This window comes from uncultured Algibacter sp. (genome assembly GCF_947487575.1).
Classification (GTDB): domain Bacteria; phylum Bacteroidota; class Bacteroidia; order Flavobacteriales; family Flavobacteriaceae; genus Algibacter_B.
The window spans coordinates 1-57,671 of sequence record NZ_CANKXG010000001.1 but is presented as its reverse complement, the minus strand read 5'-3'; the positions used below and the strand labels follow the sequence as shown (position 1 = coordinate 57,671).

General features: G+C 31.9%; 50 protein-coding genes (1 of these 50 running past the window's edge). 33 read left to right on the top strand and 17 right to left on the bottom strand.

Annotated features, from left to right (window positions below; translation table 11 throughout):
* The 9 genes from gtfA to Q0870_RS00210 form a co-directional block, all read left to right on the top strand.
* Positions 1-946, top strand: the 3' portion of a protein-coding gene (gtfA, locus tag Q0870_RS00250) for a sucrose phosphorylase (protein ID WP_298550038.1). The gene continues 617 nt to the left of window position 1, outside the view; 946 of the gene's 1,563 nt are visible here — the last part of the coding sequence; the start codon falls outside the window, past its left edge; the stop codon is at positions 944-946.
* A gap of 109 nt (positions 947-1,055) precedes the next feature.
* The gene (locus Q0870_RS00245) at positions 1,056-3,350 is read left to right on the top strand and encodes an NADP-dependent malic enzyme (protein ID WP_298550037.1); all 2,295 of its coding nucleotides are present in this window, start codon (positions 1,056-1,058) and stop codon (positions 3,348-3,350) included.
* Between the two features lie 55 nt (positions 3,351-3,405).
* Entirely contained in the window at positions 3,406-3,987 is a 582-nt protein-coding gene (gene ruvA / locus Q0870_RS00240; protein WP_298550036.1) for a Holliday junction branch migration protein RuvA, read from the top strand.
* A gap of 6 nt (positions 3,988-3,993) precedes the next feature.
* Positions 3,994-11,463, top strand: coding sequence for a cell surface protein SprA (sprA, locus tag Q0870_RS00235; RefSeq protein WP_298550035.1), 7,470 nt, complete (start codon positions 3,994-3,996; stop codon positions 11,461-11,463).
* A gap of 184 nt (positions 11,464-11,647) precedes the next feature.
* The gene (gene gcvH, locus Q0870_RS00230; protein WP_298550034.1) at positions 11,648-12,028 is read left to right on the top strand and encodes a glycine cleavage system protein GcvH; all 381 of its coding nucleotides are present in this window, start codon (positions 11,648-11,650) and stop codon (positions 12,026-12,028) included.
* Complete coding sequence (locus Q0870_RS00225) at positions 12,021-12,398, top strand: VanZ family protein (RefSeq protein WP_298550033.1); 378 nt, start codon at positions 12,021-12,023, stop codon at positions 12,396-12,398. The genes gcvH and Q0870_RS00225 overlap by 8 nt, the downstream gene beginning before the upstream one ends.
* A gap of 60 nt (positions 12,399-12,458) precedes the next feature.
* Positions 12,459-13,178, top strand: coding sequence for an energy transducer TonB (locus Q0870_RS00220; RefSeq protein ID WP_298550031.1), 720 nt, complete (start codon positions 12,459-12,461; stop codon positions 13,176-13,178).
* 238 nt (positions 13,179-13,416) lie between these two features.
* Positions 13,417-14,160: an energy transducer TonB gene (locus Q0870_RS00215; protein WP_298550029.1), complete on the top strand. Its 744-nt coding sequence runs from the start codon at positions 13,417-13,419 to the stop codon at positions 14,158-14,160.
* Positions 14,161-14,378: 218 nt separating this feature from the next.
* Positions 14,379-16,496: a gliding motility protein RemB gene (locus tag Q0870_RS00210; protein WP_298550027.1), complete on the top strand. Its 2,118-nt coding sequence runs from the start codon at positions 14,379-14,381 to the stop codon at positions 16,494-16,496.
* Positions 16,497-16,564: 68 nt separating this feature from the next.
* Here the strand turns inward: Q0870_RS00210 and Q0870_RS00205 are convergent, their stop codons facing one another.
* Positions 16,565-17,434, bottom strand: coding sequence for an MBL fold metallo-hydrolase (locus Q0870_RS00205; RefSeq protein WP_298550025.1), 870 nt, complete (start codon positions 17,432-17,434; stop codon positions 16,565-16,567).
* Positions 17,435-17,580: 146 nt separating this feature from the next.
* Between Q0870_RS00205 and cyoE the strand changes: the two genes are divergently transcribed.
* The 14 genes from cyoE (at position 17,581) to tsaB (ending at position 29,872) form a co-directional block, all read left to right on the top strand.
* Positions 17,581-18,474 (top strand): heme o synthase, encoded by an 894-nt coding sequence (cyoE, locus tag Q0870_RS00200; protein ID WP_298550023.1) that lies wholly within the window; start codon positions 17,581-17,583, stop codon positions 18,472-18,474.
* 3 nt (positions 18,475-18,477) lie between these two features.
* A complete protein-coding gene (locus tag Q0870_RS00195; protein WP_298550021.1) occupies positions 18,478-19,059 on the top strand; it encodes a heme-copper oxidase subunit III in 582 nt (193 codons plus the stop codon).
* 283 nt (positions 19,060-19,342) lie between these two features.
* A complete protein-coding gene (locus Q0870_RS00190; protein WP_298550019.1) occupies positions 19,343-20,335 on the top strand; it encodes a cytochrome c oxidase subunit 3 in 993 nt (330 codons plus the stop codon).
* Positions 20,336-20,386: 51 nt separating this feature from the next.
* The gene (locus tag Q0870_RS00185) at positions 20,387-20,767 is read left to right on the top strand and encodes a cytochrome C oxidase subunit IV family protein (RefSeq protein WP_298550017.1); all 381 of its coding nucleotides are present in this window, start codon (positions 20,387-20,389) and stop codon (positions 20,765-20,767) included.
* A gap of 392 nt (positions 20,768-21,159) precedes the next feature.
* The gene (locus Q0870_RS00180; protein ID WP_298550015.1) at positions 21,160-21,801 is read left to right on the top strand and encodes a hypothetical protein; all 642 of its coding nucleotides are present in this window, start codon (positions 21,160-21,162) and stop codon (positions 21,799-21,801) included.
* A gap of 105 nt (positions 21,802-21,906) precedes the next feature.
* Positions 21,907-22,650, top strand: a complete 744-nt coding sequence (locus Q0870_RS00175) for an SCO family protein (RefSeq protein ID WP_298550013.1) — start codon at positions 21,907-21,909, stop codon at positions 22,648-22,650.
* Between the two features lie 80 nt (positions 22,651-22,730).
* Positions 22,731-23,267 carry a DUF420 domain-containing protein gene (locus Q0870_RS00170; RefSeq protein WP_298550011.1) on the top strand — a complete coding sequence of 179 codons (537 nt, stop codon included), beginning with the start codon at positions 22,731-22,733 and terminating at the stop codon, positions 23,265-23,267.
* A 2-nt stretch (positions 23,268-23,269) separates the two neighbouring features.
* Positions 23,270-23,488 carry a hypothetical protein gene (locus tag Q0870_RS00165; protein WP_298550010.1) on the top strand — a complete coding sequence of 73 codons (219 nt, stop codon included), beginning with the start codon at positions 23,270-23,272 and terminating at the stop codon, positions 23,486-23,488.
* Between the two features lie 88 nt (positions 23,489-23,576).
* Positions 23,577-24,278 (top strand): ABC transporter ATP-binding protein, encoded by a 702-nt coding sequence (locus tag Q0870_RS00160; RefSeq protein ID WP_298550009.1) that lies wholly within the window; start codon positions 23,577-23,579, stop codon positions 24,276-24,278.
* A complete protein-coding gene (locus Q0870_RS00155; protein WP_298550007.1) occupies positions 24,271-25,500 on the top strand; it encodes an ABC transporter permease in 1,230 nt (409 codons plus the stop codon). Before Q0870_RS00160 ends, Q0870_RS00155 begins: the two co-directional genes overlap by 8 nt.
* Positions 25,501-25,502: 2 nt before the next feature.
* A complete protein-coding gene (locus tag Q0870_RS00150) occupies positions 25,503-26,747 on the top strand; it encodes an ABC transporter permease (protein ID WP_298550005.1) in 1,245 nt (414 codons plus the stop codon).
* A 12-nt stretch (positions 26,748-26,759) separates the two neighbouring features.
* The gene (locus tag Q0870_RS00145) at positions 26,760-27,869 is read left to right on the top strand and encodes an efflux RND transporter periplasmic adaptor subunit (RefSeq protein ID WP_298550003.1); all 1,110 of its coding nucleotides are present in this window, start codon (positions 26,760-26,762) and stop codon (positions 27,867-27,869) included.
* A complete protein-coding gene (locus Q0870_RS00140; protein WP_298550002.1) occupies positions 27,856-29,193 on the top strand; it encodes a TolC family protein in 1,338 nt (445 codons plus the stop codon). The genes Q0870_RS00145 and Q0870_RS00140 overlap by 14 nt, the downstream gene beginning before the upstream one ends.
* A 1-nt stretch (position 29,194) precedes the next feature.
* A complete protein-coding gene (gene tsaB / locus Q0870_RS00135; RefSeq protein ID WP_298550001.1) occupies positions 29,195-29,872 on the top strand; it encodes a tRNA (adenosine(37)-N6)-threonylcarbamoyltransferase complex dimerization subunit type 1 TsaB in 678 nt (225 codons plus the stop codon).
* On the opposite strand, the gene Q0870_RS00130 is transcribed toward tsaB, so the two are convergent.
* From Q0870_RS00130 to Q0870_RS00110, 5 genes are all read right to left on the bottom strand, one after another.
* Positions 29,869-30,696, bottom strand: a complete 828-nt coding sequence (locus Q0870_RS00130; protein ID WP_298550000.1) for a mechanosensitive ion channel domain-containing protein — start codon at positions 30,694-30,696, stop codon at positions 29,869-29,871. The genes tsaB and Q0870_RS00130 overlap by 4 nt on opposite strands.
* A gap of 83 nt (positions 30,697-30,779) precedes the next feature.
* Positions 30,780-31,133 (bottom strand): DUF1304 domain-containing protein, encoded by a 354-nt coding sequence (locus Q0870_RS00125; RefSeq protein WP_298549998.1) that lies wholly within the window; start codon positions 31,131-31,133, stop codon positions 30,780-30,782.
* Complete coding sequence (locus Q0870_RS00120; RefSeq protein ID WP_363317914.1) at positions 31,130-33,235, bottom strand: thioredoxin domain-containing protein; 2,106 nt, start codon at positions 33,233-33,235, stop codon at positions 31,130-31,132. Before Q0870_RS00120 ends, Q0870_RS00125 begins: the two co-directional genes overlap by 4 nt.
* Before the next feature lie 78 nt (positions 33,236-33,313).
* Entirely contained in the window at positions 33,314-33,514 is a 201-nt protein-coding gene (locus Q0870_RS00115; protein WP_298549996.1) for a dodecin family protein, read from the bottom strand.
* A gap of 74 nt (positions 33,515-33,588) precedes the next feature.
* A complete protein-coding gene (locus tag Q0870_RS00110) occupies positions 33,589-34,491 on the bottom strand; it encodes a NifU family protein (protein ID WP_298549994.1) in 903 nt (300 codons plus the stop codon).
* Between the two features lie 177 nt (positions 34,492-34,668).
* Between Q0870_RS00110 and Q0870_RS00105 the strand changes: the two genes are divergently transcribed.
* Positions 34,669-35,676 (top strand): type IX secretion system membrane protein PorP/SprF, encoded by a 1,008-nt coding sequence (locus Q0870_RS00105; RefSeq protein ID WP_298549993.1) that lies wholly within the window; start codon positions 34,669-34,671, stop codon positions 35,674-35,676.
* Between the two features lie 82 nt (positions 35,677-35,758).
* Here the strand turns inward: Q0870_RS00105 and Q0870_RS00100 are convergent, their stop codons facing one another.
* Entirely contained in the window at positions 35,759-36,916 is a 1,158-nt protein-coding gene (locus Q0870_RS00100; RefSeq protein WP_298549992.1) for a vWA domain-containing protein, read from the bottom strand.
* A 282-nt stretch (positions 36,917-37,198) separates the two neighbouring features.
* On the opposite strand from Q0870_RS00100, the gene Q0870_RS00095 reads away from it, so the two are divergent.
* The 3 genes from Q0870_RS00095 to Q0870_RS00085 are packed head-to-tail and all read left to right on the top strand — an operon-like array spanning position 37,199 to position 40,600.
* Positions 37,199-39,337, top strand: coding sequence for a histidine kinase (locus Q0870_RS00095; protein ID WP_298550605.1), 2,139 nt, complete (start codon positions 37,199-37,201; stop codon positions 39,335-39,337).
* Between the two features lie 5 nt (positions 39,338-39,342).
* Positions 39,343-40,077 (top strand): LytTR family DNA-binding domain-containing protein, encoded by a 735-nt coding sequence (locus tag Q0870_RS00090; protein WP_298549991.1) that lies wholly within the window; start codon positions 39,343-39,345, stop codon positions 40,075-40,077.
* A gap of 7 nt (positions 40,078-40,084) precedes the next feature.
* The gene (locus Q0870_RS00085) at positions 40,085-40,600 is read left to right on the top strand and encodes a gamma carbonic anhydrase family protein (protein WP_298549990.1); all 516 of its coding nucleotides are present in this window, start codon (positions 40,085-40,087) and stop codon (positions 40,598-40,600) included.
* Positions 40,601-40,973: 373 nt separating this feature from the next.
* Here the strand turns inward: Q0870_RS00085 and Q0870_RS00080 are convergent, their stop codons facing one another.
* The 10 genes from Q0870_RS00080 to Q0870_RS00035 form a co-directional block, all read right to left on the bottom strand.
* On the bottom strand, positions 40,974-42,116 hold the full coding sequence (locus Q0870_RS00080; RefSeq protein WP_298549989.1) for a DUF4932 domain-containing protein: 1,143 nt from the start codon (positions 42,114-42,116) through the stop codon (positions 40,974-40,976).
* Between the two features lie 101 nt (positions 42,117-42,217).
* Positions 42,218-43,297, bottom strand: coding sequence for a helix-turn-helix domain-containing protein (locus Q0870_RS00075; RefSeq protein ID WP_298549988.1), 1,080 nt, complete (start codon positions 43,295-43,297; stop codon positions 42,218-42,220).
* 9 nt (positions 43,298-43,306) lie between these two features.
* Complete coding sequence (murI, locus tag Q0870_RS00070) at positions 43,307-44,089, bottom strand: glutamate racemase (RefSeq protein ID WP_298549987.1); 783 nt, start codon at positions 44,087-44,089, stop codon at positions 43,307-43,309.
* Between the two features lie 134 nt (positions 44,090-44,223).
* On the bottom strand, positions 44,224-44,724 hold the full coding sequence (locus Q0870_RS00065) for an OmpH family outer membrane protein (RefSeq protein ID WP_298549986.1): 501 nt from the start codon (positions 44,722-44,724) through the stop codon (positions 44,224-44,226).
* A 30-nt stretch (positions 44,725-44,754) separates the two neighbouring features.
* Positions 44,755-45,759, bottom strand: a complete 1,005-nt coding sequence (locus tag Q0870_RS00060) for an OmpH family outer membrane protein (protein WP_298549984.1) — start codon at positions 45,757-45,759, stop codon at positions 44,755-44,757.
* A 171-nt stretch (positions 45,760-45,930) separates the two neighbouring features.
* On the bottom strand, positions 45,931-48,594 hold the full coding sequence (locus Q0870_RS00055) for a POTRA domain-containing protein (protein ID WP_298549982.1): 2,664 nt from the start codon (positions 48,592-48,594) through the stop codon (positions 45,931-45,933).
* Positions 48,527-49,267 (bottom strand): isoprenyl transferase, encoded by a 741-nt coding sequence (locus Q0870_RS00050; RefSeq protein WP_298549981.1) that lies wholly within the window; start codon positions 49,265-49,267, stop codon positions 48,527-48,529. The genes Q0870_RS00055 and Q0870_RS00050 overlap by 68 nt, the downstream gene beginning before the upstream one ends.
* Position 49,268: 1 nt before the next feature.
* Positions 49,269-49,955, bottom strand: coding sequence for a DUF6089 family protein (locus Q0870_RS00045; protein ID WP_298549980.1), 687 nt, complete (start codon positions 49,953-49,955; stop codon positions 49,269-49,271).
* Positions 49,956-50,260: 305 nt separating this feature from the next.
* Complete coding sequence (locus Q0870_RS00040; protein WP_298549979.1) at positions 50,261-51,148, bottom strand: NAD kinase; 888 nt, start codon at positions 51,146-51,148, stop codon at positions 50,261-50,263.
* Between the two features lie 95 nt (positions 51,149-51,243).
* Positions 51,244-51,903 carry an acetoin utilization protein acuB gene (locus Q0870_RS00035; protein ID WP_298549977.1) on the bottom strand — a complete coding sequence of 220 codons (660 nt, stop codon included), beginning with the start codon at positions 51,901-51,903 and terminating at the stop codon, positions 51,244-51,246.
* A gap of 243 nt (positions 51,904-52,146) precedes the next feature.
* On the opposite strand from Q0870_RS00035, the gene Q0870_RS00030 reads away from it, so the two are divergent.
* The 6 genes from Q0870_RS00030 to clpX all read left to right on the top strand — a co-directional run bounded on the left by Q0870_RS00030 (position 52,147) and on the right by clpX (position 57,584).
* A complete protein-coding gene (locus Q0870_RS00030) occupies positions 52,147-52,860 on the top strand; it encodes a pyridoxine 5'-phosphate synthase (RefSeq protein ID WP_298549975.1) in 714 nt (237 codons plus the stop codon).
* Positions 52,860-53,627 (top strand): alpha/beta fold hydrolase, encoded by a 768-nt coding sequence (locus tag Q0870_RS00025; RefSeq protein ID WP_298549973.1) that lies wholly within the window; start codon positions 52,860-52,862, stop codon positions 53,625-53,627. Before Q0870_RS00030 ends, Q0870_RS00025 begins: the two co-directional genes overlap by 1 nt.
* Before the next feature lie 15 nt (positions 53,628-53,642).
* Positions 53,643-53,990: a phage holin family protein gene (locus tag Q0870_RS00020; RefSeq protein ID WP_298549971.1), complete on the top strand. Its 348-nt coding sequence runs from the start codon at positions 53,643-53,645 to the stop codon at positions 53,988-53,990.
* Between the two features lie 143 nt (positions 53,991-54,133).
* The gene (gene tig / locus Q0870_RS00015) at positions 54,134-55,462 is read left to right on the top strand and encodes a trigger factor (protein WP_298549969.1); all 1,329 of its coding nucleotides are present in this window, start codon (positions 54,134-54,136) and stop codon (positions 55,460-55,462) included.
* Positions 55,463-55,605: 143 nt separating this feature from the next.
* Complete coding sequence (gene clpP / locus Q0870_RS00010) at positions 55,606-56,280, top strand: ATP-dependent Clp endopeptidase proteolytic subunit ClpP (RefSeq protein ID WP_298549967.1); 675 nt, start codon at positions 55,606-55,608, stop codon at positions 56,278-56,280.
* Between the two features lie 71 nt (positions 56,281-56,351).
* Complete coding sequence (gene clpX, locus Q0870_RS00005; RefSeq protein WP_298549965.1) at positions 56,352-57,584, top strand: ATP-dependent Clp protease ATP-binding subunit ClpX; 1,233 nt, start codon at positions 56,352-56,354, stop codon at positions 57,582-57,584.
* Positions 57,585-57,671 lie beyond the last annotated feature (87 nt).

Genomic DNA, 57,671 nt, shown 5'->3' with positions numbered 1-57,671 from the left:
AAGTGATTTTGGATGCAAGATATTAAGGTTAGATGCTTTTGCTTATTTACATAAAGAAATTGGGCAATCAAACTTTTTTAATAAACCTGGTACTTGGCAGTATTTAGAACGAATTAAACAAATTGCAGATAAAAATGATTTGACCTTATTGCCAGAAATTCATGCGGAATATGGACTGCATTTGCATGATGAGGTGGCTAATGAAGGCTATCAGATATATGATTTTTTCTTACCAGGATTAACCATTCATACCATTGAAAAGGGTAATAGTAAAGCACTTTTAACATGGGCAAAAGAAATTATTAGCAAAGGTTATAAAACGGTAAATATGTTGGGTTGTCATGATGGTATTCCTGTGCTTGATTTAAAAGGTAAATCTGTTGATGGTAATTATAATAAGGGTTTACTAAAAGATAATGAGATAGAGGCTATTATGAATGTCATAATGGAACGTGGTGGCAGAGTAAAAAACCTTTACGACCCATCAGGTAATAAAATTTCATATTATCAAGTTAACGCAACGTTTTTTAGTGCATTAGGAGAGGATGAACAAAAACTACTGCTAGCTAGGGCTATTCAAATGTTTATGCCAGGGATTCCACAAGTATGGTATTTAGATATTTTTGCTGGTAAAAATGATTATGAAGCTGCCGATAAAGGTGGAAATACGGGGCATAAAGAAATAAACAGGAGTACGCTTTCAATTCAGGATGTTCAAAACGGTTTAAAACGAGATGTTGTGCGTAAACAATTAGAGATTATTAGATTGAGAAATACATCTAGCGCATTTTTAGGAACTGTAAGAATTAATGAAACTTCAGAAAAGGAAATTGATATTAAGTGGGTTAATCAAAATGAGATTGCGCATCTTACTGCAAATCTTAAAACGTGTAATTTCACTATAAATTATACAGAAGTTGGTGAAACTAGAATTATGTCTTTCTAAAATGATGTAATTTCAATTAACAAAAGAAACATCAATTTTCCAAAAGATTAGGGCTATCCTTTCTCAGGATTACTATCTTTGTTCGTTTACTAAACTATCCATCATTATTATGAGTGAAGAAAGCAAACGAAGAGAGGCTCTTATATACCATGCAAAACCAACTCCTGGTAAAATTAAAGTTGTTCCAACCAAAAAATATGCAAGCCAAAGAGATTTATCATTAGCTTATTCTCCTGGAGTAGCTGAACCTTGTTTAGAGATTGAAAAAGATAAAGAGAATGCCTACCGCTATACTTCTAAAGGGAATTTAGTAGCTGTAATTTCTAATGGAACTGCTGTTTTAGGTTTAGGGAATATAGGCCCGGAAGCCTCAAAACCTGTCATGGAAGGTAAGGGTTTATTATTCAAGATTTTTGCTGATATTGATGTATTTGATATTGAAGTTGATACTGAAAATGTTGAAGAATTCATTCAAACAGTAAAAAATATCGCACCCACTTTTGGAGGTATTAACCTTGAAGATATTAAAGCGCCTGAGGCTTTTGAAATTGAGAGGCGCCTTAAAGAAGAGTTGGATATTCCTGTGATGCATGATGATCAACATGGAACAGCAATCATTTCTGCTGCAGCGCTGTTAAATGCTGTAGAACTTGCTGAAAAGAAACTTGATGAAGTTAAAATAGTAATAAGTGGAGCAGGAGCAGCAGCCATTTCGTGTTCACGTTTATATCAAGCCTGTGGAGCAAATCGTGAAAACATGGTTATGTTAGACAGTAAGGGTGTTATTAGAAATGATAGAGACAATTTAACTCCAGAAAAAGCTGAATTTGCCACACATAGAAAAATAGATACTCTTGATGAAGCCATGAAAGACGCCGATGTATTTATTGGACTTTCAATGGCAGATATTGTAACTCCAGAAATGCTTTTAGTTATGGCTAAAAACCCAATAGTTTTTGCAATGGCTAACCCTAATCCAGAAATAAAATATGATATTGCTGTAGCTACACGAAAAGATATTATCATGGCAACGGGTCGTTCAGACCACCCTAATCAAGTAAATAATGTATTAGGGTTTCCCTTTATTTTTAGAGGAGCACTTGATGTTCGTGCTACCAAAATTAACGAAGCCATGAAAATGGCCGCAGTTCATGCTTTAGCAAAATTAGCTAAAGAGCCAGTACCAGAACAAGTTAATATTGCCTACGGCGAAACCCGTTTAACATTTGGTAAAAATTATATTATTCCAAAACCTTTTGATCCGCGTTTAATAGCACAAGTTCCACCAGCGGTTGCAAAAGCAGCTATGGAAAGCGGTGTAGCAAAGTATCCAATTAAGGATTGGGCAAAATACGAAGATGCCTTACTTGAACGATTAGGATCTGATAACAAACTAGTAAGGTTACTGTTGAATCGCGCAAAGTTATATCCAAAGCGTGTTGTTTTTGCAGAAGCAGATCAATTAGATGTATTAAAAGCGGCACAAATAGTTCATGAAGAGGGTATAGCAATACCAATTCTATTAGGAAGAAAAGAAGCTATTGAAACGCTTATGGCAGAAATTGAATTTGATGCCGATATTACTATTATTGACCCTAAGACTGAAGAAGAAAACGACCGTAAAAATAAATATGCTAAAGTTTATTGGGAACAGCGCAAACGCAGAGGCGTTACATACTATTCTGCCCAGCGTTTAATGCGAGAACGTAATTATTTTGCAGCAATGATGGTAAATGAAGGTGATGCAGATGCAGTAATTTCAGGGTATTCTCGTAATTATCCTACGGTGCTTAGGCCTATGTTAGAGCTTATTGGTTTAATGCCAGGTGTTAGTAAGGCTGCAACAACCAATTTAATGATGACTAAACGAGGGCCTTTATTTTTAAGTGACACCTCTATAAATATTGATCCTGATGCAAAAACACTGGCTAAAATTACGCAAATGACCTCTAGGGTTATTAAAATGTTTGGTTTAGATCCTGTATTAGCCATGGTATCTTATTCTAATTTTGGATCGTCAACTCACGATAGAGCTTCAAAAGTAAGAGAAGCTGTTTCTATATTACATAGAAATTATCCTGATATGATTGTTGATGGCGAATTGCAAACGGATTTTGCTTTAAATGATGAGATGCTTCGCGAACGTTTTCCGTTTTCAAAATTAGTAGGCAAAAAAGTTAATGCACTTATTTTTTCTAATTTAGATTCTGCTAACATTACATATAAGTTGTTAAAAGAATTACATGATGCAGATTCAATTGGTCCTATTATGTTAGGTATGCGAAAACCAGTACATATTCTTCAATTAGGAGCAAGCGTAGATGAAATTGTAAATATGACTGCAATTGCCGTTATAGATGCACAACATAAAGAAAAATGGGAATTAGAAAATCCAGACAGGTAAGTAAATAAAATGCGAATAATTTTATTACATTTGGTGAGTTAACGAATTGCTCTAAATGATAACACATATTCACGGAAAACTTACTGAAAAAAATCCAACACATGTGGTTATAGATTGCAATGGTGTAGGCTATATGTTGAATATTTCCTTGCATACATATTCTCAAATTCCCGAAAAAGAACATTTGAAACTGTATACACATCTTCAGGTTAAAGAAGATTCCCATACATTGTATGGCTTCTCTTCTTTGGCAGAACGCGAAATTTTTAGATTATTAATTTCCGTAAGTGGTATAGGTGCAAGTATAGCACGAACTATGTTGTCTTCATTAACGCCAAAACAAGTGCGAGAAGGAATTGCTAGTGGAGATGTGCCGTTAATTCAGTCTGTTAAAGGGATAGGAGCTAAAACTGCACAACGTGTTATTCTAGACTTAAAAGATAAAATCTTAAAGATTTACGATATTGATGATGTTTCTGTTTATAAAGGCAATACCAACAAAGATGAAGCGTTATCTGCTTTAGAAGTGCTTGGTTTTATGAAAAAACAGGCAGAACGTGTTGTGGATAAAATTATGATAGCTCAGCCCGATGCCGATGTTGAAACTATTATAAAACAAGCCTTAAAAAATTTATAATATATTTTGAACCAAACTAACTATAAGCTTTATAAATTAACTAAGCAATCTCTTTTAATAGCATTTTTATTATGCTATTCTTTAGTGGCTTGGTCTCAGCAACCAGACCAAGACTCTACAAAAACAGGGTTTAGTTTAGGAAAAATAAAAATACCTAGTCCTAATAGTGTCGAATCTAAATATACCTATGATCCTTTAACCGATAGGTATATTTATACAGAGAAAATAGGTAGTTTTAATATCAATTACCCAGTTATTTTAACACCCAAGGAGTATGATGATTTAGTCGCTAAAGAAAATTTACGATCTTATTATAAGGAAAAAATTGATGCTTTTGATGGGAAAAAAGAAGGTTCAGAAGAAAGCAGGAAAAATTTATTACCCGAGTTTTATGTAAAATCAGATTTTTTTGAAACTATTTTTGGAAGTAATACCATTGAGGTTATTCCGCAAGGATCTGTTGAAATGGATTTGGGTATGTTATTTTCACAACAGGATAATCCTTCATTTTCACCTAGAAACAGAAGTAATTTTACTTTTGATTTTGATCAGCGTATCAGCTTGAGTTTATTAGGTAAAGTTGGTACTAGACTTCAAGTAAATGCAAATTATGATACACAGTCAACATTTGATTTTCAACAGCTTATAAAGTTAGAATACACACCAACTGAGGATGATATCATTCAAAAAATAGAAGTTGGTAATGTGAGTATGCCTTTAAATAGCTCTTTAATTACAGGAGCTCAAAGTTTATTTGGTGTAAAAGCTCAACTTCAATTTGGAAAAACTATGGTAACGGGAGTGTTTTCTGAACAAAAATCACAGGCAAATACTGTTATAGCCCAAGGGGGTGGAACTCTTGAAGAATTTGAATTATTCATCAGAGACTACGATGAAAATAGGCACTTTTTTTTAGCACAATATTTTAGGAATGAATATGATAATGCTTTAGCAAATTACCCATTTATCAACAATAAAGGGTTGCAAGTAACAAGATTAGAAGTTTGGGTTACAAATAGATCTAATAGGACTGATAATGTTAGAAATATAGTTGCACTTCAAGATATAGGAGAGAGTGATCAACTATACTCAGCTTCAGTACCAGTTTCAGCTGGACCCGGAGCTTTTCCTGATAATGAGAATAATGGATTTAACCCTGAAGGCATTACAACAGGTAATTCAGTTTTAACCGAGCAAATAAGAGATATTTCAACTGCAGATCAAGGTTTTAGTTCTTTAAATAATGAAGTTAAAGAAGGAAGTGACTATGCAAAACTTGAAAATGCTAGAAAATTAATTAACGGACAAGAATACACTTTAAATACCGAATTAGGATATATTTCTCTTAATCAACGTCTAAATAATGATGAGGTTTTAGCTGTAGCATTTCAATTTACAGTAGGAGGAAAAGTTTATCAAGTTGGTGAGTTTGCTAATGATGGTGTGAGTTCTACAGGAAATGGTAATGATGCAGATGGTGATAATATTCCGGATACTATTGATGCAGATACTGATGGTGATGGCACTATAGATAATGGCACAGATACAGATAACGATGGTATAAATGATACAGGAGATGCAGATATTGATGGAGACGGTACCATTGACAATGGTCCAGATGCTAATGGAGATGGTATAAATGATACTTTTGTAATTATTCAGGCAGGATCTACCCAAAGTTTAGTTTTAAAAATGCTTAAAAGTAGTATTACTAATGTAGAGCAACCAGTTTGGGATTTAATGATGAAAAACATATATGATACTGGAGCTTATAATTTAAGTCAAGATGATTTTACTTTAAATATTTTCTATAACGAAGCTTCTCCATTAAATTTTATTTCACCTGTTGGGGCTAATTTTGATTTGGATATTAATGGAAACCCAGTAGATGGAAATACACCTAGTGAAAATCTTATTCAGAATTCACCATTACTGCGAGTTTTTAATCTAGATAAATTAAACTTTAATAACGATCCGCAACCTAAAGGAGATGGTTTTTTTGATTATGTTCCGGGTATAACAGTAATTCCGCAAAACGGAAAAATTGTATTTACAAGTGCTGAACCATTTGGTGAATATTTGTATAACGTATTGGGTGGAGGAACTAATTATGATGATGTTGATAATGCATTATTTAACGACGACCAGAAAAAATACGTTTATGATGTGCTATATAAAAGCACAAAAACAGCTGCTTTAGAAGAAGTTGAAAAAAATAAATTCAAATTAAAAGGACGTTTTAAATCTTCTGGTGGTGGTGATGGTATTCCAATAGGTGCTTTTAATGTACCGCGAGGTTCTGTAAGAGTAACTGCAGGTGGGCGTGTACTAGTTGAGGGTATTGATTATACGGTAAACTATCAATTAGGGCGTGTTCAAATTTTAGATGAATCTTTAAAAGCATCAAATACACCTATTCAAGTTTCTACAGAAAATAATGCAGTTTTCGGGCAGCAAACAAGACGTTTTACCGGGTTGAATGTAGAACATAAGTTCAATGAAAATTTTGTATTAGGTGCTACCTTATTAAATCTTAATGAACGCCCAATTACGCAAAAGGCAAATTATGGTTCAGAATCTATAAACAATACCATTTTTGGTTTAAATGGAAATTATTCTACAAAAGTTCCGTTTTTAACAAGGTTAGCAAATAAGTTACCTAATATTGATACCGATGTTGAATCAAACTTATCGCTTCGTGGCGAGTTCGCATATTTGGCTCCCGGTGCTCCAAGTGGCACAGATTTAAACGGTGAAGCTACTTCTTATATTGATGATTTTGAAGGGTCGCAAAATGGAATCGATTTAAAATCTCAACAATCTTGGTTTTTATCAAGTAGACCTTTGAATTTAGGTAGAATTTATACAGAAGATGAAGATGAAGCTGGTGTTCAAAATGGTTATGATAGAGCCTTACTAAACTGGTACACTATTGACCCTGTTTTTTATAGTAGCCAACGTCCAGATGAAATAACAGATGATGATGTTTCCAATTTGTACACTAGCCGAGTATTTATTGATGAGTTATTTCCAGAAAGAGTTCAAGTAGCTGGACAAAATTCAGTAATTTTTACTTTAGATTTGGCCTACTACCCAGAAGAGCGAGGGCCTTATAATTTTGAAACTGGGGCAGAGGATGATGTTTTAGATAATCCAGAAGAAAGTTGGGCAGGTATAACAAGGCAAATTACATCAACAGATTTTGAACAACAAAATGTAGAATATATCGATTTTTGGTTGCAAGATCCTTTTCAAGAAAACCCTGCTAATCCAGGAGGTAAATTGGTATTCAACTTAGGTAATATTTCGGAAGATATTATTAAAGATGGTAAAAAACTCTATGAAAACGGATTGCCTAAAGATGGAAATGTTGATTTATTAACAGAAACAAGATGGGGAACTGTTGTGCCTCAAAACCAATCGTTGCTTTATACCTTTGATAGCACTGGAGACGAACGAACTAATCAAGATGTCGGGTATGATGGTTATGGTGACGCTAAAGAAATACTAGAGTTTGGGTCTGGGTTTGGCGATGATCCTGCAAAGGATAACTATGCATACTTTTTAAATACAGATGGCGATATTTTTGAGCGTTACAAAAAATTTAATGGTGTTGAAGGTAATACACCTGATACCTTTACAGCTACAGATAGAGCTGCCAATACGCAACCCGATGTAGAAGATATTAATCGTGATAATACTATGAACACGATTGATAGTTATTTTGAATATGAATTAGACCTTACAAGAGCAAATTTACCACTTGATAAAGGGGCATTTGATAATATGCCAGATACAAATCCTTTAAAACAATTTTTAAGAGATTTTAAGTCTCAAAAAAGACAATTACCTAACGGGGATTCACCAGAGGTTCGATGGTATCAATTTAGAATACCTGTTCAAGGTAGCCATGTTAAAGAGGTAAACAACCCAGAGTTAAGATCGGTTAGATTTTCAAGGATATATTTAAAAGATTTTCAAGAAGCAACAGTTTTCCGTTTTGGAACTTTAGATTTGGTTAGAAGTGATTGGAGACGATATACTCAAACACTTGATGGAAAGCCTTTAAATACGGAAGATGATAATACAGAATTTTCACTAGGTATTATAGGAACTATTGAAAACGATGGTAGTTATGAAAGTCCTCCAGGAATTGAGCCAGAACAGTTATTTAATAATAACACAGTGGTTCCGCAAAACGAACAATCTTTAGTAACTAAGGTTTGCAAATTAGAAGATGACGATTCCCGAGCTGCATATAAGAATATAAATGTTGATATGCGTCAATACAAACGTTTAAGGATGTTTATTCATGCTGAAGATGATGATTCTGGGACAAGTACTGTTGACGATGATGAACTTATTGGTTTTATTAGAATGGGTAATGATCTTAATGATAATTATTATCAAATCGAGATTCCTTTAAAAATTACGGGTAATAACACTTCAGATATATGGCCAACAGCCAACGAAATTAATATACCTTTAGATATATTGGGTAAAGTTAAAGCAGAATCTTTTTCTGATGATGCGCCACCTGTAGGAGAAGCTAGATTTTATGATGTGATTAATAATGATATCATTAGAGTTGCTGATGGTACTGCTTACACTAGCGAACAACATCGTGTGGCTATAAAAGGAAACCCTAATTTTGGAGATATAAGAACCCTTATGGTTGGTGTTAAAAACAAGTCTGGTAGTAATGATTTGTGTGCTGAAGTATGGTTTAACGAATTACGTTTATCAGATCTAGATAACGAAGGCGGTTGGGCAGCAGTAGTAAGTATGGATACTAATATTTCGGACTTTGCGAACATTAGTGCAACAGGTAGGCAGAGTACTTCTGGGTTTGGTTCTTTAGAGCAAGGTCCTAGTCAACGAAGCTTAGAAGATGTAAAACAATATGATGTCGTTACCAATATTAATGTTGGTCAATTATTACCTAAAAAATGGGGTATTCAAGTACCATTTAATTATGGGCAAAGCGAAGAGCTTATAACTCCAAAATACGATCAGTTATATAAAGATTTAACTTTAGATTCTAGGTTAGAGGCGGCAGATAGTAATGCCGAAAGAGACGAAATAAGGCAAAAGTCAGAAGATTACACAAAACGACAAAGCATTAATTTTATTGGTGTTAGAAAAACAAGAACGACCGATAAAAAACCACGTTTTTATGATGTCGAAAATGTGACTTTAAATTATTCATATAACAAAATTGAACATAGAGATTTTGAAATCGAAAATTCAGTTAATAAAACACTACGAATAGGAGCGAATTATGCACATAATTTTAACCCCGTTAGCATTGAGCCTTTCAAGAAAAATGATTCGCTATTTAATGGTAAATATTGGAAAATTTTAAAAGATTTTAATTTTAATTTATTGCCAACAAGTTTTACTGTTAATACCGATATTAATCGACAATTTAATCGTCAGAAATTTAGAGATGCTTTAGAAGGAGGTAATATAACAACAGAAGAATTATTTAGAAGAAATTACACTTTCGATTTTCAATATGCAATCAATTATAATTTAACAAACTCCTTACAATTTAACTTTACTGCGGCTAACAATAATATTGTTAGAAATTATTTTAAGGATAATGATTTAATTGCTGGAGAGCAAGATGAAACCTTAGATGTTTGGGATGGTTTATTGGATGTTGGAGATCCGAATAGGCAAACTCAAAACCTTGGTGTTACATATCAATTGCCATTAAATAAATTACCTATGTTTAGTTTTCTTGATGCTACGTATCAGTACACTGGTAGTTTTCAATGGCAAAAAGGATCGGATTTATTTGGTAATTTACCTGTTACAGAAACCGTTAACGGTGTAGAAACAACTAATTTTTATGATTTAGGAAATAGCATACAAAACTCTAATGTTCATAACATCAACACATCGTTGGATATGAAACGTTTTTACAAATACATAGGTTTGGTTAAAAAACCAATTAGAAGAGTAAGAACAAGAACAACACCTGGTGGTGCGCCTCCAGGAGGAAATTCAGATACAGAGAAAAAGAAGGTGTCTAGAGTCAAAAATCAAAGTGCTACAAAGCTATTAAATGCAGGAATTGATATTCTAACTAGTATTAAAAGAATTCAGGTTAACTATTCAGAGAATAATGGTACGTTTTTACCAGGATATTTACAAACACCTGGGTTTATTGGTACATTAAAACCAACATTAGGGTTTACGTTTGGTAGCCAAAGTGATATTAGAGATTTGGCTGCAAGGAGAGGTTGGTTAACAACATTTCAAGAATTTAACCAACAATTTACTGCAACAAACACTAAGCAATTAGATATTTCTGCAAGTTTACAACCCGTTAGAGATTTAAAAATAGATATTGTTGGAAATAGAGCCTATTATCAAAATTTTACCGAGAATTATAGAGTAGAAGATTATCAAGATGGAGATGGAAATCCAGGTCAAGATGGGATATTAGATTATAATGGCTTAACACCAAATACTTTTGGGAACTTTAATATCTCAACTATTTTGATTAAAACAGCTTTTAGTCAAAGTGACGAATCAAATTCTAAAGCGTTTGATGACTTTAAAACCAACCGATTAAAAGTTGCAGAACGACTTGCCGAAAAGTTTTATGGCACAAATACATATGCCAGAAATCCAGACGATAACTTTCCTTTAGGCTTTGGAAAAACCAATCAAAAAGTATTGCTACCTGCCTTTTTAGCGGCTTATTCTGGGCAGGATGCCAATGATATTTCAACGAGTGCATTTAGAGATATTCCAATACCCAACTGGGATTTAAAGTATACTGGATTCATGAAATTTGGATGGTTTAAAAAACGATTTAAGCGTTTTTCTTTAACGCACGGTTATCGTTCAACATATACCATTAATCAGTTTAATACCAATTTAGATTTTGATTCAAAAGCAGTAACAGATCCTAATGATTCTAATACATTTCAATTAGATCAAGCGGGTAATTTTAAGAATGAAAGATTATTCAGCAATATTAACTTAACAGAATTGTTCAGTCCATTAGTTAGAATAGATTTAGAAATGAAAAACTCTATTAGAATTCTAGCAGAAATCAAAAAAGATAGAATGTTGTCTTTAAGTTTTGATAATAACTTATTGACTGAAGTTCAGGGAAATGAGTATATTGTTGGTTTAGGATATAGAATTAAAGATTTGCGTATTCGCTCAAAATTAGCAGGACCCAAAAAACGTATTGTTAGCGATTTGAATATGAAAGCAGATATTTCGGTAAGAGAGAATAAAACAATAATCAGGTATTTAGATTTAGATAATAATCAGATTACTTCAGGGCAAACAATTTGGGGGCTAAAATATTCAGCAGATTATGCGTTTAGTAAAAATTTAACAGGTCTTTTCTATTTTGATTATACTTTTTCAGACTATGCCATATCTACAGCATTTCCTCAAACAACTATTCGATCAGGGTTTACTATCAGGTATAACTTTGGTAACTAACTAAAATGTATTCCACTTGAATTTCATTTCAAGGATTAACTTTTTGAATGTTTGAAATACGCAAGCAAGTTTAAAAAGATAAAGAGTCTCATAAAATGTAAACCTTCAATTAACAAAATTTATATTTGAAATGTGACTCCGAATAAATACATTTGTTAAATAAATACATTTAAAATCTTATAAGATGAACATTCCTTCAGAATTAAAATATACTAAAGACCACGAATGGGTTAAATTAGATGGTGATATTGCTACTATTGGTATTACCGACTTTGCGCAAAGCGAATTAGGCGATATTGTTTATGTTGAAGTTGAAACTTTAGATGAAACATTAGAAGCTGATGAAGTTTTTGGGACTGTTGAAGCAGTAAAAACGGTTTCAGATTTGTTTTTACCATTATCTGGAGAAATTATTGAGTTTAATGAAGGTTTAGAAGATGAACCAGAAGTTGTAAACTCAGACCCTTATGAAGAAGGTTGGATGATAAAACTAAAGTGTTCAGACTTATCTCAGGTTGACGGACTAATGTCTGCTGAAGATTATAAAGCACTTATAGGTGCTTAGAAAAGGTGCTTTTTTAGCTGCTGTTGGGTATTCTATTATATTAGTAACAATAAGTTTAATTACTTTACACGATTTGCCTAATGTTAAAATATCTTTTGCCGATAAAATATTTCATTTTTTGGCCTATGGTGTTTTCGTAATATTATGGTATTTAGCTTTTTTTTATACATTTAGCTTAAAAAAAAAGAAAGCTATAGTATACGCTTTTGTTTTTGCAGTAATATTTGGTATAGTTGTTGAAATTTTACAGGGTACATTGACAGTCTCAAGAGCTTTAGATACTTACGATGCTTTAGCAAATACTCTAGGAGCACTTATTGCTTCTTTTGTGTTGTGGATTAAAAATGTTTTGCACGTTAAAAACTCTTAAACGCTTGCTTTTTTGAAAAATAAATAGTTATTTTAGCACTCTTGATAAACGATTTAAATTATGGAACCTAAAAAAAATCCCAAAGCAAATGTTGGACGTAATAGTTCGCTTTTCTTCGCCATTGGATTAGCATTAATGTTATTTTTAACAAATTATGCTATCAACTACAAAACTTATGATAAATCTGATATTGACATAGGGCAATTGAATCTAGATGAATTGGATGAAGAAGAAATTCCAATTACAGAACAAATTCAAACACCTCCACCACCTCCACCACCTCCAGCAGCTCCTGAAGTTATTGAGATTGTAGAGGATGAAGAAGAAGTGGAAGAAACGGTTATCGAATCTACAGAGGTTGATCAAGAAACAGAAATCGTTGAGGTTGAAGAAGTGGAAGTAGAAGAAGTAGAAGAAGATATTGATGTACCATTTTCTGTTATTGAAAATGTGCCAATTTTTCCAGGATGTGAAAAAGGAAATAATGCTGCGAAAAAGGCATGTATGTCTAGTAAGATATCAAAATTTGTAAATAAAAAATTTAATACGGAGTTGGCAAGTGATTTAGGTTTAACAGGAAGGCAACGTATAAATGTTATTTTTAAAATTGATAAAAAAGGTGATGTAGTTGGTATTCGAGCTAGAGCACCACACCCAGGGTTAGAAAAAGAGGCTAAAAGAGTTATTGGTTTATTGCCAAAAATGAAACCTGGAAAGCAACGTGGTAAGCCAGTAAACGTTCCTTATTCTTTACCAATTATTTTTCAAGTACAAGATTAAGACTATACTTTTAAATTATATATTTAAAAACCTCGAAGCTAGCTTCGAGGTTTTTTTATGCCTTTTGTTGAAGTATACTAATGTTTTTAAATAAATAAAATCCCGTTACAAAACTGTAACGGGATTTCTGTTTTTGGTATGCTTATTGAGACTTTATCATAACATTAACATTTAAATTATAATTATTATGAGAAATCAAAAGAATTCTCACGAACTCATTCGGCAAAATGAGCAAATCGTGAAAAAGTCACAAAAGCATGAAGCGAATTTACAAAAAAACTCAACCCTTTATTTTCAAATAGGGTTAATTGTGTGTTTACTGGCAGCTTTTGGATTGTTAGAGATGAAGTTTGAAACTGAAATTCCAAAAGTTGTAGATGTGTTAATCCCTGATGAGTCATCTGAAATTTCAATTGAAAACTTCGAAATTTATGTTGAACCTATAAAAGAAGTTCAGCCAGAAGTAAAGAAGAAAGTTCTACTTACTGATAAAATTAAAGAAGTTGATAACGATTTTAAGTTGGAAAAGGCACTTAATATAATTACAAGCGAACAGAATACGTCTTCAGAGACACCTATAGATCCAACCAAGATTATTGTCGAAAAGATACCAGAGGAAGTGAATGTGCCTTATGCATTTATTCAAAACGTTCCGATTTATCCAGGTTGTGAAGGAGAAAAAAGCAATTCAGGTAGAAAAAAGTGTATGTCTGAAAAAATCACTAAACTTATTCATAGAAAATTTGATGGAAGTGATGTCGCTTCTAGCTATGGTTTGATTGGTAGACAGCGAATTAATGTCCAGTTTACTATTGATAAAGAAGGTCAGGTAACTAATATAAAAGCAAAAGCAGGGCACCCAAAATTAGAAGATGAAGCTTTACGTGTTATAAATTTTATTCCAGAAATGATTCCAGGAAAACAAAATAACAAAAACGTAGGCGTTATTTATTCACTACCTATAGTTTTTCAGGTGCAATAAGTAAGTGCTATTTGTAATTTCATGCTATAAAAACCGTTACTACGATTAGTACTAACGGTTTTTTATGACCTAAATTTACATGTGTTGAACTTGTTTCAGTATTTCAGATTCTGATAAATATAGCTTTCAATATTACTAGTACTTATCATTGTTTAAGCATGATTAGAATCTAAAAATATAGTATCTTTCAAACCTAAATCAATTCTTAATTAGATAATATGAAGCAATTCATTTTACTATTCCTACTTTTAGTTCAATATAATTCCTATTCACAAAACACTTTATTTTCTGAAAAGCCACCAGTTTTTCCTAATTGTGAAAATGTAACCATAGATGCTTTGCAAGCATGCTTTGATAAGAACATATTTGATAAGATTTATAACAATTTTAAAGTTCCAGAGCGTATTACAAAAGAGAATTATAAAGGTGAGGTTGTTGTGCTTTTTGAGGTTGACACCACTGGACAATTTCGGGTAATGTATGTTGATGCCTTATATTCTGAATTAAAAGAAGAAGCGAAACGCGTGTTTGCCGAATTTCCAAAAATTACTCCTGCTACCTACAATGGTAAAAACACATTTAAGCAATATTCAATTCCAATCAGAATTCCTTTAACTGAGCAATCGGTGATAACTCAAGATTTAGCTAAAGAAAATGCAAATGATAAAGGTAAAGAACTTTCTCAGTTAGAAATAGCTGCCAAAAAAGAATTTGATGAAGTAAATAAAAGCTTAAAAGCGTTTGAAAATAAAGCATTTAAAAGCCAGCTAAATATCCAATTTACCCATAGTGATTATGCTAGGTTTGATAGACAGATGAACCTTACTGGAACGAACAGCCATACAGCATCAAAACCATTTGTTTATAATGATGTTTCAAAATATTTTGATTTTGAAGATGAACAAGAACGATTAAAAAGAGAAACGGAAACTTGGGCAGGAAAGAAATTATGGAATGAGCATTTAGTGCAATTACAAGGTGAGGACTATTGGTTTACTGTAGATCCTATTTTAGATTTAGAATTTGGAATAGATTCAAATCTTGAGAATAATAAAACATACAACAATACTAGAGGTTTTTTAGTGCAAGGTGGTTTAGGGAAAAAATTAAATTTTTACGCTTCGGTTTTTGAAAGTCAAGGACGATTTGCTGATTATGTAAATAGATATGCTGAAAGCTTAAAAGCCTTTGGACCAGACCCCGCTATAATTCCAGGGCGAGGTATAGCAAAACGTTTTAAAATAGATGCTTATGACTATCCGGTGGCTGAAGCTTATTTGTCTTATACCCCCGCAAAGTTTATAAACATCCAATTTGGGCATGGAAAAAACTTCATTGGTGATGGGTATCGATCATTATTGTTAGGTGATGCAGCAAGTCCACTTCCGTTTTTAAAATTGAACACTAAATTTTGGAAAATAAAGTACACCAATACATGGATGTGGGCGAAAGATGTGCGTCCAGAAGTAGAGCAAGACAAAGCTTTTTTAACTAAATATATTGCCAACCATTATTTAAGTTGGAATGCATCAAAACGTTTAAATATTGGTTTGTTTGAATCGGTGTTATGGACAAATTCTAACGACAGAGGTTTTGATGTCAATTACTTAAATCCAATTATTTTTTATAGAGCTATTGAGTTTGAAACTGGGCAAGGCGCTGGTAATGCAATTCTTGGGGCATCAGCTAAATATAAGTTTAGTGATAATGTAAATGTTTATAGTCAATTTATTTTAGATGAATTCTCTCTTAGCGATGTAAAAGCTGGAGATAAAAGTTGGAAAAACAAATTTGGGTATCAATTAGGTGTCAAATATTATAACGCTTTTAAAGTTGATAATTTATTATTGCAATTTGAATATAACCGTGTACGACCTTATACGTATTCTCATAATACCATTGTTTTAAATTATGCACATAACAACCAGTCTATGGCACATTTATGGGGTGCTAACTTTAGTGAAGCGATTATAATTGCGCGTTACCGTTACAAACGTTGGTTTGGTGATGCTAAATTAATTTTTGGTACTCGTGGATTGGATTTTAATGATGGTACAGATGATTTTAACTATGGTGGAGATATTTTTAGAAGTGAAGTGGACAGACCTTTTGATACAGGTGTTGAAGTAAGTCAAGGTTTAGAAACAACAGTTTTTAATGGAAATTTACAGGCTGGTTATTTGATAAACCCTGCAACTAATTTAAAAATATTTACAGATATTACAGTTAGAAATTTTAATCCAGAAGCTACAACAGTGTCAACCTTTAAGAACAGTACGCTTTGGCTTAATTTTGGTATAAGAACCGATTTGTTTAATTGGTATTTCGACAACTAAAGTTGGCGTGCTTAACTCGTTTCAGCATCTCAAATTATTTTTATTCCTGAGAAAGCAGGAATCTTGTTTTATTCTTTTTTCAAACCATTATAAAGCGTACGTCTCATTTTTTCTGAAGAGATATAACAGCAACCATAATTTAAATCGTCGTAGGTTTTTGTTAAGTTAGAATTTGATGCTACTTCTTCTTCGGTTTTTCCATTGCCGATTTCAATTTCAACTTTGCTTTTTAATGTTTCTAGCATATTTAAAAAAGTGGTGAATTCGGTTTTGTTTGATTGGTTGCCATGGCCAGGGATTATTTTGGTATTATCATCAACAAAAATCATAGCACTTTTTATAGCATTGATATACCCATCAACACTTCCGCCAGAGTTTAAATCGATGTATGGGTAGCGTGCGTTAAAATAGGTGTCGCCTGTGTGCAATACGTTACTTTTTGTAAAATAGAGTAGTGCATCGCCATCGGTATGTGCATTATCGACATGGAAAATGATGACTTGCTCACCATTAATATATAGACTCAATTTATTATTAAAAGTTATTGTGGGAAGTGAAGCATCTGTTTGTTTGGGGTTGTTTTTTACGCGTTTATATACATTGTTATGCGCAATTATAGGTGTGTTTAATTTTGAAATATTTTCGTTCCCGCCTGTGTGGTCTCCATGATGGTGTGTGTTTGCTAAATATTTAATAGGTTTGTCATTTAGTTTTTTAATAGTTTCTAAAATTTTAGGTGTTAATGGAGCAAATTGACTATCAATCATGAAAACACCATTGTCTCCAACGGATATTCCAATGTTTCCGCCCTTGCCTTCAAGCATGTAAATGTTTTCAGTGAGTTTGTGTGTTTTTATTATGACTTCTTTGTTTTGAGCACAAGCTGCTGTTATTGAACTAATAAAAAAGAAGGTTAAGATAAAGTTGAATGTTTTCATGGGATGCTATTAAAAATTTAGTCTCATTAAAAGTACGAATTTTTAAAGCGTAAGCGTTTTTAAATTTAGAGATAAAGCATTGCTCAAATTGCTTTTAAGGCGTATCTTTGCACTCGCAATATAAAAGCCGTCAAGGACATACAACATTGAGTAATTCAAAATCTTCAATAGCAACCCATTCTGTAATTTCAGATTTTAAGGAAATCACGAAAATGCGCTTGTCTATTAGTGTTGTTTTTTCTTCACTTATTGGATATTTGTTAGGTGTTGATACTATAGATTTTCAGACTTTAATTTTACTAGCTTTAGGTGGTTATTTTATGGTTGGTGCTTCTAACGGATTCAATCAAATTATTGAAAAAGATTTAGATGCGTTGATGAACCGTACTAAAAATAGACCTATTCCTGCGGGACGCATGTCTGTGAATGCAGCGTTTATTATTTCGTCCATTTTTACGGTTTTAGGGATTATTATTTTATACACCATCAACAAGCAAACTGCTATGTTTGGTGCTATTTCCATTTTTTTATATACCTGTGCTTATACACCTTTAAAAACAAAAACACCATTAGCTGTATTTGTTGGAGCTATTCCAGGTGCTATTCCTTTTATGTTAGGCTGGGTTGCTGCTACTGATGATTTTGGTATTGAACCAGGAACCTTATTCGCATTACAATTCTTTTGGCAATTTCCACATTTTTGGGCTATTGGTTGGTTTTTGTACGATGATTATAAAAAAGGCGGTTTTTTTATGTTACCAACCGGAAAACAGGATAAAGGCACTGCAGTACAAACTATTATGTATACCATTTGGACGATTTTAATTTCTATAATTCCAGTATTTGGTTTTACAGGGAGGTTACAACTTTCTATTGTGGCTGCTGTATTGGTTTTTGGTGCTGGTATGTGGTTTTTATATTATGCGATACGATTGTTTAACAAGATGACAGAAAAGGCAGCAAGACAATTAATGCTTGTTAGTGTATCATATATTACTTTAATACAGATTATTTACGTTGTAGATAAATTTATCAGATAGATTATGGATTTAACGCAAGGAACACCACAAGAAAAAAATAGCAGAGCCAAAAAAATGATGCTTTGGTTTGGGATTATTTCCTTAATTATGTCTTTTGCTGGGTGGACAAGTGCTTTTGTAGTAAGTAGCTCTAGACCCGATTGGTTAAAAGATTTTGTTTTACCAAATGCCTTTATTGTTAGTACGGTTGTAATAATTTTGAGTAGCCTTACATTTATTTTAGCGAAGCGCGCTTTAAAAAACGGAAATCATAAAGCAACTTCACTTTGGTTAATTGCTACATTAATTTTGGGTGTTATTTTTATTTTCAATCAGTTTTCTGGTTTTCAACAGATAATTGATTTAGGGTATAATTTTACGGGTCCAACGAGTAATGTAACCATGTCTTACATTTATTTAATTGCTATTGTGCATATTTTGCACGTTGTGGTTGGCTTATTTTGTGTATTGGTTGTAATTTATAATCATTTTAAACAAAAGTATACACCAACAAATATGTTAGGTTTTGAATTGGCTGGAACGTTTTGGCATTTTATAGATATTCTTTGGGTATACCTCTTTTTGTTTTTGTATTTTGTTAGATAATTACCTTTTTAAACGCACTGAATTTAGCTTGAAGACAAGGTGTTAGCGGTTTTATACTGCGTTAGAGATTGAGGCATTTGTTGAAGTTCCCCAACCTAAGGAGGGAACGACTGCCGAAAGCCCGACCTTTTACTCATACCTGCTAGATTTTAAAATCTAGCAGGTATGAGTAAAAGGTAACGCCCAAAATATAAGAACTAATCTTTTATTTTTTAGCGTGATGTTTTATTAGATGAATAAAATGATTATTTTTGTCCAACTTTATAAATAACAACCATTATATATGAGTACAGCAGTAGCAGAAGGTAAGACTTGGGGAGGTGGTAATCAGCCACTTAAAGCAAGTTACGGTAAAATGATGATGTGGTTTTTCATTGTTTCTGATGCCTTAACATTCTCGGGTTTTTTAGCAGCCTACGGATTTTCAAGATTTAAATTTATTGATGCATGGCCAATTGCAGATGAGGTGTTTACACACTTTCCGTTTTTGCATGGTGTAGATGCACCTATGTATTATGTGGCGTTTATGACGTTTGTACTTATTATGTCGTCTGTAACTATGGTGTTAGCTGTAGATGCAGGTCACCACATGAACAAGGCTAAAGTAACCATTTACATGTTTTTAACCATTATTGGTGGTTTAATATTTGTTGGGTCGCAGGCTTGGGAATGGGGTACATTTATTAAAGGCGATTATGGCGCAGTACAAACTAAAGGCGGTAATATTTTACAGTTTGGTCATTATGTTGACAAAGATGGCGAACAGGTTTTTAAACGTGTAGCTGTTAGAGATTTTGCAGTTGCTGCAGCGCATCAAGATAGAACGCAACATGAAAGCCGAAAAGGAATTTGGTTTGTAGATGAAGGTGCACTTCCTGCTTATACTATGGACGAAGTAATTCATGGATTACAAGCTAATAAAGATGTTTTAGTACGTACTCAAATCATAAACGAAGAAGGCGAAAAAACAGTTTTATCTAGAGAAGAGTCTATAAACCAAATCATGAAAAATGGTAGATTGTATGTTGAGGGTGCTAACCTTCATGTAAACGAGTATGGTTCACCACTTTTTGCCGATTTCTTTTTCTTTATAACAGGATTTCACGGGTTTCACGTATTCTCGGGTGTTATAATTAATATCATTATTTTCTTTAATGTTGTTTTAGGTACTTACGAAAGACGCGGAAGTTATGAAATGGTTGAAAAAGTAGGACTGTATTGGCACTTCGTAGATTTAGTTTGGGTATTTGTATTTACATTCTTCTACCTGGTTTAATAAATAATATTCGCCAATAGCCAAAAGCTAAAGGCCAAAAGCAAATTTAAAATGGCACACGAACATAAATTAGAAATATTTCAAGGATTATTAAAATTCAAATCAAACACTCAAAAAATTTGGGGCGTTTTAATTTTCCTCACCATTGTAACTATAATAGAGGTTGCATTAGGTATTGTAAAACCAGAGGCTTTAATGGCTAAGTTTTTAGGTATGAAACTCTTAAACTGGATATTCATTATCTTAACCATAGTAAAAGCATATTACATTACATGGGATTTTATGCACATGCGCGATGAAACAAAAGCGTTACGACGTATGGTAGTTTGGACTGCAATTTTCCTTATTCTTTACCTAATATTCATCTTATTGCAAGAAGGCGGTTATGTTTTTGATGTATATGACAATGGTTTTATAAAAAGAGATTTTTAGGACATATCAAAATATAAAAAACAAATCCTGCCAATTGGTGGGATTTTTTTTACAACAAAAGTTTTGGGCGTTACCTATATCCTGAATTTAGTTCAGGATATAGGTCGGGTTTTCCGTTACAAGTCCTCGCACTTCTCCCGATAGCTATCGGGATCAGGCTGTGGGCTATCCACTTCAATCCCTAACGCATGTATCTGCCAGGTTACATGACTAAATAAATAGGTTCGTGTAACCTAATCAAGTAGTTAAATAACAAAATTTGGGCGGTTATTAAATCCGCTTTTTTTACTTTTGCAAAACAATTTAATACAATAGAAATTTTAATAATTTATAAAAAGGTAAGTCGGTATGTTGTTCTAGGAATTTTATTCTTCCTTCCGGTAACGTTTTTATTGTTTTTATATCCCGCAACTCATAACTACTCACCATTAGATATTGTAAAAGAAACAGTCTTAGATTTAGATAATTTTACGTTAAACTCAGAAGAGAAAATCCTTTTGAAAGACCATATTACTGTCGTTGGTTTTTTTGGAAACGAACCTAAAAAAAGTAGTACTATAGCCTTAAATTTAAAAGAGTTAGTTTACGATAAATTTAAAGGATTTAAAAAATTTCAGATGGTAATCTTAATGCCAAAAGGTACAGAAGAAGCCGTTAAAGAATTAAAATCTGAAATTAGCTCTTATCAAGATTTAAGATTTTGGCATTTTGTATTTGGAGATCCAAGTGATATTAAGCGTGTATTTTTTAGCTTAAAAACAGAAGGGAACTTATCATCTAATTTGGTTACCAATCAAGTATATATAGTTGATAAAGATTTAAACCAACGTGGACGTTTGGATGATAGAACAGATAAGGAATTAGAAAAAAATAAACCTATCTATGGTCTTAATGCATATAATTGTATTGAAGTAGCCGAAATAAAAAATAAAATGAGTGACGATTTACGTATTTTGTTTACCGAGTACAGACAAAAACGAAAAGGTGAATTTAATTCTGATACCAGAAGAGCAAGTGATTTAAAATCAGAGTAAATTTATTTAAAGCTGTCATTCCTGCGAAGGCAGTAATCTACTTTAAAAACCGTAAATTAAATTGAATAGATTCCTGCCTTCGCAGGAATGACAAAAAGTTAAATAATGAGTAAAAAAACAAATTATTCATATATAGGCATAGCCTTTATTATTCTTGTTTTTGGAATTATTTTTATCCCAAAAATTGTTGATAGAATATCTAATAGCGATATATCTAGACAAGAAAGCAGAAGCGACCAACCAAAAGAGAAAGAACTTAAAAAATCCGATTTAGTTTTTATACCCAATAATGGAGTAAATAGAAAAGTGCCAAATTTTTCTTTTACAAACCAGTATGGAAAAACCATTACAAATAAGGATTTTGAAGGTAAGGTGTATGTTATAGAATTCTTTTTTACAACATGCCCTACTATTTGCCCTAGAATGAATAGAAACCTTATACAAATTCAAAATGAATTTAAAGATTTTGATGATTTTGGTGTAGCATCTTTCACCATTAATCCAGATTTTGATACGCCCGAAATTCTTAAAGCCTACGCTTCAAAATACGGAGTTACTAACCCTAATTGGCATTTAATGACAGGTAATAAGGAAGCTATTTATAAACTATCTAATGAAGGATTTTATATTTATGCTGCTGCAAATGATGATGTAGAAGGAGGTTTTGAGCATTCAGGTAATTTTGCATTGATCGATAAAAATGGGTTTATAAGATGCAGAGTAGTAAACGGAAATCCTATAATTTATTATAATGGTATAACCTCTGAATCTGAAAAAACAGATGAAGATGGTAAATTAGAAGAAATTAGTGCCTTAAAAGAAGATATTAAAAAGTTGCTTAATGAATAACATTTGTCATTCTGAAGATGTCATCCTGAGCACAGTCGAAGGGTTGTTTCAGAATCTTATCATATAATCATTTTAATAAAATGGATAATAATCAAGATAAAATAATAGACGAGAAAAAGTACAACAAACTTATTGTTGTATTATCTATAGTAATTCCTGTTGCAGTAGCAGCGCTTTTCGGAATTAAAATAGATGCCCAACTCCCAGTTTTTTTACCACCAATTTATGCAAGTGTTAATGCGCTTACTGCTCTTATTTTAGTATTGGCATTTGTGGCTATTCAAAAAAAGAATATAAAACTACATAATAGGTTAATGAAATTTGCAATAGTATTATCAGTTTTGTTTTTATTAATGTACATAGCGTACCATATGACAAGCGATTCTACTAAATTTGGAGGAGAAGGTGTGGCAAAATATTTTTATTACTTTATACTAATTACTCACATATTATTGTCAATAGTAGTTATTCCATTTGTATTAATTACTTATGTTAGAGCCATTACTAACAATATTGAAAAGCATAAAAAAATTGCAAAAATAACATTCCCATTATGGCTTTATGTTGCTATTACAGGTGTTATAGTTTTTATTATGATATCACCATATTACGCTTAAAAATGAAACGCACAATAATCTTTCTTCTTTTTTCTCTTTGCTTTTTTATTAGGAGTAATGCGCAATGTGCCATGTGTCGTGCCGTATTAGAAAGTGAAGAAGGGCAAACAGCTGCAGAAGGTATTAATGATGGAATAGTATATTTAATGGCTATACCATATATACTTGTTGCGGGTATAGGTTACTTTATTTATAGAAAGTATAATACGTTAAAAAAGTAATAAAAAGTTTTTTGTAATCTTTTTGTAACATTTCTTTGCATTGATAGTCTAATTAAAAACTGATTAGCTTAATTAAATCAATCAAATCATGTTAAAGATTCATCAACTTCACAAATCCTATCCAATAGGAGATTCAAGTTTACATGTTTTAAAAGGAATAGATCTTAATGTCGAAGAAGGTGAAATGGTAGCAATCATGGGATCTTCGGGTTCAGGTAAATCTACATTACTTAACATTATAGGAATGCTAGATGAAGCTGATTCAGGTGAATATATTTTAGATAATCTTCCTATTAAAGATTTAACAGAAAAAAAAGCAGCAGTTTACAGAAACAAGTTTTTGGGTTTTATTTTTCAATCTTTCAACTTAATAAATTACAAAAACGCTCTTGAAAATGTTGCACTTCCGTTGTATTATCAAGGACTAAAAAGAAAAGAACGCCAAGAAAAAGCGATGTTTCATTTAGGTAAAGTAGGTTTGGCAGATTGGGCTAAACATTTACCAAAAGAACTTTCTGGAGGTCAAAAACAACGTGTCGCTATAGCAAGAGCATTAGCTGCAAATCCTAAATTATTATTAGCCGATGAGCCCACTGGAGCTTTAGATACAAAGACGTCTTATGATATTATGGCATTTATCCAGCAGTTAAATGATGAAGGTAAAACCATTTTAATGGTAACTCATGAAGAAGATATTGCAAATATGTGCAAGCGTATTGTTCGTCTTCGAGACGGTGTTATTATGGAAGACAAAAAAGTTAATCAAGTAAGAGCAGAGCAGTATGTTTGATTTAGATCTTTGGCGGGAAATATTTCAAAGTATCAATATGAACAGAACTAGAAGTTTACTTTCTGGTTTTACTGTAGCATTTGCTATTTTATTATTTACCATACTTTTTGGAATTGCCAATGGACTTCAAAACACCTTTGCAGAAGCTTTTGTTGATGATGCTAATAATTCTATTTTCATAAGGTCTGGCAGGACAACTAAGGCTAATAAAGGACTTCAGGCTGGCAGGCGAATTCAATTTAAGAATGAAGATCTTGATTATGTAAAAGAAGATTTTGACGATAAAGTAGAATTTATTACAGCTAGAATTTATAAAAATTTTCAAGTATCATATAGAGGTGAACAGAATAATTATAACATTATAGCCGTTCACCCAGATCATCAATTTCTAGAAAAAACACAAATAAAAGAAGGTCGTTACATCAACCAAAACGATTTAAACAATAAAACAAAAACAGTCGTTATTGGTAGATTAGTTGAAGAAGATTTGTTTTCAAAAACAAGAGCTTTAGGGAAGTATGTAAATTTAGGTGGTATCCAATTTAAAGTGATTGGAGTTTTTACTGATGATGGTGGAGATAATGAAGAACGTAAAATTTATATGCCTGTTACTACCGCGCAATATCTTTATGGGAATAATGATTATATCAGTCAAATAAATCTAACATATAATCCAGAAATGGATTATGACCAAGCTTTGGTATTTAGCACCCTATTATCAAAAAAATTGAAGAATAGGTTTTCGGTGGCTAGAAGTGATCAAAGAGCTATTCGTGTGCGTAATATGGCAGAAGGCACTAAAGCCGTAAGCCAGATGACAGTAGGATTAACGTTCATAATTTTAGTAATTGGTTTTGGTACGTTAATAGCGGGTATTGTTGGAGTTAGTAATATCATGATTTTTATTGTTAAGGAGCGTACTAAGGAAATCGGTATTCGTAAGGCTTTAGGTGCTTCTCCAAAATCTATTGTTTCCATTATTTTAATAGAGTCTATTTTTATAACCGCTATTGCTGGGTATGTTGGTTTATTATTAGGTGTAGGCGTTCTAGAAATTGTAAAACCATATTTAGTAGACTATTTTATAAAAGACCCGGGCGTAAGTAATACACTAGTTATTGGAGCTACACTTACGTTAATTATAGCAGGAGCCATTGCAGGTTATTTACCTGCAAAAAAGGCATCGAAAATTAAACCTATTATAGCACTAAGAAATGATTAATCATGTTTAAGTTTTTATTTGACAGAGATACATGGCAGGAAGTTTATGATAGCTTTAGTAAAAATAAGCTAAGGTCTATTCTTACTATGGTAGGTGTTTGGTGGGGTATTTTATTGCTTATTGGACTTTTGGGATCTGCTCGAGGGTTAGAGAATTCTTTTAATCGTCTATTTGGAGATTTTGCTACCAATAGTGTCTTTATTTGGGGGAGAAGTACAGGAATGGCTTTTAAAGGTTTTCAAGAAGGTAAACGAATTCGATTATCATTAAGTGATGCAAAAAAAATTAAAGAAAATATTGAAGGTATAGAATTTGTTGTTCCAAGAAATCAAAATCAAGCAATAGTAATCAGGAATTTTCTTTCTGGGAGTTTTAGTATTGCTGGAGATTATCCTTTACTAGATCAAGTTGAAAAGAAAAAGCTTATTCGCGGGCGTTTCATAAATCAAAATGATATTGAAGATAAAAAGAAAGTCATTGTTTTATCAGAAGACGCATATAAACAATTGTTTGAAAAAGATGAAAATGCTATTGGTGAATATATACAAGTCAATAGTATCAATTTTAAAGTAGTTGGTCTTTTTAAAGTTTCAAAAATAAATATGGGGCCTCCTATTGAGATGCATATGCCATTTACAACTTTTCAACAAGTTTATAATCAAGGCGATCAAATAGGTTGGATGATGATTACAGGTAAGCCAGAGTATGATATTGTACAAATAGAAGAAGATGCTAAACTATTATTGAAAAACCTTAATGATATTCACCCCAAAGATAATCGTGCATTAGGAAGTGCTAATGCAGGAAAGGAGATTGGGAAAGTAACAGGTTTCTTAACAGGTATGCAATTTTTAACTTGGTTTGTAGGTATAGCTACATTAATCGCAGGAGTTTTTGCGATTGGAAATATTTTATTAATCACCGTAAAAGAGCGTACCAAAGAAATAGGTGTTAGAAGAGCTTTAGGCGCAACACCTTTCGAGATAAAAAGACAAATTGTTGTTGAAGCAGTTTTTTTAACCATAGTTGCTGGCATATTTGGAATTATAACAGGAGGCTGGATTTTAATTTTACTTGACCATTTCGTTGGGCAAGGTGACGATGCCGCCATTGTTAACGCTTCGGTATCAATAGCCGTTGTATTTATAGCATTAGTAATTTTAGTTGTTTTAGGTACATTAATAGGATTAATACCAGCATTTAAAGCAACAAGTATAAAACCAATTGAAGCATTAAGAGAAGAATAAACAATCAAAAAAATGAATAAAACAGTAAAAATTATTTTAGTATTAGTTGCTATCATAGCATTAGCATTCGTGTTAAAGTATTTTAAAGACGCAAATTCAAAAGATGTAGTAGACTATAAAGTTGAAGAACCTTTTTATAGCTCTATAGATACAAAAGCTGTTGCAACAGGGAAATTAAACCCAGAAGAAGAGATTGAATTAAAACCTCAAATTTCGGGTATTGTCAATAAAATTCTTGTAGAAGAGGGCGATAAAGTTAAAAAGGGAGATTTAATTGCAACTATTAGAGTGGTACCAAACGAGCAAAATTTAGTTGGAGCTAAGGGTAGAATTAGTACGGCAAAATTATCTTATGATAATGCTAAAGTACTTTATACAAGAAATAAAACCCTATTTGAAAAAGGGGTGATCTCGCAACAAGATTTTGAAAATAGCGAACTGTCTTTCAATCAATCTAAAGAATCATTGGCACAAGCTCAAAACGACTATCAAATTATAAAGCGAGGATCAATTTCAGGCGGAAGCTCAGCAAATACTAATATTATTGCCCAAATACCTGGAACCATCTTAGAAATTCCTGTTAGAGAAGGAGATCAAGTCATTCAAAGTAATAATTTTAATGCAGGAACAACCATTGCAACTATTGCAGATATGAGTTTAATGATTTTTGAAGGAAAATTAGACGAGGCTGAAGTTGGTAAAGTTCAAGAAGGTAAAGAAATTAAAGTAATCTTAGGAGCTATTCGAGATAAAGAGTTTCCTGCTAAATTAACATTTGTTGCGCCGAAAGGTGTAGAAGAAAACGGAGCTGTTCAATTCACAATTAAAGCAGATGTCACTATCGATTCACTTACCAATATAAGAGCTGGTTATAGCGCAAATGCTGAAATAGAAATAGAAAGTAAGGATAGTGTTTTGGTAATAAGAGAAGCGTTGCTTCAATATAACAGAATTACTGAAAAGCCTTTTGTTGAAATTATGAATGGTGAAAATAAATTCAAAAAAGAGGATGTCGAATTAGGTTTGTCTGATGGAATCAACGTTGAAATTACTGAAGGCGTTAAAGAAGGCGATAAAATTAAAGTTTGGAATAAAGCATCAAAAGATAATGAAGATGATTAATATGAAACAAACCGTTTTATTTTTTGGAATTGTAACATGTTCACTATTGTCTTTTGGGCAGCAAAAAACATGGACATTACAAGCATGTGTGAATCATGCACTTGAAAATAATATTTCTGTAAAACAAGGCCAGAATACTTTATTCTCAAATGAACAAGATATTATTGCAGCAAAAGGACAATTTTTGCCATCTGTAAGCGCAAGTGCGGCGCATAATATTACTATTGGTGGTTTAGAGATTGATCCTGGTGTTTTTGTGAGTCAAACATTTAATCAAAGTAGATTAGGTGTTAGTTTGTCACAAAATATATTTAATGGGTTTAGAACATTAAATCTTTATAAACAATCTAAACTTACTAGGGAAACTAATGAGTTAGAATTAAATAGAATAAAAGATGATATTTCTTTAAATGTTGTAAATGGGTATTTAAATATATTATTTAATCAAGAAACTCTAGAAACAGCTACTGCACAATATGAGTTTAGTGAAAAGCAGTTAAAACAGGTTAAAGAATTAGTTGATGCAGGTGTACAACCCAAAGCTAATATTTACGATGCAGAAGCTACTTTAAGTAGGGATGCTCAACAAGTGACTTTGGCAGAAAATAGTTATAATTTATCATTACTTTCTTTATCACAATTATTACAAGTGCCTTTTAATGATTTTTATGTTGAAATTATAGATATTGATGCGCCTTCTGAATCTTTACTGTATTCCAGTATTGACCCTGTATTAAATTACGCACTTGAAAATAGAAATGAAATAAAAGTGGCTAAAAAGAACATAGAGAATGCCGTTTTGGGGACAGAGATTTCTAAAAGCGGATATTTACCAAGTTTAAATTTTACATATGGTTATAGTTCTAGGGCATCTTTTACAAATCTTACAGATTTGGAAGCAGCATTTTTTGATCAAATTAATGATAACAAGGGGCATAGTTTTGGGCTAAATTTAAATATTCCTATTTTTTCAAGATTTCAAAATAAAACAGCCGTTGCTAAGTCTAAAATTCAAGAAGAAAATAGCTTGCTTAATTTAGAACAAGCAAAATTAACTTTAGAATCAAACATACAACGTGCATTTACAGATGCTCAAGCTGCATTTAAAGCTTATGATGCAGCCCAAAAATCATTAGAATCTCAAAGCTTAGCTTTTAACAATTCAAAAGAACGCTACGATATAGGTGCTATGACAGCTTTTGATTTAGAACAAGCACGTGTGCAATTAATAAATGCAGAATCTTCTTTGATTAATGCTAAATATGATTTTGTTTTTAAGACAAAAGTTTTAGACTTTTACATGGGAAAATCTTTAACAAACTAATTTGGCATTTATACTCAACCTAGAAACCGCAACAACTAATTGCTCTGTATCACTTTCAAAAGATGGTAATACCATTGTTTTGAAAGAAGATAATGATAAAAGTTATTCGCATGCCGAAAGACTTCATGTTTATATAAATGAGGTCTTAAAAGAAGCTAACATATCTTCAAGTAATTTAGATGCCATTGCGGTTAGTAAAGGCCCTGGTTCTTATACTGGTTTGCGAATTGGGGTTTCAGCAGCTAAAGGTTTATGTTTTGCATTAGATAAACCATTGATATCTATCCCAACTTTAGACGCTCTAGCACACCAAGTTAAAGTTAATGATGGTGTTATTGTTTCAATGCTTGATGCTAGGCGTATGGAAGTGTATTCTGCAATTTACGATTCAGATTATAAGCAACTACGTAATACTGAAGCACAGATTTTAGATAAAAACTCTTTTGAAGATTATCTGCAGAAAGGAAAAGTTTATTTTGTTGGTAATGGCGTTGAAAAAACTAAAACACTAATCAATCATCCTAATGCTTTTTTTATTGAAGATAATTTGCCTTCTGCTAGAGAAATGTGTGCGTTAGGATTTAATAAATATAAAATAAGCGACACCGAAGATGTCGCTTATTTTGAACCATATTATTTAAAAGATTTTGTGGCTTTAAAACCGAAACCAAAATCTTAAGCATCTTTATGTATCTCAACTGAGTGTGGGTATGGAATTTCAATACCAGCAGCATCAAGAGCTATTTTACATTTTTCAAGAGTACCAAAGTATACATCCCAATAATCGTCAACTGTTGCAAATGGTCTTACAGCAAAATTAACTGAGCTATCAGCTAGTTCAGAAACATTAACAGAAGGCGCAGGGTCTTTTAAAACTTGCGGGTTATCTGTTAAGACTTTCATTAAAACGTCTTTAGTTTGTTTTATATCTGCATCATAACTAACACCAATGGTTAAATCAACTCTTAATTTTCCTTCAGTAGAATAATTTGTAATGTTACCATTAGATAGAGACCCATTAGGAATGATTATTTCTTTATTAGTAGGTGAAACTATTTTAGTTGTAAAAATTTCAATTTCTTTAACAACACCTAGTTCTCCTTGAGCCTCAATTAAATCACCAATTTTAATAGGTTTAAAAATCATAATTAAAACACCTCCAGCAAAATTACCAAGAGAACCTTGTAAAGCTAAACCAATAGCTAAACCAGCAGCAGCCAGTATAGCAGCAAATGAAGTGGTTTCAATACCTAATTGAGATAAAATAGTTAAAACTAACAGGATTTTTAAAACCCAACCAATTAAATTAAGTAAGAACTTCTGTAAGCTTTCATCATAATTACGCTTAGTCATTACTTTACCAATTGCTTTAATGATTTTTTTAATAAGCCAAGAGCCAATAATCCAAACGAGGATGGCTCCTATAATTCCTTTTCCATAATCTTGAATGAAACCTATTCCAAGGTCAATCCATTTTTGAGGGTCAATGTTTTCTGTGTCCATGATTTTTATTAGTTTTTAGTTGTGTAAAATTAAAAATAAATACTCAGGGTTTTAATTTTACAGATGAAAATGATTAATTAATTTTAGAATAAGCAAAAAATTAATGTAATGATTGCAGGGACTGCTTGTACATAAAATAATTTTATTTGCTTTGTAGAGTAAGACCCATAAATACCTGCTATAGTCACACAAATTAAAAAGAAAATAGCAAATTTCATCTCGTTCTGAATGACAGAAAATATAAGACCTGCTGCTAAAAACCCATTATAAAGCCCTTGATTAGCTGCGAGTACTTTTGTGTCCTCAGCAAATTGTTTAGATTTTAACCCAAACGCTTTTATTCCTTTTGGTTTGGTCCACATAAACATTTCTAAATATAAAAAGTATAAATGTTCTAAAGCTACAAAAGCTATTAATATGATGGTTATAAGTGTCATTTTTTTAAAAATTTAATGGCATCATTTACTTCTGAAACAGGAAGCTTACAAGCTTTATTTACACACACATAAATAAGTGTATTGTTTGGGTTATATCTACTTTCTAATAAAGGCATATCGTTTTCTGAAGTACTTCCAGCTAAAAGTTTATTAGGAATATAAAATTTATTTAATTTGTCTATTTTCTGTTTTGCATCTTTTCCAACAATAGCTACTTCATAATAAGGTTGCGCATAATTCAGCATTAAATCAAACCAGTTAGAATATCCAGATGGGTATTCTTGCATTTCTGGTTTTACGTTATTTAACATTGTCATAGCCGTTATGCTGAAGTGTTCATTATCAAAATAATGTGATAATTTAAACAGGTTTTTTGCCATTATAGAATTACTTGCGGGTATCACATTATCCCTATACTCAATGCTTCTAGATACCAAGGATGCGTCTTCATTTGAAGTAAAATAGAACATATTACTCCCTTCGTCAAAGAAATGATTAAAAGTATAGTTTGCTAAATCTCTAGCTGTGGTTAGCCATTTTTCATTTAAGGTGTTTTCATAGAGCGCAATTAACGCATCAATTGTAGCAGCATAATCTTCTAAATACCCATTGATACTACTTTTTCCATTTTTATAATTATGGTTTAAACCGCCATCTTCTCGTAATTGATTATTTAAAATGAAGTTTGCATTCTTTTCCGCGGCAGCGATATAATCATCATTTCCAAAAACGCGATAAGCATCTGTATAGCCTTTAAGCATTAATGCATTCCAAGAGGTTAAAGTTTTATCATCTAATCTTGGTTTCGGCCTTTTGTCTCGCTCTTTTATTAAGACTGATTTCCATTCATTTTTCTTTTCAGCTAAAATGTTTGCAGTAATGTTGTGTTTTTTAATAATGAAATTATCGTCCTCTTTTCTAATAAGTACATAGTTGTTATGCTCCCAAAACCCATAATTATTTACATTATAATAATCAGAAAACAAATCAAAATCATCTTTTAAAAGTAATTTTAATTCATCTTTTGACCAAACATAAAAAGCACCTTCTTCTAATTCGCCTTCTAGTGTATTACTATCAGCATCAAGTGAAGAATAAAAAGCTCCATTATTTGTTGTCATATTAAGTTTGACATAATTTAGAGTTTGATGAACAATATCCTCATATAATTTATCTTTTGAAACGAGATAAGCATCAGCATATAAACTGATTAATTGCCCATTATCATATAGCATTTTTTCAAAGTGTGGTACATGCCATTTAGCATCAACTGAATATCTGGAAAACCCACCGCCTATTTGGTCAAAAACACCACCAAAGGCCATTTTTTTGAGCGTTATATTAACAAAGTCTAATAACTCTCTGTCATTATTTTGATGTGAATACCTTAACAGGAAATGATAGTTATTAGGCATCATAAATTTTGGTGTTCTATTCATGCCACCTTGGTTGTTATCAAATTGTTTTGACCAATTTTTTACGGCACTCTGAATGAATGCTTTCTCAAAAACGGGCTCGTCAGTATTCAACTTAACTACATCTAATGATTTTATACCCACTTCTAATTTAGTAGCATATTCTTCAAGTTTCTCAGGGTTTTTAGTATATAATTCTGAAATTTGATTTAAAGCGTCCATCCATTGGTTTTTCTTAAAATAGGTGCCACCCCAAACTGGTCTACCATCTGGTAAAGCTATAACGTTTAAAGGCCATCCGCCGCTACCTGTCATAAGTTGAACGGCATTCATGTATACTTGGTCTACATCGGGTCGTTCCTCTCTATCAACTTTAATATTGATGAAATTTTTATTCATTACTTGCGCTACAAGGCTGTCTTCAAAACTTTCATGTTCCATAACATGACACCAATGGCAAGCTGCATAGCCAACACTGATTAATATGAGTTTATTCTCGGTTTTTGCTTTCTTTAAAGTAGTTTTATTCCAAGGGTTCCAATCTACTGGATTGTGGGCATGTTGTAATAGATACGGGCTAGTTTCATTTACAAGTGCATTGTTATATTGGTGTTCCATAGACTCTGAATTCTGACCTTTACAGCCTATAATAAGAATCATAAACGAAAGTGGTAATAGGTACTTCATTTATCAAAGTTAGCGATTTTTAAGCACAAAAAAAGCGCTCAGAAACTGAACGCTTAGTATTTTAAAATGATTGTAAACTTAGTTTACTTCAAAAGTGATTTTTAAATTTACTCTAAAGTCTGATACTTCACCATCTTTTACACTAGCACTTTGGTCTTGAACGTAAACCGAACGTATATTTTTAACGCTTTTTGATGCGTGTTTTACTGCTTTTTTAGTTGCATCTTCCCAACTTTTGTCTGAGTTTGATAAAACTTCAATTACTTTTAATACTGCCATGATTTTATGTTTTTAATTAAAATTAATTACCTCGTATAAGATAACTATTTTTAGACACGCACGGAATTAAAAAGTCACCCATTTATAGCTTCAACAGTATCAATTTTTCCCGGTAACATTTCCTTAAGCATATTTTCAATGCCGCTTTTTAAGGTATATGTTGACGAAGGGCAACCACTGCATGCACCTTGAAGCAGGACGCTTACATTTTTCTCAGCAGCATCATAAGAAATAAATTGAATGTTACCGCCATCACTAGCTACAGCAGGTCTAACATATTCTTCTAGGATGTTAACAATTTCTTTTGAAATATCATCTAAAGCTTCAAAATGACTATCTTGTTGTTTAGAAGATTTTTCTAATGTTTCTATAGCTTCTGGTAAAACAACTTCTTTCCCTTTTTCAATGTAATCCTTAATAAATTCTCGAAGTTGGATAGTTATATGTTGCCATTCCGTAATGTCATATTTTGTAATTGACACATAGTTTTCATCAAGAAAGACACTTTTTACAAACGGAAAATGAAACAATTCAGTAGCTAAAGGTGAAAGTTTAGCCTCATCAATGGAAGTAAATTCAAAAAGAGCAGCAACTAGTTTTTTGTTAGCGACAAATTTCATTACAGATGGGTTGGGTGTACTTTCTGCATAAACGGTAATAGCCACTTTTTTAGGCGTGGCAGTTTCTTCAACTACAATACCGCCGTCATTCAAATAGGCTTCAATTTGTTCAGAAACTTCATCTTGTACATCATTCCACTCTACTATATCATACCTTTCAACAGCAATAAAATTACCAGAGATGTATACTTTTTTAACAAAGGGTAAATAAAATAATTGTTGAGCTAATGGAGAATTTTTAGCTTCATCTATGTTATTAAACTCAAAACTTTGGTGTTTTGTGATAAATTGATTGACCTCAAATTTTACTATAGAGTTATTGGATGTTTCCTGCACGGAAACCTTGAAAGTGTTCATTTTAGCTAATTTTTCACAAAAATACTAAAAGAAAACTTTAGTTATCCATATATTTGATTTTTGTTGCCTGTTAAACTAGGTCATTACAGGTAAGGGTTACCTTTATCTTTTTTGCGTGTAATTTTTTAAGAATCAAGGCGTTTGTATTAAACCAAACCTACTTGGGAATAAAAGTTTATGAAATTAAAAAATATCATTTTAGTGGCTATAATAGTTATGTTTTCAAACATGGCTTCATCCCAAGAAGGGTTGCCAATATATACAGATTATTTAACCGATAATTATTATTTAATTCATCCATCTATGGCTGGTATTGCTAACTGTTCTAAAGTTAGATTAACAGCAAGACAGCAATGGTTTGGTCATGAAGATGCACCAAAACTTTTAACGCTGAGTGTGAATGGTAGAATTGGAGATTCGCAATCTGCGGTTGGAGGGATTTTGTATGCTGATAAAAATGGATATCATTCTCAAAAGGGGGGATATCTAACTTATGCTCATCATCTTATGTTTTCTAGAAGTGAAGCAGATTTAAATATGTTATCGTTTGGTTTGAGTGCTGGGTTTATTCAATATCAATTGGATGAAACTACGTTTTTAGACGGCTCACCAATTCTTGATAATGCAATTGACGGCATTGTGCAAAACGAAACTAATTTTAATGTAGATTTAGGATTCTCGTATCATTATCTTGATTTCTATGCGCATGCCACTGTAAAAAATGTTTTGAATAATTCTGGTATTAATAAGGATATTGAAATTACGAGTAACTTAAGGCGCTATTTAGTGTCAGTAGGAAACGTGTTTAGCAAATTTGGTAGTGAATGGAGTTTCGAACCATCAGTAATGTTTCAATATAGAGATTTAACTAAAGAATCTAGTTTTGATTTAAATGGTAAAGCGTATAAGCAAATGGATTTTGGTAAATTCTGGGGAGGAGTATCTTACAGGCTAAGTTTGGATGGCGCTCAGTATTTAAACGGAACTACTGTAAATAGCCAAAAACTGAATCAAATAACAGGAATTTTAGGTGTTAATTATAATGATTTTATGTTTGGTTACACGTATACTTATCAAACAAATCCAATTGTTTTTACAACTGGTGCTTATCATCAGTTAACTCTTGGATATAATTTTGGTTGTAGAAGAGAAAAATATGCTTGTAATTGTCCTGCAGTTAATTAGATTTATATTTTTGCAACATAATTAAAGTAAAATCCCGCTGTATAAGGCGGGATTTTGTTTTTTAAATAAATCTAACTGAACCCTATTTCCATGTGTATTTTTTCTTTTTAGCTTGTTCTTTTATAGCATTTGTCATAGCGTTTTCTAAACCATTAGTGTTTTCTTTATTATGTTTTAAAATATAAGCTTTACGTTTAGCGTTCAAAGTATTAATTTCATTCTGAACAGCTTGACGTTCTTTACTCTTTTTAGCAACATAACTTTTAATTTCGGTTTTGGTTTTGCCCTTTAGCTCTTTTGGTAGTTCATCATCTGAAATACTTTCAATAATAATCTCATCCAATTTAGCAGCATCCACCAAATCCCAATTTTTGTTTTTATAAAAATGAGAACTTTTACTAACTGTTCTTTTTACTGCATTGGTTTTACTATAGCCACTTGCATTCATATCTTGTTCTGCTTGTAAAGCCATCTTTTGACTTCCTCTCGAGCCGTAAGCTATATAGGTTTTATTCAATTTATTATTTAAAATTAAAATGGCATCATCATAAGGGGAAGCAATATGAACTGTTGCTCTGTTTTGATTAATGGCCATATAGTCACCATGTGTTAATTGAGCACCATCTTTCCAATGACTAGAAATACCTTGATTATAATCACCACAAAAAATGGTGTTTACTGTAACATCTTTTTCATTAGCATTTGAAGATGCATTCTTATAATTCACTTTACCTTGATTAAAAGGTTCATTACCAGCAATAAAAATTAGTTTTAAATCATCGGGATTTTTACCCCATTTTAATTGGTTTAATGCCGTTTGAATAACTTGCCCGCAATATTCCTCGCCTCCATTTGTGGTTAGCGAAAAAAGCTCTTTAGAGATATCATCTAAATCTTCACTAAAGGCTAAAACTTGCCTGATATAACCTTCACTTCCATTTAATCTATCATTGCCATATTCATATAAAGCAATTTGCAAATTTGGCTTATTTGTACCGCATTTTGCATACGATAATTCGTTTACAATGTCCCAAAGTTGTGCTTTGGCTTGATCTATTAACCCATCCATACTATTACTAGTGTCTAATAATAAAGCAACTTTAATGAATTGTTTATTAGGTTCGTGATGTTCTATTTTAGTGTCATTAAGTACAATGGATTGTTTTTTATTTTTTGCGTTGCAGGATAAAAATCCCATTAAAGCAAAACTTAGTAAAGTTGTTTTAAAATACGTTTTCATGATTTTTTTGTTTTTAGATTAATGTGAATGTTTTTGAAATACCCATTTTGGACTATTTTGATTAATACTGTAAAACTATGTTCGACTTATTTCATAAAAAAAGTAGAATGAGTAAAGTGCTTATTTTAATGAGTAAACAAACCTTATAAGTTATTAAAGGCTTCTTATTAGTATAAAAAAATAGTTTTTTTGTAAAACCATCATTTTAATAAACCAAGTAAAGTGCGTAAGTTTATCTACTTAAAATATAGAATGCAATCGGTTATTAAATATATATGCGTGATGTTCCTCTCTTTGAGTGGGATGTATTTATACGCTCAAAATAATAGTGAACCAAAATTTACGGTACGTGGCTTGGTGGTTGAAAGCGATACGCAAAAACCAATAAAAGATGTAAATATTGAGGTTAATTGGGGCGGTTATACAGCTACTGATGTTTTTGGCGAATTTAGGATTGAAGCAAGGAAAGGCGATGAATTAACCATAAGACACAAGGATTTTGAAACCGTATTTTATATTATTCAAAGTAGTGAACGTATTAAGGTAGAAGTGCAACCTAGCGATGAGGATAAATCAAAAATATCTAAATTTAAATCCGTATCAAGAACTAAGAAAGAATTATTTAAGCCATTAATTGATTCCGCGGAAACATATCTAAAAAAAGATGCGAAGAAAAGTATTCAATTTATTGCCGATGCCCTATCAGAAAGTAATTCTACCAAAGAAAATGGCGAAGCTTATGACGTTTTAGGCGACATTTATATGTATTGGAAACAATACGATTTAGCAGTATCAAATTATAGAATTAGTTTGCAAAATGCTAAAACAAATACTGTTTCATTAAAACTTGCAAAAGCCTATAAACAGAATAGAAATTACCAAGAAAGTTTACAGATATATAATGCTATTATTAAAAGCGAATTAACCAATTGGCAATTAACCGATTTATACGAGGGCTTAGGTGATGTTTATCTTTTAACCAAATCATATAATCTATCTGTTAATGCTTATAAAGATGGATTGAAAGTGGCGCAAAAGCATTTAATAACACCAAAAATCACCGACTTAAACTCTAAAATTGCACAGGTATATACTGCAAAAGGAGAAACACAAAAGGCTCAAGGCTTTTTTAATAAGTCCATGAAGTTGGCGAATAGTGAAAACAAAAAAAGAGCTGTTGAAGAACAAATAAAGGTTGCCGATTTTCAAAATAAAGTCAATAATTTTTCTGATGAAATTGAATTACGAAAAGAAGCTTTAAACACTATTAACGAAATTGAAAGTGATGCTGACGATATAGATAATGAAAGCCCTTTAACACAACAAAAACAAAATTATAAAATAGGTAACGCCTATGCCTCACAAAGAGATTACGGAAATGCCATTGAATATTTGCAAAAGAGTATTGATGAGGCTGGTGGTAAGGCCGATTTAATTGTTCAGAAAGATGCAACCCGAAGATTGTCGGAAGTTTATAGAGATGCAGGGCAATTTAATAAAGCCTTATTAGCCTATCAAGATTATGTAGATTTGGTTGATAAATTGTATTCTAAAAAAGAACAAGAAATATCTCAGGCAGCAAGGTTTAGTAAAGATATTGTTAGCAAACAAAATAGGATATTGAGTTTAGAAAGTGATAGAGCACTTTCTGAGAGTAAATATCAATTATCTGAAGAGCAAGCAAAACGCCAAAAACTAATTATCTACTCATTAATTGGCGGATTAATCTTATTGCTTATTGGCGCCTTTTTAATGTTTAAATACATCAAGCAACAACGCTTAGCTAATAATTTATTAGCCTTAAAAAGCTTAAGAAGTCAAATGAATCCGCATTTTATTTTTAATGCATTAAACTCAGTCAATAGCTTTATAGCATCAAATGACGAGCGTACAGCTAATAAATATCTCACCGATTTCTCATTGTTAATGCGCGCTGTTTTAGAAAATAGCGAAGAAGATTTTATTCCGTTAGAAAAGGAAATTAAGCTTATTGAACTTTATACCCAATTAGAACATTTTAGATTTCAAGATAAATTTGATTACAACATAAATGTCGATAAAAATATAAAAGTAGAAGACTTTGTAATTCCACCAATGCTATTACAACCTTATATTGAAAATGCTGTATGGCACGGATTGCGGTATAAAAAAACAAAAGGAAAATTAGAAATAACTATTAGTCAAACCAAGCCAGAAGAAATAAAAATAACCATTACAGATGATGGTATAGGAAGAAAAAAATCAAAAGCCTTAAAAACCGAAAATCAGCAAAAACAAAACTCAAAAGGTATGGGTAATATTAAAAAACGTGTATCTATTTTAAACGATATGTATAAAGATAAAGTAGATGTGTTTATTGACGATTTTCAAGACGAAGAAGATGCAGGAACCAAAGTAGTTGTAACGCTTAAAAAGGATTAAAAAACATGAAGTTAACCTCAATAATAGTTGAAGATGAAGAAACTAGTAGAGAAATTCTAAAAAACTATCTCAAAAAGTACTGCCCAAACGTAACTGTTTTGGGCGAGGCGGCTAATGTTGAAGAAGCCCTAGTTTTAATTAGAAATAACAATTTAGATTTAGTGTTTCTAGATGTAGAAATGCCTTATGGCAATGCCTTCGATTTATTAGACAAAGTGGGTGATATAAATTTTGAAACCATTTTTGTAACTGCCTATAATCATTATGCTATAGATGCATTAAATGCACATGCAAGTTACTATTTAATGAAACCTATTTCAATTGACGAACTTATTAAAGCTGTAGATTACGTCACCGAAATAAAAACAAAAGAAGATGCACTTCAAGATCAAATACTAGTTCCAAAAACAAATAATATAGAAGGTAAAATTACCATTCCGCAACTAGACGGATTTGCAATACTAAATACCACAGATATTTTGTATTGCAAAGCTGATGATAATTACACAGAAATTTATTTAAACAACAGTAAAAAGAAAGTAGTAAGCAAAACACTCAAGTATTTTGAAGAAGCTCTAGTTAATTCTGGTTTCGCCCGGGTACATAAATCCTATCTAGTTAATGTAAACGAAGTCGTTAAATACATAAAAGGAAAGGGCGGAAGCGTAATGCTAAGTAATGGAAAACAAGTTATGGTTTCAGCGTCAAAAAAATCTCAATTACTATCTTATTTCAAATAACAAAATTATGCCAGTAATAAAACCAGTTAGAGGAAACACACCAGTAATACCAAAAAATTGTTTCATTGCCGAAAACGCAACTGTAGTAGGCGAGGTAACCATGGGAAGCCAATGCAGCGTATGGTTTAGTGCCGTAGTTCGTGGTGATGTAAACTTTATCAAAATGGGTAATAAGGTCAATATACAAGATGGTGCTGTTATTCATGGCACATATCAAAAAGCAGGCACAACCATTGGTAATAACGTATCCGTTGGCCACAATGCCTTGGTGCATGGGTGTACCATTCACGACAATGTTTTGGTGGGTATGGGAAGTATCATTATGGATGGTTGTGTGGTAAACAGCAATAGTATTATCGCTGCAGGTGCTGTGGTTACACAAAACACTATTATTGAGTCTGGGAGTATTTATGCAGGCGTACCCGCTAAAAAAGTAAAAGAGATCAGTAAAGAGCTCGTTTCGGGCGAAATAAACCGTATTTCCGAAGCTTATATCAAATACTCAGGTTGGTTTAAGGAATAATATTTGGGCGTAAACACTCCCGATAGCTATCGGGAGGTCTAGATTTCCGTTATATCTTTTACTTTTTGTCATTCCTGCGAAGGCAGGAATCCATTAATTAAATTTATAACTTATTTTGAAGGTTCTAGACAATTTACAAGAAAAGTAAAAGTATGCCGCTTCAATCTCTGGCCTAACTTGCCGGAATATATTTTTAAATCGAAAGTTGGTTTGTTTTTTGGAGTGGTTCGTTTAACGTGTTTGTATATGGTTTGTTGCGTTTTTTTAAGCTAAAAGTAAGTGAATTATTACTGAATAGAAAGTCTGCGAGGACTTTCGCAAGTAAGCTAAAAGCCAGCAATAAGGTTTATACTTTGTTGTGAAACGTATTTAATTATAGTTCTGCTAATTGTTTCATTATTTTTTTTACTGTTTCATAATAAGATTGGTTTTTTACTTTATCATATTTTCTCAACTCAATTAGTATTTCTGGAAGATATTTGAATTGTCTATTTTTTTGGTACTCTAAAAGTAATTCATTAGCCCCGCTTTTTCCTTCAACTTTATCTGCAATAATAATCTCTCCTGCTCTAACAAAATGTTCATCAATGCATAATTTCCAATTGATGTAATCCTGTTCTATCATTGCAGACTTTATGGGTATGAATAGATGTTCTGTACGTATGAGTAGATTGGCTGGTAATTTATCTATAGTTGGATTTACAAAAGAATGACCAAATTCATGAACGGTCAATTCTCTTAATTTTTGTTGGTTTAAAAAACCCATCTTCAAATTTTTAGAATTTTCAAATTCTTGAATATCTAAGGCTCCAAACACACTAAATATTTTTTTCTCGGCGCTATTGGTATTCCAAAAAGCAAATCCCATTCCTTTAGGAATGGTTAAACTAGGGATTAGTATATAATTGTCAAACTTCTTCTTATAAAAAGATTCCATAACTTTGATGAACCTAGTATTTGGAAGCCCATTTTGGACCTCTTCAATTACTTTGTTATAATATTTTTTTGAGTTAGTCAAATAGTTGTCAAAATCTATTTCTTTAGAAAAAGCATTTAGTCCGTTCAAAAATATTTCGGCATTCTTTTTTGCCTCTCCAATATTTTTTTCTTTTGAAAAATCTAAATAGTATTTTTTATTTATTGAGTCAGAAAACTTAGCCTGTGGGACACTTTCGGTTTGAAGGAGAAAAGCAGATATATATTCAATTCTTAAATGACTGGCAACTGATAAAGATTTTCCTAAGTTTTCACTTGAGACACTAGACTTGTATTGTTGGTAAATCGTAAAACCATAGTTGTGCCATTCTTTTTTAAGTAAAGTTTTACCTTCAACTTTTAAGGTTTTGGTTTCAAGATCTTGTCCTTCAAATAGTATAAAATAAACCAAGCCTAATAACTCGATGTTCTTATTTATTTCAATTGTAAGATTAGTCTGTTTGGTTGGATTTCTTTTTATTTGTGTGAATCCGTTTTGATAAATCAAAAAACCAACTATAATTATAAGTATATTTTTCATGATTAATGTTTTAAAATAATCATCAAATCAAGTGCAATTTTGATTGTTAATCGCTTTTAAAACAGAAGTTGGACGTCCAGAATCATATTTTAGGACATAATTTATGAACTGAGAAAATCTGAAGGTTTTTTTCCTGTCATGGATTTGAACACCTTATTGAATGATGATTTAGAATTAAATCCAGAGTCCATTGCTATACCTAGTAGTGTTTTATTTCTCTCACTTGGGTTTTTAATTTGCTTTAAGGCGTATGTAACCCTAAAAGAATTTACATAAGTAATAAAAGAAGAGTTAAGATGTAGATTAATAAGTCTTGAAACATATCGTTCAGGAAGATTAAGTTGTATTGCGACATCTTTTAAGGCTAATTTCTGTTTGGTAAAAATCTTTTCATCTTCAAAAAGTGCTTTTAATCTTTTCAACTCCTTTTTGTCATCAAAATGAGAGAATTTTTGACTTAGAGTATCTACTGTTAAAACTTTTGGAACATCAAAAAATGAGGGTTGAAAAATACCTATATAACCAAGAAGAAATAGAAATGTTATTAAACCAATTTCAATAATATAGTAAACTTTAAAATTAAATAAAGTTGCTAGCAACCAGAATAATGTTAACAATGAAAAAAACACGAAAAAGGTGTATAGTTTAAAAAAATAAAATGAATTATTTTTTGTCTTTGGAAGCTGCTTCTGTTTTATCTTTAATTTATTTAGTTCTTTTGCGAAAAAGACAAGAACCATTACCATTGAAATAACAGGTAATATTTCAGTAAACGTAAACCAAAATTGATTTTCTGTTAAATGGAAATTTACTGCTAATAACTTATAAAAATAAAAGGACAAAAATTCTATTGTAATTTCAACCAATGCAGGAACAAAAAGAATAAAACTCTTTGGTTTAGGATGAAATATTGGTTGTGTATTCGATTTGACAAACAACCATAAGGCTGGTGGAATAATTAAATATGAACCAAACAACCAATAAGGAAAAGCAGTTTTGAGACTATGATAGGAAACTCTCATTCCCCAAATATTTAAAATTTCTAATGTAACCACCGTAGTGATAAGTCCCAAAAAAAAGGTTGAATATTTTTTTTTAAATAGGAATGAAAGTAAGGCGATACTTAATATCATACCTTGACCAGAAATTAATAAAAGAATTATTTGTTCAAAGTTTTGCATTATATACCATTAAAAATCCAAATAATCAACATCAAAATTTTCCCCTAATAGCGATGTTATAACTTCAATAGCTCCGTTAGTATAAAATTGAGGTTTAGCTTTAATAGATAAGGTATTTAGCATATCATAGCGCTCTAAAACAGCTTTAGTTTGTCGTGCAACGGCTTCACCAGAATCTATAATTTTAACATGTTTAGGAAGTAACTCTAAAAGCATAGGAATTAAATACGGGTAATGCGTACAGCCTAAAACCAAATAATCGATATTGGCTTTAATCATGGGGTCTAAGTAAACTCTTAAAAGTGATTTCATCTCATCAGATTGTAGCTTACCATTTTCAATAAGTTCTACAATGCCATTGCCAATTTGTTCAATAACTTTAATGTTATTGGTAAAAAGATTTGAAGTTTTTGAAAACAATTCACTAGTTAAAGTCCCCTTAGTTGCTAAAATACCAATAGCATTTGTTTTTGTTTGCAACGCTGCTGGTTTTATTGCAGGTTCTATGCCTATAAACGGAACGGTGTAATTTGATCGTAAATAATCAATAGCATTTGTTGTAGCGGTATTGCATGCCACAACAATAAGTTTACAGTTTTCTTTAAGTAAGTACTCAGTGTTTTTTACGCATAAATCAATTATTGCATTTTTACCTTTTGGTCCGTAAGGTGCATTAGCACTATCAGCTAAATAAATAGTTTGTTCATTAGGTAGTAGTGTGTTTATCTCTTTCCAAATAGAGGTACCGCCAACACCAGAATCAAAAATGCCAATAGGTTGTTTATTCGTCATTGTTGTACAAAAATAAAAAAGCTGCCTTTATAGAAGACAGCTTTAAAATATATTTTAATTTTAGTTTCCCGATTTCTCGGGAATGACAATTTCAATTGAAACTACAACGTAAGTGTTGTAGAGTCTTTTTTCAATTAGATGCCTAATTGCTTCTTTACATCAGCAAGAATATCTGTACCGTTAGCAACAATTAATGATGCTCTGTCAATTACATATTCGTAACCTTTTGCTTTAGCTACTTCGTTAATAGCATTCATTGCAGCTTCTTGAATAGGCTTAAACAATTCAGCTTCTTTGTTTGCTAAATCTTTTTGAGCATCTGCTCTAAATTGTTGAATGCGTTGTTGCTTTTCTTGAAGTTCTAAACCTCTTTTTTGGTTTTCTTCATCTGTTTTTGTAGAAGCTTCAGCTTCATATTGCTTAACTGTATTTTGATATTCTGTGATTGAAGCTTGAATATCTGTTTGGTATGTTTTACCTAAGGCTTCAATTTCTGCTTGAGCAGTTTTGGCTGCTGGCATTGCTGCAATCAATTCCTGTGTGTTTATATGCGCAACTTTACTTTGTGCTTGTGTAAAACTTACAGTTGCAAAACATAGTGTGATTGCTAATAAAAGAGTTTTAATTTGTTTCATTTTAAATAGTATTAAGTGTGTTATAAATTATTAATTGTTATTGTTTATACTGTCTTTTGCCTTTTGGCGTTCTTCTAATATTTTCTTTTTTCTATCGTCTAGGGCTTTTTTTCTTGCCGCTCTTTCTGCTAATTTCTTTTGTCTGTTTTCTTCAACAAGTTGAGCTTTTGTTTTTGTTTCACCTGCACCAGAATCAGTTGCTTGATTTGGTTTATTTGTTTCTTCTGCTTCCTCAACGACTTTAGTTGTTTTATTTCTTGCATCTAACTTAGCCTGTTTTGCTTTTTCTCTTTCCTCTAATACTTTTTGGCGTCTTGCTTCTGCTTCCTGTTTTTTTGCTTCTCTTGCTGCTAAAATTTCTGCTCTACGTTTTTCAACTGCACTTTCTCTAGCCGCTTTCTTTTCTTCTAATGCTTTTTCTCTAGCTTCTAAGTCTTCATTTATTTCAGGTACTAATTCTTCTTGTTCTGCCTCTTTACGTTCTGCTTTTGTGCTAGCTTGCTTTCGTTTAGAAGTTCTTGTTATGCTTCTTAAAACTTGATCGCTAACATCAAATCGTTTTGCTGAAAACAACATCACAGCATCCGATGATTTATCCAAAATAAAATCATACTTTCTACTTTCAGCCATATCTTGAACTGCGGCAAAAATTTGATCCTGAATTGGCTGCATTAATTGTTTCTTCTGGATAAATAAATCGCCATTTGGTCCAAAACGTTTTTGCTGGTAATCTAATATTTCATTTTCTTCAAAAGTGATATCCTCCTCGCGCTCATCAATAAGCTCTTTTGTTAAAAGTGCTTTTTCATTGCTTAAATCATTTCTTTTTTGTTCTACAGCTTTTAATTTAGATTGAATCTCATTTTTCCACTTTTGAGCTTTATCTTCTAATTGCGCGATAGCTTCTTGATATTCTGGCACATTCTCTAAAATATACTCTGTATCTATATAAGCAATTCTTACGCCACGTTGTGCGTGTGAATAAAAGCTTAGCATAGAAACTAATGTCAGTAAAAAAAGAACGTTATTTTTCATCTGTTTTAATATTTTGTAATTTATGGCTTATAAATTCTAAAATGACAGATGATTTTTCTGCCTTTTTAAATTGTATCTTCAAAATTAACGAATTTTAATCTTAAAAATTTCAATTCTCTTGCAAATCATCAATGTGTTATTAGAAAATATCGTGCCAAAGTATTTTTTATCTTAAAACTGTTGCCCAATTATGAAATGTGTTTCCCATCCATGTTTTACTGTTTGCCCAGGTAAAGCATCAAAACCATGTCCAAAATCAATACCTAATAAACCAAACGCTGGCATAAAAATACGAATACCTAAGCCAGCAGATCGCTTAAGGTTGAAAGGGTCAAAATCTCTAAAAGTATTTGCAGATACACCGCCTTCTATAAAGCCAAGTGCGTAAATTTTTGCTGATGCTTTTAAAGTTATTGGATAACGTAATTCTAAAGAAAATTTATTGTAAATACTTGAACCATCTTGTGACGCTCTACCGATAGATTCGTCAAGATGAGTTAGCGATTGATTTGGATAGCCACGAAGTTGAATAACCTCTCTACCATCTAGTGAAAAATTACCTAAGCCATCACCTCCTAAATAAAAACGCTCAAATGGTATAACGCCTCTGTCATTATTATAGGCGCCTAAAAATCCAAATTCAATTTTGGGCCTTAAAACTAAATTTTTGGTTATTTGTGTATACCATTCACCAGAGAACTTCACTTTGTAAAATTCTAACCAACTAAATCGTTCTTGGTCTGCTTCTTCTAGTCTATCTCTTTCATCTTGTGTTCTTAATTGTAGAGGAATCGCGCTAAGTTCGTCGCTTGTTTCTCTTATAGCCTTATAATCTACATCATTAAACAAAGAGTAAGGAAACGAGAATTTTGCTGTAATTCCAAAATTAGACCCACCAGTTGGGAAAATTGGATCTACGCTAGTATTGTTCCTAGTTAAACCAACGGTGTATGATAAGTTGTTTGAAAAACCATCTCCAAAAGTAAACAAACCTGTGTTATAATTATTTAAGTCGTAACGTTGGTAACTTATGGCTTGAGACAATGTAAAATAATCGTCTGGAACAGATAATCGTTTTGCTAAGCCAAATGTAATTCCTGTAATATTAAAACTTCTACTTTTATCGGCATTTCCAGTATTTCTGTCAAATAAAAACTGTTTAGTATGTGATAAGGATGTAGAAAATTGAACTGGACGTTTACCACCCATCCAAGGTTCTGAAAATGAGAAACTATAGGTTTGATAAAAACGACTAGCTTGTAAACGTAACGAAAGTTTTTGACCATCTCCCATAGGAATTGGTTTGTATGCGTCCTTTTTAAAGATGTCTTTTATTGAAAAGTTATTAAATGATAATCCTAATGTTCCTATAAAACCACCACCTCCATAACCACCTTGTAACTCAATTTGGCTTGATCCAGTTTCTTTAACAGAATACTCCATATCAATAGTCCCTTCAACAGGGTTAGGGTTGTTAAAGTTTGGTGATATTTCTTGGGCATCAAAGAAACCTAATTGTCCAAGTTCTCTAACTGTACGTACTACATTTGCTTTACTGTAAAGCTGACCCGGTCGCGTACGAAGTTCTCTATATATAACATGATCATTAGTTTTATCATTACCAACTACAGAAACCGAGTTAAAATAGGCAGGCTTTCCTTCTGATATTCTAACCTCAATATCAATAACATTATCAACAGCACTTACCTCTACAGGGTTAATGCTAGAAAATAAATAGCCATTATTTTGGTATTGATTTGTAATATCTTGAGCATCGGGTTTAGAATTGTCTGCAATTCGTTCTTGTAATAAAATACCATTATATGTATCTCCTTTTCTAATGCGCAATAACCTGTTTAATTGATTATCTGTATAAACCGTGTTTCCAATAAATGATATATTACCAAAAGTATAAGGTTCTCCTTCAATAATATCAATTTTAAGTGATATGGTTTTATCATTATTATAGATTATACTATCAGATAAAATTCTGGCATCTCTATACCCATTTTCTTTATAAGTATTAATAATCTCCCCTAAATCTGCTCGATAAGTAGAGTCTATAAACTTTGAACGTTTTAAAATTCTTATGCGATTAATTTTTCTAGTGCCTTTCATGCTTTTTCTAAGCTTTTTGTCACTTAGCACATCATTTCCATTAAAGGTTATGTTTTTAATTTTTACTTTTTCGCCTTTATCTATATTAAGTACCATGTTTACTCTGGCAGTTTTAATAGTGTCTTTTACTTCAATAGTATTAATATGAATCTTAGTATTAAGGTATCCGTCTTTTTTATACTTTTTGGTAAGGAAGTTTTTGGTATTGGTAATTAAATTTTCAGTTACCTTGGTGCCTTTTTTTAATTTATTTTCTTTTATAATGCTTTCTTTCTTTCCCTTTTTTACTCCATTAATTTTAATTTCATTAAGTTGTGGTAAATCGGCTAACTTTATTTGTAGATATGCTACGTCGTCTTCTATTTTGGTAACGTAAACTTCAATATCGCTAAACAATTTAGAGTTCCAAAGTTTTTTTATAGCATTACCTATATCCTCACCAGGAATGGTTATTACTTTACCTTTTCTTAAACCAGAATATGTAATGATTGTTTGTTCGCTAAACGTTGTGTTTCCAGCAACCGAAATTTCAGCTAGGGTATATTTTGCACCTTCTTTATAATTTGAATTTTGTGCACTTATATTTAAGTAACTAATAAAAAATAATATAGTTAAACAGTACTTTAAATATGTATATGTTGGTATTTTTTTAGCTAAGTTGTTCACTTGTTTTCCCAAATCGTCGTTCTCTTTTTTGATATTCAATAATAGCCTCATACAAATGTTGCTTGGTGAAATCTGGCCATAATACACTTGTAAAGTATAATTCAGCATAAGCAATTTGCCACAACAAAAAATTACTGATGCGCTGCTCACCGCTTGTTCTGATAAGCAAATCTACATCTGGTAAATTTTGCGTGTAAAGATGCTCATTTATAATTGATTCATCAATATTTTCGGCCGAAATTATATTATTTTTAACTTTAATACTAATTTCTTTAACAGTGTTTAAGATTTCCTCTCTTGAACCATAGCTAAGTGCTAGTGTTAAAGTCATTCTGGTATTTTGTGCGGTACTTTCAATTACTTCAAAAAGTTCTTTATAAACTTTTTTTGGTAAGGTATTTAATGACCCAATTGCTGAAAGCTTTATATTATTTTCTTGAAGTGTTTTGATTTCTTTTTTTAGTGAAGACACCAAAAGTTTCATTAATGTTTGAACTTCAAGTTTTGGTCTATTCCAGTTTTCGGTTGAAAATGCGTAAAGTGTTAAATTCTCTACACCTAATTCTGCACAAGCTTCAACCGTTTGTTTTACAGATTTTGTGCCGTTTTCATGACCAAAAGCACGAAGCATACCTTTTTGTTTTGCCCAACGCCCATTTCCATCCATTATAATAGCAATGTGCTTTGGTAATACTTTTTTAAGTACGCTGTTTTTTAAATCCATTTTAATCTACGCAATAACAAGGGTTTTCTCCAAAGGTATAGGTAAGTGTTAATCCTGAAAACACATACCAGTCATTATTATTTATATTTCCAATTCGAAATTGTTGTCGTTGATTTCCATCCGGAACACTTCCGTCTAGTTCGTCTGAAAATGCATATCGTGCGCCAATTTCAACGCCTAATATAAAGTTTTCTAGGAAATTGGTTTTAAAACCTAAAGCCATTGGAATGCCATATGCCCAACTTGAGGTGTTTTCTGGTGTTTGTATACCATTTTCAAAATAATGATTATCATGGTAAGCTAGGGTAATTCCTGAATATAAATATGGTGTGCCTAGTTTTTTACCTGAATGAAGATTGAAATCGAAAAAGGTAAACTCCATACCTACTGAAAGTTCGGTGATTTTACTTGAGAATTCATAACCTCTTTGAATACGCCTTGGATCGTCTGAATTGATATCGATACCTTCTAGTTCGCTAAATATTAAAGTGGCTCGGTAAGAGTGTCTTTTACTTCTGTTCCATTTATAAATACCACCAATGGCTAATTGGTTTGGTGCAATATAATCGGTTGCACCTACATCTCCAATAAAATTACTGCCTCCAACAAAAATGCCAATTTCGTTGATTTGAGCATCGCTTAATTGGATGCTTAAAATGCTTAATATCAATATGGTTAAATGCCTCATAAATATTCAAAAGTTTGCAAATATAATAAACTAAGATTTGTCAAATGTAATTTGAGCTTAATTGTATGGGTTTAAAACAGAAATTCTATTAAAATATTGTTGAAATTTGTTTTGAAAAGGTACGGAAACATAAATTTATTGTGGTGAATGTAGGTGATGTTAAGAAGGAAATAGGTGATAAATTAAAATTGGAGATTACGGATTATACTGCGTTAGGGATTGCAGTGAAAAGCCCACAGCCCGACGTAGGAGGTGCGAGGACTTGCAACGGAAAGCCCGACCCGTTTAGGGTAACGCCCAAAAAATTATTTGTTTCTTTTGTCTTCTCCCCAAAGAAGCTTTTTTCTTAGTGTATCTAAAAAACTTTCGTTTAAAAGGTCTATCATTTTAATTTTAAAATTGGCCTTTTTGATTTTAATAAGTGTGCCATTATCTAAAGTGGCTATTCTAGAGTCTAATGATATTAAATGTGTTTTTTCTCTGCCGTTTACTCTAAGGTGTATTTCGGTTGAGTCTGGAATTACTAGTGGGCGAGCGCTTAGATTATGCGGCGCAATGGGTGTTAGTACAAAGCTGCTGGATCCGGGTGTTATTACTGGGCCGCCACAACTTAGTGAATAGCCAGTTGAGCCTGTAGGAGTAGACACTATAAGACCATCGCTCCAATAGGAATTTAGAAATTCGTCGTCTAAATAAGTGTCTATTGTTATCATAGCAGTAGTGTTTTTTCTGCTAACTGAAATTTCGTTGAGGGCGAAATTCATGGCTTTGATATCTTTGTTTCCTGAGGATGTTTCGACAGATAAAAGGCTACGTTCTGAGATTCTATAATTTCCATCTATAATATCTTGTATAGCTTTTTCAATGGCATTAACTTGAATGGTTGCTAAAAAACCAAGTCTACCTGTATTTATACCTATTATAGGAATGCCTAAATCTTTTACAAACATGGTGGCTCTTAATATAGTACCGTCACCACCTATGCTAACCAAAAAATCGAAATCTGTATCGAGTTCTGTAAACGTTTTGTAATTCTTGAAGTCTTTTATGCTATGCGATTCGCGGTCTATAAGGCTATAGAACTCGGTTTCAATATGTGCTTCTATTCCTTGATTTTCAAGATAATTGAAAAGTGTTTCAACAGATGTTGGGGTTGTAACATTATAATATCGTCCAAAAATGGCAACTTTCATGTGTTTATTTTTATTGTTTTTTATGGATCACATGGTGCATCCATATAATTGTTTTCATAACTAACTTTTAGCTATGGATGGTTCATGAATTAGATTTACATGTTTAAATATTTCTTTAAATAATCTGAACGCTCTTTTAAGCTTTCAATATAACCATCGTCTTCATGACCGGATACAATATTATAGCTATATCTGCGGAAGGTTTGAATAATTTCGTTAAGACCAATGTTTCCAATTTTTAAGGTAACTTGGACTAAATCTGTATTCATTTTAGATATGAATGCTCCCAGAAGTTTACCATCGTTAGATTCTACAATCTGGCTAATTTCGCTAAACGAATAATCATTTATTCCTTTTTCAACTACTAAAATACCGCCAGCTTCAGTAAAAAAAGGAGATTCGCTAAATAAACTAATAACATCGTTAAGTTCATAATAGCCTAAATACTCGTTTTGGGTATTTAAAACAGGCATAATATTGGTTGAATTTACAGCAAATGCTTCTAAAATATCCAACCAAAGTGTGTTGTTTCTAACATAAAAATCTTCTAACGAAAATAAATAGTCACTAACCAATTTGTCGCTATCAAAACAATGGGCGTCGGTTTCTGAGAAACACCCTAAGTGGGCTCCACTTTCATTTTTAACAGGTATATGAGAAAAAGTAAGTTGATTAAAAAGTTGTTGTAAATCACTTATTTTACTCGTGTTGTTTAACGGTTTTATGTCGTTTATTATTAGTTCTGAAAGTCTCATGGTATGCGTAAATAGAACTGCAAATTAATCAAAAAAATAGTATCAATGCATGTTCTACTTTGTATTTTTGCATAATTAGTTTAGGGTTTTTGCTTTGAAGCTAAAATTTTAGCTTTTGAATTTAGATTAAATCTTTTTTAAACTTCTTAGCCTAGTTATTTATTAAGAAAAAGATAAATTTAAAAGAAGGATTTTTTAGCCAATGTTAAAAATCATAAACTAATTATACTTTAAAATAGATTTATGACAAAGCTTAGTGTTAATATTAATAAGATTGCAACCTTAAGAAATTCAAGAGGTGGTGATGTGCCTAATGTTGTTCAATTTGCAAAAGATGTTCAGCGCTATGGTGCAGAGGGTGTTACCATTCATCCAAGACCAGACGAAAGACATATACGTTACCAAGATGCACACGATTTAAAACCAGAAGTTTATACCGAGTATAATATTGAGGGAAATCCTATTGAATCATTTGTGAATTTAGTTTTAGAAGTAAAGCCAACACAAGTTACATTAGTTCCAGATGGTGTTGATGCTATAACGAGTAATGCGGGTTGGGATACCATTAAAAATAAACATTTTTTGGTTGATGTAATTGCTGAGTTTAATAAAAACAACATTAGAACATCTATTTTTGTAGACCCAGTTTTAAAACAAATTGAAGGTGCTAAAGAAACTGGAGCCGATAGAATAGAGTTGTATACCGAAGCATTTGCACATCAGTACGGCTTAGGAAATATTGATGCCATTAAACCTTATGCAGAAAGCGCACAATTAGCAAATAATTTAGGACTAGGGATTAATGCAGGGCATGACTTGTCTCTTGATAATATTAAGTTTTTTAAAGATAATATTCCAGATTTGTTAGAGGTGTCTATAGGGCATGCTTTAATTGCCGAAAGTTTATATTTGGGTGTCGAGAATGTTATTCAAATGTATTTACATAAACTAAAATAATGCTTTTACATGCTAATATATTAGGAGAAGGAAAACCATTGGTAATTTTACATGGTTTTTTAGGGATGAGCGATAACTGGAAAACCTTAGGTAACCAGTTTAGTGAACAGGGGTTTCAAGTGCATTTAGTAGACCAGCGTAATCATGGACGGAGTTTTCATGACGATGAGTTTAACTATGAAGTACTTGCTAAAGATTTAAAGCATTATTGTGATGAACATAATTTATCTGATATTGTATTATTAGGTCATTCTATGGGAGGTAAAACAGCTATGTTAGTGGCTACTGAATATCCAGGGCTGGTTTCAAAATTAATTGTTGCTGATATTTCTCCTAGGTTTTACCCAGTCCATCATGATGCGATATTAGGTGGATTGAGTTCTTTAGATTTTAGTGTTATTAAAAGTAGAGGTGAAGCCGATAAAGAGTTAAGTAATTATGTGTCTGAAATTGGAATACGTATGTTTTTACTCAAAAATTTATATTGGGTTGAAAAAGGACAGTTAGGCTTACGAATAAATTTAGAAGTCTTAAAAAATGAAGTTGGTGAAGTTGGAGAATCCTTGCCTAGCTATGCTAGGTTTGAAAAAGATACTTTGTTTTTACGTGGCGATAGATCTGAATATATAGGAGTTGGTGATGAAAATATTATATCAAATCATTTTCCAAAAGCCGAAATTGTTACTATTTCTAACGCTGGACACTGGTTGCATGCTGAAAACCCTAAAGATTTTTATGAAGCTGTAATTAATTTTGTAAATTCATAATCAAAATATAAAACAATGAATCTATTATTAAGATTATTATTAAATGCCGTAGCTGTATTTGCTTTAGCAAACATTTTAACAGGTGTTAGTGTAGATAATTATGTAACGGCATTAATTGTAGCATTAGTATTATCTATTCTAAACCTATTAGTAAAACCTATTTTAGTTATTTTAACTCTACCAGTAACAATCCTAACTTTAGGCTTATTTTTATTAGTAATTAATGGGTTAATTATTCTTTTAGCAAATAAATTTATTGATGGGTTTTCTGTTGCTAGTATTTGGTGGGCCATCCTATTTAGCATCTTATTATCCATGCTACAATCGCTTCTACAGTCCTTCCTGAAAAAGGATAAAAAGTAGGTTCAAAATCAAGCAATTAAAAACTTTGTTAGGATGTAAAAATATATTATTTTTGCATCCCAATTTTAGTACCAAAAAATTTAGGGTTTTTAAAAGAAACCTTTATTGTTAAATGCCTGATTTAGGGCTTTATATCATTTAGAATGAATATTACAAGAGAAAACGTTGATGCATTAAATGCTGTAGTAAAAGTAGATATCGCTAAAGAAGATTATAGCGATAAAGTTGAAAAAATCTTAACAGATTACCGTAAAACAGCAAACATTCCAGGTTTTAGAAAAGGTCATGTGCCAATGGGAATGGTAAAAAAGCAATACGGAAAAGCTGTTTTAGTTGATGAGGTTAACAAACTTTTACAAGACGCTTTAAATAAGTATTTAACTGAAGAAAAGTTGGATGTTTTGGGGCAACCATTACCTAAAACTCAAGATGAAATTGACTGGGAAGCTGATAAATTTTCTTTTGAATTTGAATTAGGTCTTGCGCCTGAATTTAATGTTGAATTAAAAAGTAAAAAGGCTATCACACAATATAATATTATTGCTGATGATAAAATGATTGATGAGCAAGTTGAACGTATTCAAAAACAATACGGGAAATTAGTATCTCAAGATACTGTTGAAAAGGATAGCGAAATTACAGGTACTTATACAAACGAAGAAAAAGAAATTGATAATAAAGTAACGCTTACTTTAGATAAATTTAAAGGAAAGTCTACTGCAAAACAATTTGTTGGTGCCAAGGTTGATGATGTAATTACTTTAAAAACTAAAGGTCTTTTTGATGACGAGCATGATTTAATGCATGCTTTAAAATTAAGCCATGATGATGTTCATGGATTAAATATTGAAGTTAATTTTACAATTTCTGAAATTAATAGTCGTGAGTTAGCAGATTTAGACCAAGAATTATTTGATAAAGTTTTTGGACCAGAAGCTGTAACGTCTGTAACAGAGTTGAGAACTAAAATAAAAGAAGATGCCGAAAAGCAATTTGTTCAACAAGCAGACCAAAAGTTGTTAAACGATGTCACTGAGCATTTAGTTGAAAATACAAAGTTTGATTTACCTGCTGAATTCTTAACAAAATGGATGCAAACTGCTGGAGAAAAAGAAATGGATGAGGTGCAGGCTAAGGAAGAATATGAAAAGTCTGAAAAAAGCTTACGTTATCAGTTAATTGAAGGTAAATTAATTGAAGAAAATAATGTGCAAGTGACTATGGACGATATTAAAAATCATGCTAGAGAAATGATTAAAGGACAGATGGCTCAATTTGGTCAAATGAATCCTTCTGATAAAGAACTTGATGATATTGCAGCTCGTGTATTAGGAAATCAAGATGAAGCGCGTCGTATTTCTGAACAATTAGTAAGTCAAAAATTACTTAATGTTTATAAAGAAAAAGCAAATCTTAAAGTTAAAGAGTTAAGTTACGAAAACTTTGTTAAAGAAGTTTATGGTGATAAATAAGTAAAGAATAATTGCTTATATTTAGGCGCTTAAATCATATGGTTTAAGCGCTTTTTTATTCAAAAGCAATTGTTAAATTAATGTATATAAACTCATATTGATGTAAATCAGGAGTTTAATTAAAAGAAATACCAGAAAACATTATGGATTACGCAAAAGAATTTGAAAAATTCGCGATAAAAGATCAAGGGATAAGTAGTACCTACTACAATAAAATTATTAGTAGTATGTATCCAACTAACTTAACGCCTAACATTATAGAAGAACGTCAAATGAATATTGCTGTTTTTGATGTGTTTTCGCGTTTAATGATGGATAGAATTATTTTCTTAGGTACAGGAATTAATGATCAAGTGGCAAATATTGTTCAAGCTCAGCTTTTGTTTTTAGAAAGTACAGATGCTAATAAGGATATTCAAATTTACATTAATTCACCTGGAGGAAGTGTTTATGCTGGGTTAGGTATTTATGATACCATGCAATTTATTAAACCAGATGTAGCTACAATTTGTACAGGAATGGCGGCATCAATGGGTGCTGTATTATTATGTGCAGGACAAAAAGGTAAGCGTAGTGGCTTGACACATTCTCGAGTTATGATTCATCAACCATTAGGAGGTGCTCAAGGACAAGCTAGTGATATTGAGATTACAGCTAGAGAAATTTTAATCCTCAAAGAAGAACTTTATAGAATAATTAGTAAGCATTCAGGACAGGATTACGACAAAGTGTATGAAGATAGTGATAGAGACTATTGGATGAAATCTGATAAGGCTAAAGAATATGGTATGATTGACGAGATTTTGGCTCGCAAATAAATAATTTGTAATTTTAAAGAATAGTTATAGAGTGATTTATAATAATTCATTCCGAAAATAAATTAAGATTAATGGCAAAGGAAGAATTAGAGTGTTCGTTTTGTGGTCGTAAAAAACCTGAGACAAACTTGTTAATAGCAGGGTTAGATGCTCACATCTGCGATAGATGTATAGAGCAGGCTCATGGTATTGTAATAGAAGAGTCTAAACAAAGTGACAGCAGTGATTTATCTGCAGAATTAAAACTGCGTAAACCTCAACAAATTAAAGCATTTCTTGATGAATATATTATTGGACAAGGTGCTACAAAAAAAGTGATGTCTGTTGCTGTATATAATCATTATAAACGTTTATTACAGCCGCCATCAAAAGATGATATTGATATTCAAAAGAGTAATATCATAATGGTTGGACAAACTGGTACTGGTAAAACTTTAATGGCAAAAACAGTTGCTAGAATGTTAAATGTCCCATTGGCTATTGTTGATGCTACAGTTTTAACTGAAGCGGGTTATGTAGGAGAAGATGTTGAAAGTATTTTAACACGCCTTTTACAAGCCGCTGATTACAACTTAGAAAAAGCAGAGAAGGGTATTGTTTTTATAGATGAAATTGATAAAATTGCTCGTAAAAGTGATAACCCATCTATTACTCGTGATGTTTCTGGCGAAGGTGTTCAGCAAGCATTGCTAAAACTTTTAGAAGGAACAGTTGTTAACGTGCCACCAAAAGGAGGAAGAAAACACCCAGATCAGAAATTCATTGAAGTCAATACTGAAAATATTTTATTTATTGCTGGAGGAGCTTTTGACGGTATTGAGCGTGTTATTTCTAAGCGTTTAAATATGCAGGCTGTTGGATATAGTGCTTCAATGTCTGATGATGTTGTTGATCAAGAACATTTACTTCAATATATCATTCCAAAAGATTTAAAAGATTTCGGTTTAATTCCTGAAATTATTGGTCGTTTACCAGTATTAACTTATATGGATCCTTTAGATGCAGATACGTTAAGAGCCATTTTAACAGAACCTAAAAATGCTATTATCAAACAATATAAAAAGTTGTTTGAAATGGATGAAATAGATTTTTCTATTACAGATGGAGCTTTAGGTTTTATTGTTGGTAAGGCTATTGAATATAAATTAGGAGCAAGAGGATTACGTTCTCTATGTGAAGAAATTCTAACTGATGCGATGTTTGAATTACCTAGTAGTAACGAGAAAAAATTAAACGTTACAAAAGCTTACGCTGAAGAAAAACTGACTAAAACTACGTTAAAGAAACTGAAAGCAGTTTCGTAGAACGTTTAAATTGTCTAGTCCTAAATAGTCGATACAGATTATTAAAGGATTAAATTTATTAATTAAAACTGAACAATCATATGATTG

What these genes read in the sequence shown, in the direction of transcription:
- Q0870_RS00080 (WP_298549989.1), bottom strand. Translation starts at nt 42,116, where the DNA reads ATGAAAAATATACTTATAATTATAGTTGGTTTTTTGATTTATCAAAAC.
- Q0870_RS00095 (WP_298550605.1), top strand. Translation starts at nt 37,199, where the DNA reads ATGTTCCTCTCTTTGAGTGGGATGTATTTATACGCTCAAAATAATAGT.
- Q0870_RS00130 (WP_298550000.1), bottom strand. Translation starts at nt 30,696, where the DNA reads ATGGACACAGAAAACATTGACCCTCAAAAATGGATTGACCTTGGAATA.
- Q0870_RS00040 (WP_298549979.1), bottom strand. Translation starts at nt 51,148, where the DNA reads ATGAAAGTTGCCATTTTTGGACGATATTATAATGTTACAACCCCAACA.
- Q0870_RS00220 (WP_298550031.1), top strand. Translation starts at nt 12,459, where the DNA reads ATGGAACCTAAAAAAAATCCCAAAGCAAATGTTGGACGTAATAGTTCG.
- Q0870_RS00105 (WP_298549993.1), top strand. Translation starts at nt 34,669, where the DNA reads ATGAAATTAAAAAATATCATTTTAGTGGCTATAATAGTTATGTTTTCA.
- Q0870_RS00195 (WP_298550021.1), top strand. Translation starts at nt 18,478, where the DNA reads ATGGATTTAACGCAAGGAACACCACAAGAAAAAAATAGCAGAGCCAAA.
- Q0870_RS00170 (WP_298550011.1), top strand. Translation starts at nt 22,731, where the DNA reads ATGGATAATAATCAAGATAAAATAATAGACGAGAAAAAGTACAACAAA.
- Q0870_RS00175 (WP_298550013.1), top strand. Translation starts at nt 21,907, where the DNA reads ATGAGTAAAAAAACAAATTATTCATATATAGGCATAGCCTTTATTATT.
- gcvH (WP_298550034.1), top strand. Translation starts at nt 11,648, where the DNA reads ATGAACATTCCTTCAGAATTAAAATATACTAAAGACCACGAATGGGTT.
- Q0870_RS00160 (WP_298550009.1), top strand. Translation starts at nt 23,577, where the DNA reads ATGTTAAAGATTCATCAACTTCACAAATCCTATCCAATAGGAGATTCA.
- Q0870_RS00245 (WP_298550037.1), top strand. Translation starts at nt 1,056, where the DNA reads ATGAGTGAAGAAAGCAAACGAAGAGAGGCTCTTATATACCATGCAAAA.
- Q0870_RS00025 (WP_298549973.1), top strand. Translation starts at nt 52,860, where the DNA reads ATGCTTTTACATGCTAATATATTAGGAGAAGGAAAACCATTGGTAATT.
- Q0870_RS00210 (WP_298550027.1), top strand. Translation starts at nt 14,379, where the DNA reads ATGAAGCAATTCATTTTACTATTCCTACTTTTAGTTCAATATAATTCC.
- Q0870_RS00055 (WP_298549982.1), bottom strand. Translation starts at nt 48,594, where the DNA reads ATGAGGCTATTATTGAATATCAAAAAAGAGAACGACGATTTGGGAAAA.
- Q0870_RS00120 (WP_363317914.1), bottom strand. Translation starts at nt 33,235, where the DNA reads ATGAAGTACCTATTACCACTTTCGTTTATGATTCTTATTATAGGCTGT.
- Q0870_RS00085 (WP_298549990.1), top strand. Translation starts at nt 40,085, where the DNA reads ATGCCAGTAATAAAACCAGTTAGAGGAAACACACCAGTAATACCAAAA.
- Q0870_RS00100 (WP_298549992.1), bottom strand. Translation starts at nt 36,916, where the DNA reads ATGAAAACGTATTTTAAAACAACTTTACTAAGTTTTGCTTTAATGGGA.
- Q0870_RS00155 (WP_298550007.1), top strand. Translation starts at nt 24,271, where the DNA reads ATGTTTGATTTAGATCTTTGGCGGGAAATATTTCAAAGTATCAATATG.
- Q0870_RS00110 (WP_298549994.1), bottom strand. Translation starts at nt 34,491, where the DNA reads ATGAACACTTTCAAGGTTTCCGTGCAGGAAACATCCAATAACTCTATA.
- Q0870_RS00060 (WP_298549984.1), bottom strand. Translation starts at nt 45,759, where the DNA reads ATGAAAAATAACGTTCTTTTTTTACTGACATTAGTTTCTATGCTAAGC.
- Q0870_RS00065 (WP_298549986.1), bottom strand. Translation starts at nt 44,724, where the DNA reads ATGAAACAAATTAAAACTCTTTTATTAGCAATCACACTATGTTTTGCA.
- Q0870_RS00050 (WP_298549981.1), bottom strand. Translation starts at nt 49,267, where the DNA reads ATGGATTTAAAAAACAGCGTACTTAAAAAAGTATTACCAAAGCACATT.
- Q0870_RS00205 (WP_298550025.1), bottom strand. Translation starts at nt 17,434, where the DNA reads ATGAAAACATTCAACTTTATCTTAACCTTCTTTTTTATTAGTTCAATA.
- Q0870_RS00190 (WP_298550019.1), top strand. Translation starts at nt 19,343, where the DNA reads ATGAGTACAGCAGTAGCAGAAGGTAAGACTTGGGGAGGTGGTAATCAG.
- Q0870_RS00075 (WP_298549988.1), bottom strand. Translation starts at nt 43,297, where the DNA reads ATGCAAAACTTTGAACAAATAATTCTTTTATTAATTTCTGGTCAAGGT.
- Q0870_RS00165 (WP_298550010.1), top strand. Translation starts at nt 23,270, where the DNA reads ATGAAACGCACAATAATCTTTCTTCTTTTTTCTCTTTGCTTTTTTATT.
- murI (WP_298549987.1), bottom strand. Translation starts at nt 44,089, where the DNA reads ATGACGAATAAACAACCTATTGGCATTTTTGATTCTGGTGTTGGCGGT.
- ruvA (WP_298550036.1), top strand. Translation starts at nt 3,406, where the DNA reads ATGATAACACATATTCACGGAAAACTTACTGAAAAAAATCCAACACAT.
- Q0870_RS00090 (WP_298549991.1), top strand. Translation starts at nt 39,343, where the DNA reads ATGAAGTTAACCTCAATAATAGTTGAAGATGAAGAAACTAGTAGAGAA.
- tig (WP_298549969.1), top strand. Translation starts at nt 54,134, where the DNA reads ATGAATATTACAAGAGAAAACGTTGATGCATTAAATGCTGTAGTAAAA.
- clpX (WP_298549965.1), top strand. Translation starts at nt 56,352, where the DNA reads ATGGCAAAGGAAGAATTAGAGTGTTCGTTTTGTGGTCGTAAAAAACCT.
- Q0870_RS00030 (WP_298549975.1), top strand. Translation starts at nt 52,147, where the DNA reads ATGACAAAGCTTAGTGTTAATATTAATAAGATTGCAACCTTAAGAAAT.
- Q0870_RS00020 (WP_298549971.1), top strand. Translation starts at nt 53,643, where the DNA reads ATGAATCTATTATTAAGATTATTATTAAATGCCGTAGCTGTATTTGCT.
- Q0870_RS00150 (WP_298550005.1), top strand. Translation starts at nt 25,503, where the DNA reads ATGTTTAAGTTTTTATTTGACAGAGATACATGGCAGGAAGTTTATGAT.
- Q0870_RS00045 (WP_298549980.1), bottom strand. Translation starts at nt 49,955, where the DNA reads ATGAGGCATTTAACCATATTGATATTAAGCATTTTAAGCATCCAATTA.
- Q0870_RS00145 (WP_298550003.1), top strand. Translation starts at nt 26,760, where the DNA reads ATGAATAAAACAGTAAAAATTATTTTAGTATTAGTTGCTATCATAGCA.
- clpP (WP_298549967.1), top strand. Translation starts at nt 55,606, where the DNA reads ATGGATTACGCAAAAGAATTTGAAAAATTCGCGATAAAAGATCAAGGG.
- Q0870_RS00035 (WP_298549977.1), bottom strand. Translation starts at nt 51,903, where the DNA reads ATGAGACTTTCAGAACTAATAATAAACGACATAAAACCGTTAAACAAC.
- Q0870_RS00125 (WP_298549998.1), bottom strand. Translation starts at nt 31,133, where the DNA reads ATGACACTTATAACCATCATATTAATAGCTTTTGTAGCTTTAGAACAT.
- Q0870_RS00185 (WP_298550017.1), top strand. Translation starts at nt 20,387, where the DNA reads ATGGCACACGAACATAAATTAGAAATATTTCAAGGATTATTAAAATTC.
- Q0870_RS00140 (WP_298550002.1), top strand. Translation starts at nt 27,856, where the DNA reads ATGAAGATGATTAATATGAAACAAACCGTTTTATTTTTTGGAATTGTA.
- Q0870_RS00115 (WP_298549996.1), bottom strand. Translation starts at nt 33,514, where the DNA reads ATGGCAGTATTAAAAGTAATTGAAGTTTTATCAAACTCAGACAAAAGT.